The following is a 56,255-nucleotide window of genomic DNA, read 5'->3' as shown; positions in this document are numbered from 1 at the left end:
GTGGCGCGCGGCCCGCTATGGCCTGGACGCGGTGATCATCTTGGACGCCGACAGCAACGAGCGTTTGGTCACCGAGGATCTCGATGACGTGCTGGCCCGGCTGGAGCCGGTCGCGAAGAAGTTGAATTGCGTCGACGAGCTGGCCGCGGTGGCCGAGATACCCAGGCGGGGCGCGTCATACCAGCGTCAGCGCCGGGTGGCCGAGGAACACGACGGCGACCTGCGCGCGGTCGTCGACGCGCTGGTGTCCGAGCTGGAAATCTGATGGAACCCCTTGAGCTGGCGATGTTTCCGCTCGAGTCGGCGCTGTTGCCGGACCAGGAGCTGCCGTTGCGGATCTTCGAGCCCCGCTACGGCGCGCTGGTGCGGCACTGCCTGGACACCGGCGACCCGTTCGGGGTGGTGCTGATCTCGCGCGGACGGGAGGTGGGCGGTGGTGATTCGCGTTGCGATGTCGGCGTGATGTCGCGGATCGTCGAATGCGACGACCAGGGCGCAGGCCGGTACGCGCTGCACTGCCAAACCGGGGAACGGATCCGGGTGCGCGAATGGCTGCCCGACAATCCCTATCCGCGGGCGCGTGTCGCGCCGTGGCCCGACGAGCCGGGGGACGAGGTCTCGCCGGCCCAGCTCGTCGACGTCGAAGACCGCGCGGTGGCTCTGTTCGAGCGGATCGCCGAGGCCGGCGGGATCACGCTGCCGGGCCGCGAGGTGCTGCTGGGCCCGTACCCGGACGGCCCGATCGGGCACCGCCTGTTCGCGTTGGCCTCTCGCATCCCGATCGGCACGGCCGACCGCTACACGGTGCTGGCGGCGCCGACGGCCGCCGAGCGCCTGGTGGCGCTGCGCGAAGCCGTGGACGCGGTCGCCGAGGTGGTCGAGTTTCAGCTCTCCGAATAGTATTGTGCGACAGGAGCTTACGATGAAGGTTCACCTTCAGGTGGACGGTTCACCGGTGGGGGCGGCGGCAAGCGCCGCCGACATCGCCGCGACGGGTGCGGATGGTCTGTTCACGTTCGAGGGCCAGCACGATGTGTTCTTCCCGCTGCTCGTCGCCGCCGGTGCGACCGGCCTGGACCTGATGACGAACGTGGCGATCGCCCCGCCGCGCAGCCCGTTACATCTCGCGCACTCCGCCTACGATCTGCAGCTGTACAGCGGTGGGCGGTTCCGGCTCGGGCTCGGCTCACAGATCAAGGTTCACATCGAAAAGCGTTATGGCAGTAGGTGGGACAGGCCTGCCGCTCGGATGGCCGAGGCCATCGTGGCGATCAAGGCCATCTTCGCGGCGTGGGAGGGCCAGGGCCGCTTGGACTTTCGCGGCGACTTCTACACGCACACCGTGATGGCCCCCAACTTCAACCCCGGGCCCAACCCGTTCGGGCCGCCGCCGGTGCTCCTGGGCGCGCTGGGGCCGGTGATGACCCGCACCGCCGCCGAAGTCGCCGACGGACTTTTGGTGATGCCCTTCAACAGCGCCCGCCACTTCGCCGAACGCACCGTGCCCGCGATCGGTGAGGGGCTGCGCCGCTCGGGGCGGGCATCCGGTGAGTTCACCATCATCGCCCAGGCCATGGTCGCCGTCGGCCGCGACGAGGCGGAGCTGGCGGCCGCGGTCGACGGGGTGGCATCCCTCATCGCGTTTTACGGCTCGACACCTGCCTACCTGCCCGTGCTGCAGGTCGAGGGCTGGGCCGACGTCCAGCCCGAGCTCAACGCGCTGTCCAAGCAGGGCCGCTTCGCCGAGATGCGCCTGCTGATCAGCGACGAGATGGTGGACAGGATCGGGATCGTGGGGACGCCCGAGCAGTGCGCGCAGCAGATCGCCGCCCGGTTCGGCGAGCACGCCGACGAGGTGTGCTGTTACTTCCCCGGTTACACGCCGGGCGGCGCCGAGGTCGCCGACCTGATCGGCGCCCTGCACCGGGCGCAGGCCGTGCCATGAGCGAGCACTTGACGGTCGACATCGACTCGGGCGTGGCGGTACTCACGCTCAATCGGCCCGAGCATCTCAACGCCTACACCGCCGAGATGGGCACCCTGCTGAGCCGGGCATACCGGGAGTGCGACGAGGACGACGACGTGCGGGCCATCGTGGTGACCGGAGCCGGACGCGCCTTTTGCGCCGGCGCGGACTTCTCCGGCGGTGCAAGCCCATTCGAGGCGCCCGCCGATGACGGCACGTTCTCGGCGTCACCGATCACCCCGGCCGCTTTTGAATTGCGTAAACCGGTGATCGCCGCGGTCAACGGCCACGCCATCGGAATCGGCCTGACCATCGCGTTGCAGGCGGACATCCGCATCGTCGCCGAGGACGCCAAATACGGTGTGGTGCAGGTTCGCCGGGGTGTGATCCCCGACTGCATGTCGCACTGGACGCTGACCCAGCTGACCACCCTGGGGGTGGCCGCCGACATCCTGCTCACCGGGCGGACGTTCGGCGGGGCCGAGGCCGTGACGCTCGGTATCGCCAATCGGGCCATGCCCGCCGAGCGGGTGCGCGACCACGCGCTGACCGTGGCCCGCGACATTGCGGTCAACGTGGCGCCGATGTCGGCGGCGCTGTGTAAACGCCTGCTGTGGGAGGCCGCGATCAATCACTACACGCCGCGGCAGGTCGCCGCGCTGGAGACCCGGTTGCACGAGCGGGTGATGGGCAGCGCCGACGCCGGCGAGGGCGTCGCCGCGTTCCTCGATCGCCGGCCGCCGAACTTCACCGCGCGGCTATCCCACGATTGGGCGCCGCTTCCCGAGCCCTGAGCGCGGTGGTCTCGAGCCCGACGCGGGCGCTGCGTTCCATCAGCCGCGGGGCCACGATCCGATGCAGCGGGCCGACCAGCGCCCAGACCGCCCGGGCGGCGAGCTGCTGGCGGTAGTGCAGGCGGGTGGTGAGCACGGCGCGCCGACCGTCCTGGCGTCGCAGCGTCAGCTCACCGCGCAGGAGCGGCCCGCACGTCGCCAGCACCAGCTCGTCGGGATCCGAACGAACGATCGGCCAGCCGATGAGGTGATCCGGAGAGCGGGCCGGACCCAGGCGCAATCTCAGCACGTGACGGTGGATCCACAAGACGAGCTTTCCGCGGGTGCCCGGTTTGTCGCCCAGCCCGTCGCGAAACGTCTGCTCGGCAGTGCGCGCGTCGCCGGCGGCGATGGTGACCTCGAAGCTGTCCGCGTAGTCGGCGGCGGCCTCGCCGGTCTGCCGGCGCTCGGCAAGGACCGACGCCGCAACGTGTTTCAGCGTGCGTCGCACGACGACGCGGTGCGCGCCGGTGCCGATGACGAGCGCCCGGTAGGCCTTCCCGTGCAGACCCGGGAAGGCCGCCCAGGTGGCCGCACGCAGCCGGGTGCGGGCGGTGCCGTCGAGCTCGTCCAGCTCGAACACCCACCGATAGACCGCGAACCAGTGGCGGCCCTTCAGCGCGAACCGCGCCGGCGCGCGGGCTTCGTCCAGGACGAACCCGATCGGCACGGCCGACGGGTCGTGCGGGTCGCGGCACATCACTCTCAGCAGCGCCGACCACGTGTCTGCGCGGTTCGCGTCGATGGTTATGGCATCCTCATCGATATAGGATAAACATTCCATATAGAAGGACTGTACTAGATCATGGCACCTCCGCGGAAGCACGAAACCGATGTGATCCTCGACGCCGCCCGGGCGCTGGTGCTCGACGGCGGCCCGCGCGCGGCCAGCGTGGCCGCTATCGCGAAAACCAGTGGCGCGCCGGCGGGCACGCTGTATCACCGGTTCGGCAACCGCGACGGCATCCTGACGGCGGCGTGGCTGCGCGCGCTCGAGCGCTTCCAGGCGCGCGCGCTGGCCGCCGACGGGGAGACCCCGGCGGACACCGCCGCGGCGATGGCCGTGGCGGCCGTCGGCTTCGCGCGCGCCCTGCCCGAGGATGCCCGGCTGCTGTTGACGATCCGGCCGGACGACCTGCTCGACGAGCCCGACGCGGCCTTCCGGCAGACCCTCGCCGCGATGAACGCGCCGCTGACCGAGCGGATCGCGGCGTTGGCGCGGCAGCTGTACGGGAACGCCAGGCCGCGAAGTGTCGACGCCGTCGCGCGGGCGGTCGCCGACCTGCCCTACGCCGTGGTACGGCGCCACGCCCACGACGACCCGATGCCGTCCTGGCTCGAAAAGGACGTCGCGGCCGCTTCTTTGGCGGTACTACAGAGCTTTGCCGAACGCTCGTAGCGACTCGACCTGAGCGGGATCCAAAGAGGGGCGCACGGTTTCGCGTGCCGTCGCGAGGTCACCGGCCGTCACGTCGGTGGCATCGATGGATCGGCGCATGGCGGTCAGCGCGGCCTCCCGCAGCAACGCCACGCAATCGGCGGCGCTGTAGCCGTCGAGCCCGGCCGCCACCTCGTCGAGATCGACGTCGGCGCTCAGCGGAACCGATTTGCCTGCGGTGCGCAGGATTTCGCGGCGGGCCGCGGCATCGGGAGGTTCGACGAAGACCAGCCGCTCCAGCCGGCCCGGGCGCAACAGGGCGGGGTCGATGAGGTCCGGTCGGTTGGTGGCGCCCAGGACGACGACGTCACGCAGCGGATCGACGCCGTCGAGCTCGGTCAGCAGCGCAGCCACCACCCGATCGGTGACGCCGGAGTCGAAGCTCTGCCCGCGCCGGGGTGCCAGCGCGTCCACCTCGTCGAGGAAGACCAGCGAGGGCGCCGAATCCCGAGCACGCCGAAACAGTTCCCGCACAGCCTTTTCCGAACTGCCCACCCACTTGTCCATCAGCTCGGAGCCCTTGACGGCGTGCACGGACAGCTGGCCGGTGCTGGCCAGCGCGCGCACGACGAACGTCTTGCCGCACCCGGGTGGCCCGTACAGCAGCACCCCGCGCGGCGGGTCGACGCCCAGCCGGGCGAAGGTGTCGGGATGCTGCAGCGGCCACAACACGGCCTCGGTCAGGGCCTGCCTGGCCTCGGCCATGTCGCCGACGTCATCGAGCGTGATGTCACCGACGCTCACTTCCTCGGTCGCCGAGCGGGACAGCGGCCTGATCACGGTCAGCGCACCGATCAGGTCCTGCTGATTCAGCGTGGGGGGCCGTCCGTCGGTGCTGGCCCGCGACGCAGCCCGCAACGCCGCCTCACGCACCAGGGCGGCCAGGTCGGCGACAACGAAACCCGGTGTGCGTGAGGAGATCTCGCCGAGTACAAGCTCGCCGGTAGGGACGTTTTTGAGCAGCGACTCCAACAGCGCCTTGCGGGTGGCGGCGTCGGGAAGCGGCAGGCCCAGCTCGCGATCACACAGATCGGGGGCCCGCAGCCGGGCATCGAGCTGGTCGGGTCGCGCGGAGGTGGCGATCAACGCGACGCCCTCGCCGGCCACCGCGTTACGCAGCTCACCCAGGATCAACGAGGCCACCGGCTCGGCGGTGACCGGCAGCAGGGCGTCGACGTCGGTGATCAGCAGCACGCCACCGCCGTCGCGCACCGCCTGCACCGCCGAAGCCACCGCCTTGAGCCGGTCTTCGGCGCCCAGCGCACCGACCTCGGGGCCGTCCAGCGTGACCAGCCTACGGTCACCGCACACCGCGCGCACCAGGGTCACCTTGCCCACGCCGGGCGGGCCCGACACCAGCACGCCGAGGTTGGCGCCGGCTCCGAGGGTCTTGAGCAGGTGCGGTTCGTCGAGCGCGAGCTTGAGCCATTCGACGAGCTTGGCGGCCTGCGGCTGGGTGCCCTTGAGTTCCTCGACGACCATCTCCGGCCGGGCGACTTCGACCGAGATCGGCGACGACGTCGCGGCGCCGGACCCAACGCCGGTGCCCCAGGTGACCAGCGAGTTGGGCTGCACGCTGACCGGCCCCTCGGGGTCGGTGCCGGTGACGGTCAGCAGCTCCGAGGTCCAGCTGATGCCCACCGCCGTGGCCAGCGCGCGGGTGGCGGTCGAGGTCGACGTGCCCGGTCCCAGGTCGCGGGGCAGCAGCGACACGGCGTCGCCCACCATGACCACCTTGCCGAGTAGGGCCTGTCGCAGCGTGACCGGCGGCACCGACTGGGTGGCCAGCGTCGAGCCGGACAGCGTCACCGACCGCGCACCGTAGACGGTGACCGCGCCGACCACGACCGCGGTCCCCTCCCGCAGCCCCGCGTTGGACAGCGTCACGTCGTCGAGCAGCACGGTGCCGACCGGCGTGTCCGGGCCGGCCAGTCCCGCGACCGCCGCAGTGGTCCGCGATCCTATCAGCGACACCGCGTCCCACTCCCGAATCCCCAGTGCGGCAACGGCACTCGGATGCAACCGGATGACACCGCGACGGGAGTCGACGGCCGAGGTGTTCAGCCGAGCCGTCAACGTGAGCTGACGGGCGGAGCGCGTCACGGCAAGCGCCTGCCCGGCTTGCGCAGGCCCAGCCGCGCGACCGACCGGCGGTTGGGCTGCGCCCGGCGGATCGCGCGGCGCGTGGCGCGACGCTGCTTGGGTTCGTCATCCCACGCCTCGGGGTGGGCGGCCAGCCAGCGTGAGTTGCGGATGGCGAACGGCACGTGACACAGGTAGGCGATGATGATCACCCAGATCAAGACGTAGGGCGCCAGCACCGCCGCCGCCGCGCAGATCGCCAAGATCGCCAGCAGCGGGGCGGCCCAACTCGGCGGCACGGCGACCGCGTGCATCTTGCGCATCGGGATCTTGCTGACCATCAAAATCGAGGTCCCGGTGATCCAGATGCACAGGAACAGCGGCGACGTCCACCAGCCGTCACCGAACTGCAGCTTGAGCCCGATCAGACCGATCATCGAGATCGCGCCGGCGGGCGCGGGCATGCCGACGAAGAACTCGTGCGTGTAGGACGGCTGGCTCCCGTCGTCCTGTAGCGCGTTGAATCGCGCCAGCCGCAACACCACACAGACCGCGTAGAGCAGGATCACCACCCAGCCGGCCGGCGACGTCGGCAGCAGCGTCACGTAGACCACGATCGCCGGGGTAACGCCGAAGTTCACCGCGTCGGCCAGCGAGTCGATCTCTTCGCCCATCCGCGACTGGGCGTCCAGGATGCGCGCCACCCGACCGTCGAGTCCGTCCAGGATGGCCGCCGCCGCGATCAGCGCCATCGCGGCCTTGGGCTGGTGCTCGAGGGCGAACCGGATCGCGGTCAATCCCGCGCACACGGAGAGCACCGTCATCGCGCTCGGCAGGATCTGCAGGTTGACCGCCCGTCCGCGCGGCTTGCTGATCACGGCAGCTCGGCCAACACGGTCTCGCCGGCGATCGCGCGCTGGCCGAGTGTCACCAGCGGTTCGGAGCCCGGCGGCAGGTAGGTATCGAGCCTGGAGCCGAACCGGATCAGGCCGTAGGTGTCACCGATCGACAACGTGTCCCCGACGTGTGCGTCGCAGATGATGCGCCGGGCCAGCAGCCCGGCGACCTGCACCGCGACCACGTCCGCCCCGCTCGCGGTGCGGATGTGCAGGCTGGTGCGTTCGTTTTCGGTGCTGGCGGCGGCCAGGTCGGCCGAGCCGAAGCGACCCGGCCGGTGTTGCACGGCGACCACCTCGCCGCTGACCGGTGCGCGCTGCACATGGGCGTCCAGCAGCGAAAGAAAGATGCTGATTCGCGGCAGCGCCGCGTCGCCCATGCTCAATTCGGCGGGCGGCGTGGCGAAGTCGATCACGCAGATCTCACCGTCGGCGGGGGCGACGATGGCGCCGGGACGGGTGGGCGGCACCCGTGGGGGGTGACGGAAGAACCCCGCGCAGGCGCCCGCGACCAGCAGGCCCGCCCGTCGCACCCATCGGTGATGGCGGCCGGCCAGGGCCAGCGCCAGCCCGGCACCGATGAACGGCCGCCCGGCCGGGTGCACCGGTGGAATGGCCGAACGCACCAACTCCAGCGCATGTCGGGGGCTGAAGGCCGGGTCCGGGACCGCAGGGTCTTCCCGAGAAAAAGGGGTGCGGGGGCGTCGTGCCACGCGGCCATCTTACGGAGCCCGCGGTTGATTCGTGGACGCCCACAGAGGGAAGGTTCACCATCGACATGCAACCGCACAGTGCTGATCGGTGGGTGTCACCGGTGCGTCAGGCGAAACGTGGTGTCACCGCCGCATTCATCGCCCACGGTCTGGTGTTCTCGTCGTGGGCCGCCCACATTCCGCGCGTCAAGGCCGAGCTGGGCCTCTCCGACGCGGCGCTGGGAACGGCGCTGTTCGGCGCGCCCCTGGGGTCGGTCCTGGCCACACTGCTCAGCCACTGGGCGCTGCGCCGCTGGGGCAGCCACCGGCTGATCCCGGTCATGGTCGCCGGCTACGCGGCCGCGGGGACGACGGTGGGCCTGGCCCGGTCCGGGCCCGCGCTGTTCGGTGCGCTGGCGTTGTGGGGGACGTTCCAGGGGGCGCTGGATGTCGCGATGAACACCCAGGCCGCGACGGTCGAGCGGGCCGCCCGCGCGCCGATCATGGCGCGGTTCCACGGCATGTGGAGCGTCGGGACGCTGGTCGGGGCCGTGGTCGGCGCGGCGTGCGTCGGCGCGGGCATCGGCCTGGCCGCGCAGCTGGCGGTCCTCGGGGCGGTCGTGCTGGTCGTGGTGGGAACGCTCACCCGTCGGCTGATCCCCGATGCGCCCGACGCCGCCGCCGCGGCGTCGGGCCCGGCCCGGGGCAAGCGGGCCTGGATGACGCCGACGGTGGGGATCCTGGCCGCGGTCTCGTTCGCGTCGTTTCTGTGCGAAGGCGCCGCGACCGACTGGTCGGCCAACTACCTGCGCAACGTCGTCGGCGCCGGCCCGAGCGTCTCGGCGTTGAGCTACGCGGCCTACACGTGTGCGATGGTCATCACCCGGTTCGGCGCGCCCCGACTGCACGCGCGGTTTCCGAGTCGCCGGTTGCTCCCGGCTCTGGCGCTGGTGGCCGTGGTCGGCATGAGCGCGACGCTGGCCACCGCCAACCCGGGCGTCAGCCTGCTCGGTTTCGCCGCGCTCGGCGTGGGCGTGGCGCTGCTGGTGCCCACCGCATTCAGCGCGGCCTACAGCGCGAGCGGAGCGGGATCAGCGATCGCCATCGTGGCGGCGACCGGTTGGCTGGGCTATCTGCTCGGACCGCCGCTGATCGGTCACCTGTCCGGCTGGGTGGGGCTGTCGGCGGCGCTGGTCACGATCCCGGTGACGATGTCGATCGTCGGCATCGCGATCCGCTGCACCCCGGCCTTCGACAAGGCCGACGAATTCCACCGGGACGTGGCCACCCCCGCGGGGTAAGTGCCGGCGCTGATTGCCCGGCTAGCGCTGATTGCCGGACTCCTCAGCACCCCGCTCCGCGGGCTGCATCGTCGCCCGGCTAGCGCAGATCCCAGACCTGGAGCCGGGTCCCCTCCCGCACCTCGACGACGTCCTCGGGGATATCGAGCAGCCCGTTCGCCGACGCCAGCCACCGCAGGTGGTGTGACGCCGGCGGGCCGTAACTGGTGACGGAGCTCGCGTCGTCGCTGAGCACCGCGCGCCGGAACTGGCGCCTGCCGCGCGGCGAGGTCAGCGACTCGGCGAGCACCGCGAGCCGGTGCGGGCGTTCCGGATCCGGCAGGCCCATGGCCGTGCGCAGCGCGGGCCGCAGGAACACCTCGAAGGACACCAGCGCGCTGACCGGGTTGCCGGGCAGCGTGACGATCGTCGTGCCGGCCACCCGGCCCACGCCTTGCGGCATGCCCGGCTGCATGGCGACCTTGACGAATTCCACGCCCTGGTCGCCGTCGCGGCCGAAGGCGTCCTTGACCACCTCGTAGGCGCCGGCGCTGACACCGCCGCTGGTGATGATCAGATCAGCGTCGGTCGCGTACCGGTCGATGAGCGAACTGAATTGGGCCACATCGTCTTCGGCGGTCGCGACGGCGACCAGTTCGGCGCCCGCATCCCTGACGGCTCCGGCCAGCATGATCGAGTTGGACTCGTAGATCTGTCCCGGCTGCAGCGCGGTGCCCGGGGTCACCAGCTCCGATCCGGTCGAGATCACCAGCACCCGTTGGCGCGGAATCACCGGCAACTCGGCTATCCCCAGCGCCGCGGCAAGGCCGAGCACGGCCGGTGTCACGACCTGGCCCCGGCGCAACACGGTGGTTCCGGCGCGGACGTCCTCACCCGCTCGCCGGATGTGCTTACCGGCCACGCGGGGCTCGCGGATCGACACGACGTCCACACCGCCGTCGGTGGCCTCGACCGGCACGATGGCCGTCGCCCCGGCGGGCAGCGGCGCGCCGGTCATGATCCGGTGCGCGGTACCGGATTGCAGCGTCAGTTCGTCGGTGCGCCCGGCCGGAATGTCCTCGGCAACCGGCAACACCACCGGGTTTCCCGGCGTGGCCGACGTCGTGTCTTCGGCGTGCACCGCGTACCCGTCCATGGCGGAGTTGTCGAAGATCGGCAGCGGCAGCGGGGCGACCATGTCCTCGGCCAGCGCCAGGCCTTGGGCTTCGGCCAGCGCGACCGAGACCGGCGGCCGGGCACGAATCAAATCGGTGACAACACGCTGATGTTCCGCGACTGATCGCATCGGGCTCATTATCCGCGCGTCAGATCGGGAAGCTGACACCGGTGAGTTGTTCGGAGACGGCCCACAGCCGGCGTTGCAGTTCGGCGTCGTGGGACTGGGCGCTGGATTTGACGAGCTTGGGGCGGCCACGCTGCTCGAAGAAGCCGTCCGGGCCGAAGTACTGCCCGCCTTGACGGCCGGATCGGTGGCGGCCCGCAGCGTCGGGAGCGCTCCCATGGCCGGGCTTTGGAACAGGACCGGGCTCAGCGCGGCTACGGCGGGCCTGAAGATCGCCGGCAGGTTGCGGGTCAGCTCGGTGTTGGAGCCGCCGGGGTGCGCGGCGACGGCGATGGTCTTCGCGCCGGGCGCGGCCGCCAGCCGGCGCTGCAGCTCGTAGGTGAACAGCAGGTTGGCCAGTTTGGATTGCCCGTAGGCGGCGATCCGGTCGTACCGGCGTTCGGACTGCAGGTCGTCGAAGTGGATCGCGGCCCGCAGCCGGTGGCCGAGGCTGCTGACGGTCACCACCCGCGAATCCCGCACGGCAAGCAGGTGGTCGAGTAGCAACCCGGTCAGCGCGAAGTGTCCCAAATGGTTTGTGCCGAACCGCAATTCGAATCCGTCCCGGGTGACCTGCTTGGGCGTCCACATCACCCCGGCGTTGTTGATCAGCAGGTCGATGCGGGGGTAGGCCGCGCGCAGCGCGTCGGCGGCCGACCGCACCGCGTCCAGCGACGTCAGGTCCAACTGCTGCAGCGTGACGTCTACTTTGCGGGGCCCGTGGCCCTCGGCGGCGACGATGCGCGACAGCGCCGCGTTGCCCTTCTCGAGGTTGCGAACCGCGAGCACGACGTGGGCGCCGCGGTGGGCCAGCACGGCGGCCGCCTCATACCCGATGCCGGTGTTGGCGCCGGTGATCACGACGACACGGCCGCTCTGATCCGGGACGTCGCCCTCCGACCAGGCGCGGTTTTCTTTGTCGTTGGAAGCCATGGCCCAAAAGATACTCATCTGGAACCGATGCCGACGGGTGGGCGAGACAGCGCGGAACGGTGGCCTGACCGGTCAGATCCAGTAGTTGTCGTGGCGGACGAACCACTCCCGGCGCTCGTCGTCGGTCATGTGGGCGAGCGCCGCGAATCCTTCGAAGTAGGCCTCGCGGGGCGCGCCGGGCGCGAACAGCATCAGGATCGACGCCGGTTCGTCGGCCTCGTTGCGGAAGCCGTGGATGCCACCCGGCGGGACGTAGAGGAAGTCCCCCTGGTGGCCGTCCGCCCACTCGGTGCCGTCGTAGAGCTTCATCGTCCCGGAGAGCACGAAGAACGCCTCGGACATGGCCCGGTGGAAGTGCGCCGGGGGTCCGCCGCCGGCCGGGGCGATGTCGACCCGGTAGAGGCCGTAGTCGCCGTCGGTCGCCTGCTGGTCGGCGAGGTAGTGGTACGTGACCCCGGTGGATTCGTAGTCCGGCGGTGAGTCGGCCCGTTTGAGCCAGGCGCTGACCTCGGGCTGGTCGGCGGTGTAGCGGGGCGGCGGATACGGCGGCACGACAAGCGACATGGTCCCAGTGTGCGCATAGCATCGCCGTTGTGGGGATTGTGGAGCGATCGACCGCCGAAGACGTCCGGGCGCAGCGGCTGCTGGACGCCGAACACAAGGCGGCCCAACTGTTCGACGAAATCGAGCGGCGGGCCATGATTCGCCCCGGGATTACAGAAAAGGAGCTCTCCGACCAGATCCATGACCTCGCCGGGCAGATGTTCGGGGTGAGGAGGCACTGGCATCGGCGGATCGTGCGCGCCGGGGAGAACACGCTGCAACCGTTCCACGAGCGTCCGCCCGACCGGATGATCGTCGACAACGACATCGTCTTCCTGGACCTGGGGCCCATCTTCGAGGAGTGGGAGGCCGATTTCGGCCGGACGTTCCTGCTGGGCGACGACCCGCACAAGACGGCCATCCGCGATGCGCTGCCGCGGGTATGGCAGGCCGGCCGCGACTACTTCGCCGGCCATCCCGACGTCACCGGCGCCGAGCTGTTCGACTTCGTCGTCGGGGTGGGCCAGGCCGAGGGCTTCGAGTGGGGCAGCCGCATCGCCGGTCATCTGGTGGGGGAGTTCCCGCACAAGAAGATCGCCGGCCCGGGCATCGAGTGGTACATCATGCCCGGCTCGGACAAGCCGATGCGCCGAACGGACCCCCGCGGCCGCATCTGCCACTGGATCCTCGAGATCCATCTCGTTGACCGCCCGCGCGGTTTCGGCGGCTTCTACGAGCAGCTGCTGGACCTGCCCTGAGCGGGTCGCTTCGGCGGCCTTTCTTGCACTCGGCATAGGCGAGTGCTAAGAATGACTTGGCACTCGCGACCAGCGAGTGCTAGGTCGGGACGGTGAGACCTAGCCCCAAGACAGCCGGGTCGTCCGTCGCGGGCACTGCGCCCGGCCACAGCGTCCAATGGGGCGACCCGACAAGCGGTCGCCCCGTGTGTCACCCCATATTTTCGGAGGAATCACTTCGCAATGGCCAAGATAATTGCGTACGACGAAGAGGCCCGTCGCGGCCTCGAGCGGGGGCTCAACGCCCTCGCCGACGCGGTAAAGGTGACGTTGGGCCCCAAGGGCCGCAACGTCGTCCTGGAGAAGAAGTGGGGTGCCCCCACGATCACCAACGATGGTGTGTCCATCGCCAAGGAGATCGAGCTGGAGGACCCGTACGAGAAGATCGGCGCCGAGCTGGTCAAGGAAGTCGCCAAGAAGACCGACGACGTTGCCGGTGACGGCACGACGACGGCCACGGTGCTGGCTCAGGCTCTGGTCAAGGAGGGCCTGCGCAACGTCGCCGCCGGCGCCAACCCGCTGGGCCTCAAGCGCGGCATCGAGAAGGCCGTCGAGAAGATCACCGAGACCCTGCTCAAGTCGGCCAAGGATGTCGAGACCAAGGAGCAGATCGCGGCCACCGCGGGTATCTCCGCGGGCGACCAGTCGATCGGCGACCTGATCGCCGAGGCGATGGACAAGGTCGGCAACGAGGGCGTCATCACCGTCGAGGAGTCCAACACCTTCGGCCTGCAGCTCGAGCTCACCGAGGGCATGCGGTTCGACAAGGGTTACATCTCGGGCTACTTCGTCACCGACGCCGAGCGTCAGGAAGCGGTCCTCGAGGACCCGTACATCCTGCTGGTCAGCTCCAAGGTGTCGACCGTCAAGGACCTGCTGCCACTGCTGGAGAAGGTCATCCAGGGCGGTAAGCCGCTGCTGATCATCGCCGAGGACGTCGAGGGCGAGGCGCTGTCCACGCTCGTCGTCAACAAGATCCGCGGCACCTTCAAGTCGGTGGCGGTCAAGGCCCCCGGCTTCGGTGACCGGCGCAAGGCGATGCTGCAGGACATGGCCATCCTCACCGGTGGTCAGGTCGTCAGCGAGGAGGTCGGGCTCTCGCTCGAGACCGCCGACATCTCGCTGCTGGGTAAGGCCCGCAAGGTCGTCGTCACCAAGGACGAGACCACCATCGTCGAGGGCGCCGGTGACTCCGACGCCATCGCCGGCCGGGTGGCCCAGATCCGCAGCGAGATCGAGAACAGCGACTCCGACTACGACCGCGAGAAGCTGCAGGAGCGCCTGGCCAAGCTGGCCGGCGGTGTTGCGGTGATCAAGGCCGGGGCGGCTACCGAGGTCGAGCTCAAGGAGCGCAAGCACCGCATCGAGGACGCGGTCCGCAACGCCAAGGCCGCCGTCGAGGAGGGCATCGTCGCCGGTGGTGGCGTGGCCCTGCTGCAGGCGGCTCCGGCCCTGGAGGAGCTCAAGCTCACCGGCGACGAGGCCACCGGCGCCAACATCGTGCGCGTTGCGCTCGAGGCTCCGCTGAAGCAGATCGCCTTCAACTCCGGGCTGGAGCCCGGCGTTGTCGCCGAGAAGGTCCGCAACGCGAAGCCCGGCACCGGCCTGAACGCTGCCACCAATGAGTACGAGGACCTGCTCAAGGCCGGCGTTGCCGACCCGGTCAAGGTCACCCGCTCGGCGCTGCAGAACGCGGCGTCCATCGCGGGCCTGTTCCTGACGACCGAGGCCGTCGTCGCCGACAAGCCGGAGAAGGCGGCCGCCCCGGTGGGCGACCCGACCGGTGGCATGGGCGGCATGGACTTCTAAGTCCACGACTCAAGTACGGGAAAGCCCGGCCCTCACAAGGGGCCGGGCTTTTTCGTGTCTGCGGTGCCGCGTGCCCTCAATTCTCGGCGCTCTAGGGTGAACGCGTGGCGCTTCCGACTCCCTCACCCGCCGGCACCGCCGTCGTGACCGGCGCATCGTCGGGCATCGGCGCCGACATCGCGCGCGAGCTGGCCGCCCGCGGCCACGGCGTGACGCTCGTCGCCCGCCGCGAAGACCGGCTGCGCGATCTGGCCGACGAACTCGCCGGCCGGGTGCGCGTCGAGATAATCGCCTGCGACGTCGCGGATTCCGCCGCCCGGGCCGGCCTGTTCGACGAGGTCGACCGCCGCGGCCTGACCGCCGACATCCTGGTCAACAACGCCGGCATCGGCACCATCGGGTCGGTGACGAAAACTGACGTCGACGACGAGATCGCACAGGTGCGCGTCAACGTCGAGGCCGTCATCGACCTGACCACCCGCGCGGCCCGGCAGATGGTGCCGCGGGGGCGCGGCGCGATCCTCAACGTCGGATCCACCGCCGGCTACCACCCGTTCCCGGGGCAAGCCGGCTACGCCGCCACCAAGGCGTTCGTGAAGACCTACACCGAAGGGGTGCGCGGCGAACTCGCCGGCACCGGCGTCACCGTCGCGCTGCTGTGCCCGGGTCCGGTGCGCACCGAGTTCCTGAAGAACGCGGGCATGGACGAGCGGGACTTCGCGGACGCGTTCCCGAAGTTCATGTGGATGCCGTCGCGTGAGGTGGCGCACACCGGAATCGACGCGCTCGACAAAGACCGCGGCACCGTAATCCCCGGGCTGCCAAGCCAAATCAGCACCCGGTTGTTTCAGTTCATGCCGCGGCGGCTGCTGCTGCCGCTATTGAAGAATCAGCATCCGGGCCTCAAAAGAGACATCGGCGGGGACCGGTCAGCCGGCTAGGGGCCAGCGCCGCATCCAGCCCTCCACCGGAAGCGAGAGCGCGTTGCACAGCGTGCAGATCGTGCGGTACCAGCCGACGGCCGTGAGCAATTCGATCCGCTGCTCGTCGTCGAGGTCGCGCCCCAGCGCCGTCCAGGTCGCCTCCGACCACGAGCCGGTGCGCTCGCACTCGTCCACCGCCGCGATCAGTGTCCGCTCGGCCGCGCTCCACCGTGGGTCGTCGGGGCCGCCTAAAACCAGCGCGTCGCACTCGTCGTCGCTGACACCGGCGATCGGACCCCAGAAGGCGGCCTGCCCGCCCCACTCGTAGGCGCAACCCACGAGCGCGCAGCTGCGAAGGATGGCGATCGTCCGCGTTCGGGGCGGCAAAAGCGCTGCAGTGTAAAGGGATTCGCCGAGCTTGCGCAGCCGGGAGGCCAGCACCGGATGGCGCTGCAGGCAGCGCACCAGAAGCAGCGGCTCATAGGTACGGTCCGGGTGGCCCCAGCTGTTGATACCGGCGGCGTCCGCTTCACTCCACGGCGGGGCGAGTGGTGCGACGCGGCTCACGGATGAGACTGTACGGCCCTAGCCCGACGGCGGCGACCCGCAGCGCCCGGCTTCGCCGCGCTTGCGATCGCCGCTAGCCCGGCAGCGAGAACACGACGCAGTCGTGCAGGCAGCCCTTGGCCACTTCGGGGGAGTCGGCGTCGCGGTGCAGCAGCGCGCGCGAGGGCACCACTTCGAGCCGAACGGCGTCGCCGGTATCGTTCTCCAGGGACACCGAGGCCTCGCCGTCGACGATCAGCGAATAGCCCCCGGGTTCGGGCGGGGGCCACAGCAGGGTGACGTCACGGCGCCGGGCCAGGTTCTGCTGCGTGCGGCCGCCGATAAGGCCGATCTCTAGCGCCTCCCCCCGCAGCTCGGGTTCGACCGTCACGGTGTGCGACCGGTATTCGTCGTCGACCGTGATCAGGTACGCGTACGGATAGTTGACAAGCGCGTCGGCCAGCGCCTGGAAATCGACCTTCTTCTTGCTGCGCATGATGTTCCAGGATAGGCGCGAACCGATGCGGTCCGCGTTACCGCGGTGCCGGGGGCGTGAGGAACCCCGCGATGCGCGACGTGTAGCCGCGGGCGACGGCACCGGAACTGGCCGGGCGCGTGACGGCGGTGCTGGTGTTGGAGAAGCCGAGGTTTTGCAGCACCTGATTCCAGGGCGGCAGCTTGGCCACGGCCGCCGACGCGTCGGCGTGGTATCCGAACATCGCCGCCACGTCCGAGGCCCACATCTGGTCGTAGGCGGCCTCGATGTCGGCGATCGCCGGGGTGTTCTGGCTCAAATGATTGTTGGCCGCCAACGCCGACGCCAAGGCCCGGTTGGCCATCACCACGGCGGGCTGCACCGTGGCCGCGAGCGCCACCTCGAACGCGGTCGCGATGGCCGAGGCCTGGTGGGACACCTCTTCCGCCTGCGCGGCCGCCGCGCTGAGCCAGCTCACGTATTGGCTGGCCACGGTCATCATGGCGGTCGACGACGCGCCCTGCCATGACCCACTGGCAAGATCGGACGTCACCGAAGAAAAAGACGATGCCGACGACGCCAGCTCCCCGGCCAGCCCGTCCCACGCCGCCGCGGCAGCAAGCAGCGGCCCGGGACCAGGACCGGAGAAAATTAGTGCCGAGTTGACTTCCGGCGGTAACCACGCAAAATGCGGGTTCGTCACGGGCCCCAACTTAGCTGGTATATGCCACTTTTGGTGGCGTTATTGCAAGACCGCCGGGCGGGGTTGACGGCCACGCACCAACTTGCCCGGACGGGCAGCGGTGGGGACGCCGTGTTCAGCGATGATTTCTCCGGACACGATCGTGGCGACATAGCCGTCCGCGGTCTGGTCCAGGCGCCGGCCGCCGGCGGGCAGGTCGTGGTTGATGACCGGCTTGTGCAGCCGCAGCGCGGCGTGGTCGATGACGTTGAGGTCGGCCTTGTAGCCGACGGCGATGCGGCCGCGATCACTCAGCCCGGCGACGCGGGCCGGCACGGAAGTGAGTTCGCGAACCGCCTCGGGCACCGTGAAGCGTCCGGACTTACGGTCCCGCGCCCAGTGGGTCAGAAAGTAGGTCGAGTAGCTCGCGTCGCAGATCATCCCGTAGTGCGCGCCGCCGTCGCCAAGGCCCAGCACCACGTCGTCGCGATGCAGCAGCTCCCCGACAGTGTCCAGCGAGTTGCCCTGCAGATTGCTGGTCGCGACCAACAGCATGGCCCGGCCCTCGTCGTCGAGCAGCCGGTCGTAGGCCTCCTCCATCGGCGCCACGCCCTTGGCGCGGGCGCGGGCCCCGACGCTGGTCGACGGGTCGGGCTCGTAGTCGGGGTCCTCGCCCAGCGGGTAGATCCAGTCCCACATCTGCGCCACGTACAGGATCGGGTGACCCTGGCCGGGCTTGTCGGCCAGGATGCGGGCACGGACCTCGGGCTTGCGCATCTCGGCGACCCGCTCGGCCAGCGGCAGGTGCGCGATCTCGCGATAGCTGGGGTAGAGCACGAACGGATTCGCCGATAGTTGCAGCCCGATGATCAACCCGATCGGGCGGGGCAGCAGCTGCGCGGTGAATTGTGCGTCGGCGTTGCCCGCCCTGCCGTTGGCCTTCTCGACCATGGTGATCGCGTCCGGCCACGACGGGTCGCCGGAGTTGCCGACGACGAGGGTGAAGGTAAGCGGGAGCCCGACGTCCTCGGCGACATCGAACACCGTCTGCAGCACGGGCTGGTAGCCGCCGGACGGGATGTCGGGAACGAACTGCAGCAGGCCCCCACCGCCGTCCACGACACCCCTGGCGATCTCCTCGATCTCTTCGCGGGCGGCGTCGTAACTCGGTATGGGCGAACCGCTTTCGGTCTTGTGGATGGTCAGCCGCGACGACGCGAAGCCCAGCGCGCCTGCCTCGATCGCCTCCTTGGCCAGCGCCCTCATCTTCGCCAGGTCGTCCTCGGTGGCCGGCTCACGGTCGGCGCCGCGCTGACCCATCACGTACACGCGTAGCGGCGAATGCGGCAGGTACGCGGCCACATCGATGTCACGCCTGCCCGCGTCGAGTGCGTCCAAGTATTCGGGGAAGGTCTCCCATGTCCACGGCAGGCCGTCGGTCATGACGACGCCGGGAATGTCCTCGACGCCGGCCATCACGTCGACCAGGATGTCGTGGTCGGACTGGCGGCACGGGGCGAAGCCGACCCCGCAGTTGCCCATCACCACCGTCGTCACCCCGTGCGCCGAGGACGGGGTCAGCCGCTCCGACCAGATGGACTGGCCGTCGTAGTGGGTGTGCAGGTCGACGAAGCCGGGCGTGACCAGCAGACCGGTGGCATCGATCTCCCGGTCGGCCGTGGCCCCGTTCACGGGGCCACTTTGTGGCCCAACGGCCACAATGACGTTGTCGGACACCGCCACGTCACCGACGTACGGCTCACCCCCCAGCCCGTCGACGATGGTGCCATTGCGGATGATGAGGTCGTAAGTCATCCAAACAATCTACGACCGGTGCGGTGGGTCGTGCCAGGATCTTCTTGGTGGGCGACCCCGACGGCGACAAGCGTCGAAGCTGTCTTCCACGCGGTGCTCCCGTAGTGTCGCGAGTATGGCCAGCACCGACGATGCCGCCGTTATCCAAGACCTCCTGCGCGACGCATTCACCCGGTTGATCGAACACGTCGACGAGATCACCGAGGGTTTGACCGACGAGGTGTCCGGCTACCGGCCGGCCCCGAACGCCAACAGCATCGCCTGGCTGATCTGGCACAGCGCACGGGTGCAGGACATCCAGCTGGCCGACGTGGCCGGCGTCGAGCAGGTGTGGTTGCGCGACGGCTGGGTGGACCGGTTCGGACTGGACCTGCCGCGCAACGACTCCGGCTACGGGCATTCGCCCGATGACGTGGCCAAGGTGAAGGCACCCGCGGACCTGTTGTCCGGCTACTACCACGGGGTGCACGAGCTCACGTGCGACTACATCGCCGGGGTCACCCCCGAGGAGCTGGCCCGTGTCGTGGACACCAACTGGGACCCGCCGGTGACGGCGAGCGCGCGCCTGGTGAGCATCATCGACGACTGCGCCCAGCACCTCGGGCAGGCCGCCTACGTGCGGGGGATTGCGTAGATTCGCAGTCGTGCGATTCGCGGCGAGCGTGCTGTTGTGGCTCACCACCACGCTTGCGCTGGCGGTGGCGGTCCCCGCGGCGTGGACGCAGCTGCACGTGGTTGACGCCGACGGCTACGCCACGATGGCGCGCGGCGCGGCGGGCGACCCGGCGCTGCAGTCCGCCATGGCGGCCGAACTCACCACTCGGGCAATGGCTCTGGCCGCCGCGCATGGCGGGGGCCGCGATCCGGTCGACAGTTCCGAAGTGCACGATGCGGCCAGCGCTTTCACCGCCGGGCCGGCGTTTCCGCCGCTGTTCGCCGAGGCCAACCGCGCCGCGCACGGCTGGTTGTTCGGCGACCCGGGAGCCGGGGAGAACGCCGAGCAATGGGCGGTCGACGTGGCCCCGATGCTCAGGGACGACTCGATTCAGCCGCTGCTGAACCGCTACAACGTGACGGTCCCCGCGAAACTGACTGTCCCGCTGACCGTTTCGGTCCCCCAATCGATGCGGCCGGGACGGCTGAGCCGGCTGTCCACCTGGGGGCCCTGGGTGAGCGTGGGTGCGGCGGCGCTGTGCGGTGTCGGCGCGCTGCTCACGCTGGCCGCCGCGCGCCGCCGCGGCAAGGCGCTGAGCAGCCTGGGGGTGTCAGCCCTGCTCGTCGGCGCGGCCGGCTGGGCGGGCCTCGAGGTCGCCGGCCGCTACATCGACAGGGCGCTCAACCACACCACCGGCGACATCCGCCGCGTCGCCGAGGCGATGATCGGCCACGCCGAAGCCGGTCTGCACCAATGGCTCAACGTCACGTTGCTGGCCGGCGCCGCCCTGGTGGGATTCGGTGTGCTCGTCGCGATGCTGGGCGGTCTGTGGAAGAAGTCGTGAGGCCGGTCCGCTAGCCGAACGTGAACGAGAAGACCTGCAGGCCCTTGCTGACGCGCATGTCGAGCTGATCCCGGCTCGCCCCGTCGTCGGCGACGATCTGGTGCAGGGTGGGCACCCCGCCGATGGGCGTCGCGGTTGTCTTCTGATCCCGGGTCACGGTGATGGTGCCGGTGCCGCCGGGATCGCGCGCTGGCAGTTGATGCACGAGTACGCCCAGAAGTCGATCAGGATCACCTTGCCGCGCACCGAGTCGTCCTCGAGCGGCTTGCCGTCCGGGGTGTTGAGCCACCCGGTGATGCCGGTGAGGGCGGGAGCCGGTCCGCACTGTTGCAGCTCGGCGGATCCGCTGGTGCAGTCGCTCAACGCGCCGTCGACGGTGACGCCGCCCCGGCTCAGCGGCAGCACGCCGCCCCGTCCCGGCGGCGTGGTATCGGGGGCGGGATTCAGGCTGCGCCCGATTTCGTTGGCTCCCAGCTTGTTCTGCATCGCCGTCGTGTAGTCGGGGACGGCGCGCTGCAGCATCGCCGGCAGGTTGAACACCAGCGCCACGGCGAGCACGATCGCGGCCAGCACCGGACCCGCGCACGGCACGTACAACGCGCCCAACGTCAGCCCCAGGCCGAAACCATCTGTGTTAGGGCCGATTTGGCGCTGAGGGAAATGGGTGAACGGCCGCTCGATCAGGTGTTGCAGCGGCGGGAAGATCAGCCCCAGGCCGATGAGGGTCAGCACCAGCAGGGCGGCCCACCGGATCGCGTCCTGCGGCAGGTGCAGCGCCGTCAGCAGCGCGGAGCCGATCAGCGTGGCCAGGCTGAAGCTGCACACCAGGCCCGCGATCACCAGGTACGGGCGCGCCACCGACCTCAGGCCCCGGGTGCCGGCTCGGGTGCTGTCCATGCCGGACAGCAGAAGCACCGGAAGACCGGAAGGATGCACGGCGAGATACCGGTGATCAGGCCGTCGAGAAACCCGATGAGGGCGATGGTCTGCACGCGCTACTTCCAAGGACGCGGTGGGCGCCGGGCGGTGAGAATGGTTCCAGCTTTACCCGTTACGGCTCCCGCCGAGTGACCTCGTGCAAATCACGCAACGTGCGTTATACAAATCACACAACGTGCGTTACGCTCAGCCGGTGGCGCAACTCGCATTCCAGCGCGCCCGCACTGAGGAAAAGAAGCGCCAACGTGCGGAGGCCCTCGTGGAAGCCGCACGCTCGCTGGCGCTGGAGACGGGCGTCGCATCGGTCACCCTCACCGCGGTCGCCAGCCGCGCCGGAATTCACTACTCGGCAGTGCGCCGTTACTTCACCTCGCACAAGGAAGTCCTGCTGCGCCTGTCCGCCGAGGGCTGGGTGCGGTGGTCGAACACCGTATCGGACAAGCTCGCCAAGCCCGGCGCCAAGTCGCCCTTGCGCATCGCCGAGACGCTGGCCGAGGCGCTGGCCGACGATCCGTTGTTCTGCGACCTGCTGGCCAACCTGCACCTGCACCTCGAGCACGAGGTGGACGCGGAACGCGTCATCGAGGTCAAACGCATCAGCACCGCGGCGACGCTCTCGCTCGCCGATTCGATCGAGAGCGCGCTGCCCGAACTCGGGCGACCGGGGTCGCTCGACATCCTGCTGGCCGCGTACTCGCTGGCGGCCACGCTGTGGCAGGTCGCGAACCCCCCGGCGGATCTCACCGATGTCTACGCCGAGGAGCCGGAAGTGGCCCCGCCCGAGTGGAATCTGGACTTCGCGACCGCGCTGACGCGCCTGCTGACCGCCACGTGCGTCGGCCTCATCTCGGGATCGGAATGAACAGGAAAGGGGGCCGGGGCGCTGTGGCTTGGCGAACTGCAACCGGTGCGAACGGTCGCGAGGTGTCCGAGCGCCCGGGGCCGCGGCAAGGGCTTGGAGCGCCCGTAACGACTGAGCCAAGGACCGAGCCGCTAAAGAAGCAGGGCTCCGGCGGCGGCGAGGGCAACAAGGTCGCCCCACAGCGCGCCCGGAAGAAGGGGTTGCTGGGCCGTTCCTGGCTGGTGCTCACGATCGTGGCTGTGGTCGCGCTGTCGGGATTCGTCGTATACCGATTGCACGGCGTCTTCGGCGTTCACAGTGGGTCGTTCGGTGGTGGCACCTCGGGCGAGGTCCTCGACGAGTTCAACGCCAAGACGATCACGCTCGAGGTCTGGGGCCCACCGGGCAGCACGGCAACCATCAACTACCTCGATGAAAACTCCCATCCGCAGCAGGCCCTCAACGTGCCCTTGCCCTGGAGCAAAGTATTGAGTTCAACGAAGCCCGGCATCCCGGCAAACCTGGTGGCGCAAGGAGACGGCAGTTGGATCGCGTGCCAGTTCGTCGTGAACAAGCACGACGGGAGCGGTGACGTCATCAAGACTCCGAATCGCTCAGATGCCAACCAAACCGTGAACGCCTTCGTCTATTGCCTGGACAAGTCCGCATGAGCGAGCCGGGCGTGGCTCCGCCGCGCGTCGATCAGCCGCTGATCCCGCCGTTCCTGCCGCGGATGATCCATCGGCTGGCCCTGCCGATCGTCCTGGTGTGGTTGGGCATCGTGTTCGTCACCAACACCGTGGCCCCGCAGCTGGAGGTCGTCGCCAAAACTCACTCGGTGTCGATGAGTCCGACTGACGCGGCTTCCTTTCAGTCGATGATGCGGGTCGGATCGACGTTCAAAGAGTTCAACTCCGACAACTCGGCCATGATCTTGCTGGAGGGCGACAAGCCACTCGGGACCGAAGCGCACCGCTACTACGACGAGATCGTCAGGCGCGTCGAGCAAGACAAGAACCACGTTCAGCATGTCCAGGATTTCTGGAGTGATCCGCTGACGGCGGCGGGCTCCCAGAGCCACGATCAAAAGGCCGCGTACGTCCAGGTTTACCTCGCCGGCAACATGGGCGGCGGGCTGGCGAACGAGTCTGCCGCGGCCGTCCGCAAGATCGTGGACTCGGTGCCCGCGCCGCCGGGAATCAAGGCATACGTCACGGGCGCGGGCCCGCTGTTCGCCGATCAGTCCCACGCGGGTGAGAAGGGCGTCGCGAAGGTCACGCTCGTCACTTTTTTGGTGATCGTGGTGATGCTGCTGTTCGTGTACCGGTCGGTGGTCACCGTTCTGATCATGCTGGCCATGGTGTTCGTCGAGCTGGCAGCGGCCCGCGGTGTTGTCGCGACGCTCGGTAACTACGGCGTCATGGGGCTGTCGACGTTCGCCAACAACATGCTGGTGCTTATGGCGATCGCCGCCGGGACGGATTACGCGATCTTCGTGGTCGGCCGCTATCACGAGGCCCGTGGTCTGGGCGAGACCCGCGAACAAGCGTTCTACACCATGTTCCACAGCACCGCGCATGTCGTGCTGGGATCGGGCCTGACCATCGCCGGCGCGATGTACTGCCTGAGCTTCTGCCGGCTGCCGTATTTCCAGTCGCTGGGGGTGCCGTGTGCGGTCGGCATGCTGGTCGCGGTGTTGGCGGCTTTGACGCTGGCTCCGGCGATACTGACGGTGGCTTCGTTCTTCAAGCTCATGGATCCGAAGCGCATGCTCCAGACCCGGGGCTGGCGTCGGATGGGCACCGCGGTCGTCCGCTGGCCCGCACCGGTTCTCGCGGTGACCATCGCGGTCGCGTTGGTTGGTCTGCTCGCCCTGCCCGGTTACAAGACGGACTACGACAACCGCCACTTCCTGCCCGCGGACACCCCGGCCAATGTGGGTTATGCCGCCGCGGACCGGCACTTCGACCAGGCTCGGCTCAATCCTGAGCTGTTGATGATCGAGACCGATCACGACTTGCGTAACCCGGCCGATTTCCTGGTCCTGGACAAGATCGCCAAGGCGGTCTTCCACATCCCCGGTATCGGCCGGGTGCAGACCATCACCCGGCCGCTGGGCACGCCGCTCGACCACAGCACCCTCGGTTTTCAGATGGGTGCACAGGCCGCAGGGCGGATCCAGACGCAGCACTATCAGGAAGAGCAGGCGAAAAACCTGCTGAACCAGGCGGACGAGCTCAAGAAAACGATGGCGACTCTGCATGAACAGATGCAGGTCACCCAGGATCTGAGCAACACCACGCACGAAACCACCAAGCTCACCAAGGAAACCGTGCAGATCACCGAGAGGTTGCGCGACGACATCGCGAACTTCGATGACTTCCTTCGGCCGGTCCGTAGCTACTTCTACTGGGAGAAGCACTGCTACGACATCCCGGTGTGCTGGGCAATCCGGTCGGTCTTCAACGCGCTCGACGGCATCGACCAGGTGGCCGAGAACATCGTGAACCTGAGCGCGAATCTGGACAAGCTGGATCAGATCCAGCCCAAGCTGGTGGCGCTGATACCGCCGCAGATCGAGAGCCAGCAGCGCAACCTCGACACCATCATGTCGAACTATGCGATCACAAAGGGTCTCAACGATCAGGCGAAAGCGCAGTCCGACAACGCCACTGCGCAAGGCGACGCCTTCGACAAAGCGAAGAACGACGACACGTTCTACCTTCCGCCGGAGGCCTTCAAGAGCCCGGATTTCGCGCGCGGTCTCAAACAGTTCATATCGCCGAACGGGCACGCCGTCCGGCTGATCATTTCCCATGAAGGCGACCCGGCGACTCCCGAAGGCATCAAGCACATCGAACCGATCAAGCAGGCCGTGCACGAGGCCATCAAGGGCACCCCCTGGGAGGGCGCCAAGGTCTACCTCGGCGGCACCGCCGCGACGTACAAGGACATGCACGACGGCTCCAACATCGACCTGATGATCGCCGGAATCGCCGCGGCCACTTTGATTTTCGTCATCATGCTGGTGATCACCCGAAGCGTCGTGGCGGCCGTGGTGATCGTCGGTACGGTGTTGCTGTCGCTGGGCGCCTCATTCGGACTCTCCGTGCTCTTATGGCAGTACATCCTGGGTTTGAAGTTGCACTGGATGGTGCTGGCGATGGCGGTCATCCTGCTGCTGGCGGTCGGCTCGGACTACAACCTGCTGCTGATATCGCGGTTCAAAGAGGAAATCCACGCCGGGCTCAAAACCGGGACGATCCGCGCGATGGCCGGTTCGGGCTCGGTGGTGACCTCCGCCGGTCTGGTGTTCGCCGCCACGATGGCCACGTTCATGTTCAGCCCGCTGCTGGTGATGGCCCAGGTGGGTACGACGATCGCACTGGGTCTGCTGTTCGACACCTTGATCGTGCGGTCGTTCATGACACCGTCGCTGGCCACCCTGTTCGGGCGCTGGTTCTGGTGGCCGCAGCACGTGCGACCACGGCCGGCCAGCACCATGCTGCGGCCATACGGACCGCGTCCCGCCGTGCGCGAGCTGATCCGCAACGACGTCGAGAAGCACCCGGCGGGCGGATTGGTACAGCCGCGCTGATCTTGCGTGGCGCGTGAGTGTCGAGGTTGCGCCGGCGTGACGGCTGCGCGGCGGCGTCAGCGCTGCGTTACTGACCCGTACATTCGCGGGCCGTCAGGCGGCCGTGCGGCTTACGACCAGTTCCACACCGACATGTCGCCGGGCGGGTACTGGTTGCAGATGTCGGTCGCCTTGGCGACCACGCCCTTGTTGTTGAAGAAGATCTTCATGTGGTTGGGCCACGCCAACCACAGCGGGTCGGCCTGCGGCGCATAGAAGTTCTCGGAGTAGTTCCGGCGGTCCTGCGGCGACAACGCGTAGAACCAGTGCGCCTTGTCGATGGCGGCCTGGTTCACGTTGGGGTGGTTGTTGAAGTCGATCATGTAGCGCTGGTAGTACACCGGGCTGGTGTCCCGGGAGGCCGCCAGGATCTGCTCGGCATCACACGTGGTGTTGATCATCCGGCGGGGGATCGGGAAGTCCTCCGTGGAGTCGGCTACCGCGGTCGACGGGAAGATCGCAGCGGTAATCCCCAGAGCAACAAACGCGGCGCCTGCACGCAGGCCAGCACTCAGCCGAGACATAGCAATTACGGTAACACTTTTTGGCCCGCCGCGGACATTTCCCAGGTCACTGCCAGGGATCGCTAGCCCATCTCAGTATCAGTCCCGATCAGGGACGATGACGTGCGTGGGGTCCGGCCGCAGCTCCGGCGGGGCCTGGCTGTAGTCCCCGAATGGGCCGTCGCGGCGCTCGACGGCGGCCCGCACGCCCTCGGTCTCGGCGATCTTGATGAAGGCCAGGGCATCGGGCGTATTGCGCATCAGGCCGTCGAGGATGCCGCCCAGCGTCTGGGTGGAGGCCAGGCCCATGTTCTCGTAGGCCTGGTTGACGATCAGCTTCTGCGCCTGCAGCTGCGACAGGGGGATTTGCGCCAGTTCGGCCGCGATCTCGGCCACCCGCGCTTCCAGCCGCTCGAAGGGCACCGCCTCGTTGATCAACTCGATCTCGGCGGCCTGCGCGCCGGTCAGCGGCCGGCCGGTCAGCGAGTGCCACTTCACCTTGGCCAGGCTCAGCCGGTAGAGCCACATCCCGGTCAGATACGCACCCCACATCCTGCTGTAGGGGGTGCCGATCACGGCGTCTTCGCTGGCGATGACGAGGTCCGCGCATAGCGCGTAGTCGCTGGCCCCGCCCACGCACCAGCCGTGCACCTGGGCGATCACCGGTTTGGATGCCCGCCAGATGGCCATGAACTTCTGCGTCGGCCCGGTCGCGCGGGCGCTGACCATCGCGAAGTCCTTGCCGGGATCCCACTTCCCGTCGGTCATCATGGAATCACCCCAGTGGGCGAACCCGCCGCCGAAGTCGTAGCCGCCGGAGAAGGCCCGGCCCGCGCCGCGCAGCACGATGACCTTGACGGCCGGGTCGCGCTCGGCCAGGCCGATGGCCGCCTCGATCTCGTCGGGCATGGGCGGCACGATGGTGTTGAGCTGCTCCGGCCGGTTCAGCGTGAGGGTGGCAACCGGGCCGGCCGTGGTGTACAGCAGCGTCTCGAAGTCGGTTTTGGGCATGGCCCAAACTTAGGGGTCGGGCTGCCGGTTTTCCGGCGAGGATGCGTAGATTCGCTCGCCGATCTTCAGATACGGCGTCGTCAGGTAGGCGGAAAAGGCGACGAGGGCCGAAAAGATCGCCGCCGCGAGGATGCCGTTGGGCCAGAGCTGGCCGGTCCCGAACGCAAAGCAGACGATGCCGATGAACGAGGTCGCCCAGTAAAACCGCCGGCCGGCGCGACGGTCGTTGATGAAGCGATAGCGCGCCTGCGCCGCCGAAACCAGGATGAAGATCAACCCGGTCGCCAACAGGGTGAGTTCGATGCGTTGCGCTGACACGTCGTTGATCTTATGACTGCTTGCCGCCGAGCATCTGCCAAAGGAAGGAGTAGGTCAGCGCCGACTTGAACGCGACCTGCTCGTTGTCGGCCGCGCCGGCGTGGCCGCCTTCGATGTTCTCGTAGTAGAACACCGGATGACCGGCGGCCGCCAGCGCCGCCGTCATTTTGCGGGCGTGACCTGGATGTACCCGGTCATCGCGCGTGGAGGTGGTCATCAGCACCGGCGGGTAATGGCGCGTCGCCGAAATGTTCTGGTAGGGCGAGTATTCGGAGATGAATTCCCAGTCGTCGGGATTGTCCGGGTCGCCGTATTCGGCCACCCAGGAGGCGCCGGCCAGCAGCAGGTGATAGCGCTTCATGTCCAGCAGCGGCACGCTGCACACCAGCGCACCGAATTTCTCCGGGTACCGGGTCAACATGACACCCATCAGCAGGCCGCCGTTGCTACCGCCCTGCGCCCCCAGCTGCTCGACCGTGGTGATGCCGCGATCCACCAAATCGGTTGCCACGGCGGCGAAGTCCTCGGCCACCTTGTGCCGGCCCTCGCGTATCGCCTGGGTGTGCCAGCCGGGGCCGTATTCGCCGCCGCCGCGAATGTTGGCCAACACATACGTGCCGCCGCGGGCCAGCCACAGCCGGCCCAGCACGCCGCTGTAACCCGGCGTGTTCGACGATTCGAATCCGCCGTAGCCGTAGAGCAGGGTGGGCGCCGGCCCGTCGGATGCCGCCGACCCGCCGGGCCGCACGACGAAGTAGGGGATCGGTGTGCCGTCCCGCGACCTCACGAAATTCTGTGCCACCGAGATGTTTTCGGCATCGAAGAATACCGGCGCGGACTTGAGCTGCTCGAGGTTCCCGTCGTCGGTGCCCCGCATCAGCCGTGACGGTGAGTCGAATCCGCTGGAATCCAGGAAGAACTCGTCGCCGGTGTCGTCGGCGGAAACGACGACCGTGTTGGTCGCGGCCGGGATCCCGGCAACCGGTTCGCGTCGCCAGCTGCCCCGTGACGATCGCAAGCGCGGCGGAGCCGGGCGCAGCGGGTCGTCACGCGAAGGCGGCGTGACGATCTCGACGCGGCTGGCCACGTCGACCAGCGAGACGATCAGCAGCCGGTCGCGGGTCCACGCGTAGTGGTTGAGCGCGGTGTGCTCGTCGGGTTCGAAGACGACCTGCAATTGCGCTGTGCCGGAAAGGAATTCCTCGTACTTGGCGGCCAGCAGCGACCCGGAGCCATAGCTGGTGTCCCCCATGAACCACTCGCTGCGCAACTCGACCAGAAGCCACTCGCGGTGCAGGCTCACGCTGGCGTCGGTGGGGGTGTCGATGCGGATGAGTTCCGCGCCGCGCAGCTCGTAGAGTTCTTCGTTCCAGAAGTCCAGGCCCCGGCCGATCAGGGTGCGTTCGAAGCCGGGGATCCGGCTGGTGCTTGCCACCACGTTCACGTCGGAGCGGGCGCCCTCGAAGACCGTCTCGGCGTCGGCCAGGGGTGTGCCCCGGCGCCACCGTTTGACCAGCCGCGGATAGCCGGAATCGGTGAGCGTGTCGGCGCCGAAGTCGGTGCCGACCAGCACGGTGTCGGGATCTTCCCAGCTGACCTGCGACTTGGCTTCGTCGAGATCGAACCCGTCGGCAACGAATTCCCGTGTGATCATGTCGAATTCGCGCACGATGGAGGCGTCCGAACCGCCGCGGGAGAGGCTGATCAGCGCGCGGGTGTACTCAGGGTGGATGACGCCGGCGCCGGCCCACACCCATTTCTCGCCGTCGGCTGCGCCCAGCTCGTCGACATCGATCAGCACGTCCCACTCGGGGTTGTCGGTGCGGTAACTGTCCAGCGTGGTGCGCCGCCACAGCCCGCGGGGGTTGGCGGCGTCGCGCCAGAAGTTGTAGAGGTACTCGCCGCGCCGCACGACATAGGGGATGCGGGCGTCGGTGTCGAGCACCTCGAGCGCCTCGGTGCGCATCCGCTCGAAGCCGGCGTCGCGGAAGCGCGCCAGCGTCGGCTCGTTATGCGCCCGCACCCAATCCAGCGCTTCGTCACCGGTGACGTCCTCGAGCCACAGGTAAGGGTCTTCGTTGGCTTGCGGGTCGGTGCGGGCTTGCGACGTCATGGAAGCCATTGTGGCTCCGGCGGTAGTGTGAGGTGTATTACACAGCCGAACGAGGAGCCGAGCAGATGACCGTTTTCGCACGTCCGGGTTCTGCCGGGGCGTTGATGTCATATGAGTCCCGCTACGAGAACTTCATCGGGGGCCAGTGGGTTCCGCCGGCGCGGGGGCGCTACTTCGAGAACCCGACACCGGTCACCGGCCAGACGTTCTGCGAGGTGGCCCGCTCGGATGAGGCCGACGTCGCCAACGCGCTCGACGCCGCCCACGCGGCCGCTCCGGCGTGGGGCAAGACGGCGCCGGCCGAGCGGGCCGCGATCCTGCACAAGATCGCCGACCGCATCGACGAGCACACCGCCGCGCTGGCGGTGGCCGAGGTCTGGGACAACGGCAAGCCGATCCGCGAGGCGCTGGCCGCCGACATTCCCTTGGCGGCAGACCATTTCCGGTATTTCGCCGCGGCGCTGCGCGCCCAAGAGGGCTCGCTGAGCCAGATCGACGAGGACACCGTCGCCTACCACTTCCACGAGCCGCTCGGCGTGGTCGGGCAGATCATCCCGTGGAACTTCCCCATCCTGATGGGCGCCTGGAAACTGGCGCCCGCACTGGCGGCCGGCAACGCGGTGGTGCTCAAACCCGCTGAGCAGACACCGGTTTCGGTGCTCTACCTGATGTCGCTGATCGGTGATCTGTTGCCGCCCGGGGTGCTCAACGTCGTCAACGGATTCGGTGCCGAGGCCGGTAAGCCGCTGGCGTCGAGCGACCGGATCGCCAAGATCGCGTTCACCGGGGAGACCACCACCGGGCGACTGATCATGCAGTACGCGTCGCAGAACCTGATCCCGGTCACCCTGGAACTCGGGGGCAAGAACCCCAACGTCTTCTTCTCCGACGTGATGGCCAAGGCCGATGACTATCAGGACAAGGCGCTGGAGGGCTTCACGATGTTCGCCCTCAACCAGGGCGAGGTGTGCACCTGCCCGTCGCGCAGCCTGGTCCAGGCCGACATCTACGACGAGTTCCTGGAGCTGGCCGCCATCCGCACCAAGGCGGTCCGCCAGGGCGATCCGCTGGACTCCGAGACCATGCTGGGTTCGCAGGCGTCCAACGACCAGCTCGAAAAAGTGTTGTCCTACATCGAAATCGGCAAGGACGAGGGCGCCAAGGTGATCACCGGCGGCGAACGCGCCGAGCTCGGCGGCGACCTGTCCGGCGGCTTCTACATGCAGCCCACCATCTTGGGCGGCGACAACAAGATGCGGGTCTTCCAGGAGGAGATCTTCGGGCCGGTGGTGGCGGTGACGTCGTTCTCCGATTACGACGACGCCATATCGATCGCCAACGACACCCTCTACGGCCTGGGCGCGGGGGTGTGGAGCCGCGACGGCAACACCGCCTACCGGGCCGGGCGCGACATCCAGGCCGGCCGGGTGTGGGTGAACTGCTATCACGTCTATCCCGCCCACGCGGCGTTCGGCGGCTACAAGCAGTCCGGCATCGGCCGGGAGAACCACAAGATGATGCTGGACCACTATCAGCAGACCAAGAACATGCTGGTGTCCTATTCCGAGAAGGCGCAAGGGTTCTTCTGATGGGGTCGCCGGCCGGGCCCCCACCAGGACTAGCCATCACCGCCCCGGCCGCCGAGGTGCTGACGCGGCTGCAGGCGACTCACGGACCGGTGATGTTCCACCAGTCCGGCGGCTGCTGCGACGGGTCGTCGCCGATGTGCTACCCGCTCGGCGACTTCCTCGTCGGCGATCGCGACGTCCTGCTGGGGGTGCTCGACGTCGGGCCCGACGGGGTGCCGGTGTGGATTTCGGGCCCGCAATACGCGGCCCACTATCGCGACAAGCACACCCAGTTGGTGATCGACGTGGTGCCCGGTCGCGGAGGCGGGTTCAGCCTGGAAGCACCCGACGGTGTGCGGTTCCTGTCCCGCGGCCGCGTCTTCGCCCCAGCGGAACAGGCGTCCCTGGTCGCCGCGCGGGTGATCACCGGCGCCGATTACGAGCGTGGTGAACGCCCCGCGACGCGAGGTCCGGTGGTGGCCGACGCGGGCGTCGCGACCTGCCGTCCACACCGGTAACCGCAGTACAGTCGAGAAAGTGATTCCCCTGCCCCGTCCCTGGTTACTGGCCGGCGCCATGCTGATCGGAAGCGCGGTCGGGGCACTGGCGTGCGTGGCGTACACCGTGGCGATCCACGCCAGCGTCCGCCCGGACGTCGCGATTGCGTCGGTGGTGGGCATCCCCAGCGTCATCGGGCTGACGATGATCCTGTTCTCCGGGCGCCGCTGGGTCACCGCGCTGGGGGCGTTCATCCTGGCGCTGGCGCCGGGCTGGTTCGGTGTGCTCGTCGCGTTGCGGGTGACCGCCGGTGCGTGACGACAAGGACGACGCCTCGAGCTCCGGAACCCAGGCGTTCGTACCGGATTTCTCCGACTCCGACTCCCACGATGCCGAGGACACCGGCACCCAGTCGTGGGTTCCCGATTTCGACTCTGACGCGGACGGGGACACCGGCAAGCGGCCCGCGGCAACCGAGCCCGAGCCGGCCGAGCCCGGCCAGGAGGAGGGCCAGGAGCCAGCCGGGCACGCCGGCCCGGTGCAGTCGGTCACCGTCCCCGGTCGCTACCTCTACGTCAAGTGGTGGAAGTTGGCCCTGGTGCTCCTCGGTGGGTGGGCCGCGGCGGCCGTGGTCGGGCTGGGCCTGTTCTCGTGGTGGTACGACTCGATCGACAAGACCCCGGCGCTGTTCGCGGTGCTGGTCTACGTGGTGATGTGCACCGTCGGCGGCGTGCTGCTCGCGATGGCCCACGGCAGGCCGCTGCTCTCCGCGCTGTCGGTGGCGGTGCTGTCCGGGCCGTTCGCCGCGGTGGCCGGAGCGGCACCCCTGTACGGCTATTACTACTGCGAGCGGGTGGGCCACTGTCTCATCGGCGTCATTCCGTATTGACGCCTCGCCCGGGCGGCCACCTGCGAGCCGGCGCCCACTAGGGTGGGCTCGTGACTTCTCACTATGACGTCGTCGTCCTCGGAGCCGGTCCCGGCGGATATGTCGCAGCCATTCGCGCCGCGCAACTGGGCCTCAATACCGCGGTCATCGAGCCGAAGTACTGGGGCGGAGTCTGCCTCAACGTCGGCTGCATTCCGTCCAAGGCGCTGCTGCGCAATGCCGAACTCGCGCATATCTTCACCAAAGAGGCCAAGACCTTTGGCATCAGCGGCGAGGCGACCTTCGACTACGGGATCGCCTTCGACCGCAGCCGCAAGGTGGCCGAGGGCCGCGTCGCCGGCGTGCACTTCCTGATGAAGAAGAACAAGATCACCGAAATCCACGGCTACGGCCGGTTCACCGACGCCAACACCATCTCGGTCGAGCTCAACGAGGGCGGCACCGAAACCGTCACCTTCGACAACGCCATCATCGCCACCGGCAGCAGCACCCGCCTGGTCCCCGGCACGTCCCTGTCGGCCAACGTGGTCACCTACGAGGAGCAGATCCTGTCCCGGGAACTACCCGACTCGATCGTCATCGCCGGCGCCGGCGCGATCGGCATGGAGTTCGGCTACGTCCTGAAGAACTACGGCGTCGACGTGACCATCGTGGAGTTCTTGCCGCGCGCGCTGCCCAACGAGGACGCCGACGTCTCCAAGGAGATCGAGAAGCAGTTCAAGAAGCTGGGTATCAAGATCCTCACCGGAACGAAGGTGGAGTCCATCTCCGACAACGGTTCGCAAGTGACGGTGGTCGTCGGCAAGGACGGCGACACGCAAGAGCTCAAGGCCGCGAAGGTGTTGCAGGCCATCGGTTTTGCGCCCAACGTCGAGGGCTTTGGACTGGAGAAGACCGGGGTCGCGCTGACCGACCGCAAGGCCATCGGGATCAACGACTACATGATCACCAGCGTTCAGCACATCTACGCCATCGGTGACGTCACCGGGAAGCTGATGCTCGCCCACGTCGCCGAGGCCATGGGCGTGGTGGCGGCCGAAACCATCGCCGGCGCGGAGACTTTGGCCCTCGGTGACTATCGGATGCTGCCACGGGCGACGTTCTGCCAGCCCCAGGTCGCCAGCTTCGGGCTGACCGAGCAGCAGGCGCGCGACGAAGGCCACGACGTCGTGGTGGCCAAGTTCCCGTTCACCGCCAACGGCAAGGCGCACGGCCTGGGTGACCCCAGCGGCTTCGTCAAGCTGATCGCCGACGCGAAACACCTCGAACTGCTGGGCGGGCACCTGATCGGCCACGACGTGTCCGAGCTGCTGCCCGAGCTGACCCTGGCGCAGAAGTGGGACCTGACCGCCACCGAGCTGGCCCGCAACGTGCACACCCACCCGACCATGTCCGAGGCGTTACAGGAATGCTTCCACGGCCTGACCGGACACATGATCAATTTCTGAGCCGGAAGATGATTCGCCACCTCACCCCTCAGACCCTCGCGGGTGCCCTCGGTGGCCTGGCGACCGGTTATGTCGTGTGGTTGCTGGCCATTTCGAGCGGGGACAACGCGACGGTGGGCCAGTGGGGGCCGCTGGTGTTACTGGGATCGGCGGTGCTGGGGATCTGCGCAGCAATGTGGGGCGTGTGGCACCGACGGCGCCGTAAGCGGGCCTGGGCCGCGTTCGCCTTCGGCCTGCCGGTGCTTCCCGTGGTCCTGACGTTGGCCGTCCTCGCCGACGCCTACCTATAGCTAACCCTGAGATCCAGAAATGGTTGGCGCACAAGGATCGTCAACGCTGGTACTGCACTTCAAACCCACGTCAGTCCATGGCTCAACGTCGTCGGGCGGTGGTTCAGAGAACTGACTGACAAACGGCTGCGCTGCGGGATATTCATCCAGCGTTGCCAATCTGTCCGAAGCGATCACAAGCTGGGCGGCGCACTGGAAGCGCGACCCCAGACCCTTCATCTGGAAAGCCGCCGCCGAACAGATCACTGCCAAGGTCGCGTACGGACGCGCCAGCCTCAACCGGCATCAATTCACAGACGGACCGCCGGACGCCAAGCCGCTCCGGATCGCGGGAACATGCGGCAGAAATCCGTCCTAGCCTTCGCAGGAACTGTGGCGCAACACTTTTCGCATACCTACATGATCGTTACTGGTGGCCGGCGCACTGGTCCTGGGTACGATCATCCCCGCCGCCTTTCTGCAGAGGAAGCCGGCGGAGTGGGCGGCAGTGGTCGACGCGTGACTGCCCCATACAGGGGCCGCTGACGAATCCTCACAGCAGGCATCAATCCCGTCCTCACACCTGTGTTTTGCGCATCTCCGTCAGTGCTTATCTGGGGGAGCCGAGGCTGACCCGGTAGGAGGACATGCCTCGGCTGATGAGCACAGGATGCCACGTGGGATCGGGGCTCGCGGGCGCCAGCGCCGGGAATCGCTCGAAGAGCCTTCGGAGCGCGATCATGCCTTCGACCCGGGCGAGCGATGCGCCCAGGCAGTGGTGCGGGCCGAAGCCAAAGCCGACATGGCGGTTCGGGTAACGCGTGAGATCGAACACGGTGGGGTTGTCGAACTGGTCGGGATCTCGGTTGGCGGCGGCTTGAAGCAGCAGGACCTGCTGGCCTTCTTGCATCTGGCATCCGCCCAAGCTCACGGGTTGCGCGACTCGGCGGACCTGCACCTTCGAGGGGCCGTCGAAGCGCAGGATCTCCTCGATGGCGCTCCGGGCGATGCCCGGGTCGGTTCGGAAACGGACCAGCTCGGCGGGATGCTCCAGCAAGGCGCGGGTGCCGTTTCCGATCAGGTTGGTTGTCGTCTCGTGTCCGGCGAACAGGAGCAGTGTGCAGGTGGCGACGATTTCGTCCTCGGTCAGGGTGTCGTCACCGTGCTGGGCGGTCGCCAGCCTGCCCAGCAGATTGTCCGCGCAGCCGGAGCGGGCGTCCGCGATACGTGACCGCAGGTAAGCACCCAGTTCGAGCAGGCCATCTTGGCCGCGTTCACGTCGGTCGACGGTAGTGGATCCGCCGAACACCAATATCATGATGCAGTCGGACCATTTCTTGAACAGGTCGCGATCCGCGGTGGGGACGCCGAGCAACTCGGCGATCACGATGGCCGGGATGGGAAAAGCGAAGTCGCGGATGAGGTCGACGGTGTCCCGGCCCTGCAGGTCGTCGAGGGTGTCGGCGACTATCTGCTCGATCCTCGGCTTCAAGCGCTCGATTGAGCCTGGGTTGAAGGCCCGGCTGACCAGCGCGCGCAGTCGTGTGTGGTTCGGCGGGTCGTTGAACACCATCCAATGCCGGAGGACCTCAAAAGTGGGGGCCCGCTGCTGCCTGGCCTCGGGTGACAGCTGGGTCTCGAACACAGGCATGACCCGGTCGGACGACAGGCGCTCGTCTCGCAGCGCCTGAATCAGGCTCGCGTGGCCGAGCACCATCCAGGCATCGTGAGCGTTGCTCCATCGAACGGGACCCTCTGCCAGGAGTTGTGCGAGCACCGGGTACGGATCGGCCACGTTCGCTGGGGCGAGCAGGTTGTCATCCACCCTGGTGATCACGTCGGTCGAGCCCCTTCCAAAATCGCAACGACGCACCCGTTGCCGTCTATGCCGGCGGCGCCGCCGCCCAAAGTTTCGACGACAGCGAGCCGGGCCCCGTCGACCTGGCGGCCCCCAGCCCGGCCGCGCAACTGCCAGACCGCCTCCGCAACCTGAGCAAGCCCGGTGGCGCCGAGCGGGTGGCCTCTGGCCAGCAAGCCGCCAGAGGGGTTCACCGGGTAGCGACCGCCGAGGGCGCTGGTGCCGTCGACGGCCAACCGGGCCCCGTCACCGAGCTTCGCGAGACCCAGGGCTTCTACCGTGACGATCTCTCCGATGGTGAACGCGTCATGCACTTCGAACAGGTCCGCGTCCTCAGGCGCGATCCCGGCGGCCTGGTAGGCCAGCTCGGCGGTCCGGTTGATCAGGTTCCATCCCCACACGCGGGTGGAGCGGTGGTCCCAGAGTCCGCCGGAACACGACGCGCTTCCGCGCAGCAGCACCTCCCGGTTGTGCCTGGGGGGTCCGATAACCGCCGCAGCCGCGGCGTCGGAGATCGAGCAGCACTGCATCAGGGTCAACGGGTCGGCGATCATGCGCGAGGCCAGGACGTCCTGGGTGGTGACCACATTGCTGTGCTGTGCCCTGGGGTTTGCGGTGCCGTGGCGGCGGTTCTTGACCGCGACGGCCGCGAGTTGGTCCGGGGTGACGCCGAACTCCGCGACGTAGCGGCTGGCGGCCATCGCGTAGATCCCCGGCATCGCCAGGCCGGTCCGGCCTTCGCGGTCGGTGTACTCCGGAACGATCGCCGTCGCGAACTGGGTCGTCATGGTCTCAAAGCCAAGCGCTAGTACCCGCTTGTAGCGCCCGGTCGAAACGGCCTGAGCCGCCTCGTGGAACGCTGTCGTGCCGCTGGCGCAGGCGTTCTCAACGGTGACGATCGGAAGGTCGATGATGCCCATGGTGTGCAGTGCGCGCTGTGTCGACCCGGGTGCCCCGAATACGGTGCCGGCGTAGACCGCGTCCACTCCGGTGACGCCGGCATCGGCGAAGGCCTCGCGCACCGCCTCGCGTACCAGTGAGGGCGTTGACCGGCCCGGCTGCTTACCGAATGATGTGGTGCCAACGCCCCATACCGCCACTCTCATAGCGGCGCCTCGAGCTCGACAAATGGGTCGCCAAGAGCGGTCCGCCCGGTTAGCCGGACTCGGTCCCCGGGCGCCAACGGTCTGCACGTGTCGCGGTCGGCATAGCCATGGGCCAAGATTCGGGGACCGCCGTCGAGATCCACATAGGCGAGGCCGTAAGGCGGCGGACGTTCGGGCAGAGCGATACGCAGGATGGTTGCGGCGAACACGGTGCCTGCGGGTCCGAACTCGGCCCGGCTCACCTGCGCACGGCAAACCGGGCAGGCCTCGACCGGCTCGATTCCGGGATATCCGCACGCGACGCAGCGGCTGCCCGCCACGACGGCGAAATCACCGCGGACCAGCACGACCGGCCGCGGGTCCGGTGCCGGGGCGGCGCTCTTGCGGGTGGGTGAAGCAGGCATGGATGCGCTGTCCTCCCTTGACTGGGCCGCTCAGGGTGAGCGTCTGCGGGCACGGTAGCTTTTAATCAAACATAGAGTCAACTAACTACAGAGATGTCTTACTTAAGCAAACGCACGGCTGGTAAAGCGTGGTGTCGCCCTTGCCGCGCGTGAACAAACTATGGTTTGCTTACTCCCCGTGCGCGGACATAAGCACACCGACCGTTCGAGCCCGCGGTCGATGCGCGGTGGGCGATCTGGACGAGGGAAGTGATCTCCGTGGTGTCAATGCGGGTGAATGCCATAGCCACAGCCGCCTACGGGTCATGGCATGGAGACGGTGTCGACCTTGCCGGGATGCGCCAGGGGTTCGACCGGATGCTTCCGCCGCCGGGGCCTGACGTCGTCGTGAACGACGTTGTGGTCGGCGGGGTGCCCGGCAGACAAATCGAGGTGGCGGAGTCCGGGCCGACGACCGTGTTGTACCTGCATGGTGGCGGATTCATGTTGGGTTCTTCAGTGGGCTACGCTGATCTCGGAGCTCGGATTGCCCGAGCCGCTCGCGCCCGCGTCCTCCTGCTGGACTACTCGCTCGCACCGGAGCGACCGTTCCCCGCGGCCTACGACGACGTTCTCGGTGCCTACCACGCGCTCCTTGACCGCGGCGTCGAACCGGATCGCCTTGCGCTGGCCGGTGATTCGGCGGGCGGCGGCCTGGCCCTGGCTGCGCTGATCGGTTTGCGTGACGCGGGTGACCCGCTCCCAGCGTGCGGCGTGTTACTGTCCCCGTTCGCCGATCTCACCCTGTCAGGCGACACGATCGAGTTGTTTGCCGGAGCCGATCCGGTCAGCTCGCCGGAGGCAGCGGAGCAAATGGTTACGGGCTACCTGGCTGGGGCCGATCCGCACGACGTCCGTGCCTCGCCGCTGTTCGGCGACCTGACGGGTCTGCCGCCGCTTCTCGTTCAGGTCGGCACCAGTGACATTTTGTTGGCCGATGCTGTCAGGGTCGCCGAGCGGGCGCGCGGCGCCGGGGTCAGCGTGGACCTGGAGGTCGCCTACGAAATGGTGCACGTATACCAATTGTTTGCACACCAACTTACAGAAGCGCAGGAAGCTATCGATGCCCTAGGTCGGTTCGTTCAAAGGCGCGTGGCCAAATGACACCTGACCTCGAAATCCTCGTCATCGGAGCGGGAATCGGAGGAATCGGCGTCGGCATAGCATTGCGCGACGCGGGAATAACCGACTTCAAGATCGTCGACCGTGCCGACGGAGTCGGCGGCGTATGGCATTCGAACAGATATCCGGGGGTCGCGGTCGACATCCCCGCAATGGCCTACCAGTTCAGCTTCGAGCCCAATCCGGGCTGGTCGCGGGTATTCGCGCCTGGAGGGGAGGTCAGGGAGTACCTACGCGGTTTGGTCGACCGGCATGGTCTGCAGCCGCACATCGAGCTGCACACGGCGGTCTCATCGCGGACCTGGGACGAGCAGGAGCATGTTTGGCGCGTGGTCCTCAACGGGACCCAGGAGATAACTGCCCGGTACGTGGTCAGCGCGATCGGGGTTTTCCCGGAGCCCAAGCCGGCCGATATCAAGGGTATCGGCGAATTCCGCGGCAAGGTCATGCACTCGACCACGTGGGATGAGAACTACGACATCGCCGGCAAGCGGGTCGCGGTGGTCGGGACGGGTGCGAGCGCACTGCAGATCGTGCCGGCCATCGCGCCGCGGGTCGCCCACCTGGATGTCTACCAGCGCACTCCGATCTGGGTGCTGAAGAAATTTGATCCGGACATTCCACCGTGGCTGAAGGAACTGTTCGGTCGGGCACCCTGGGCGGCGCGGCTCGGCAATCGCATCGCCACCATGTTCTCGGAGCTGTTCACCATCAAGCTGCCGGTCCACCACGCCAAGGCACCGTGGTTCGCCCATCGCATCGAACGCGCGGCACGTGATCATCTAGAAAGATCGGTCCGCGATCCGGTCCTGCGCCGACGACTGACGCCGGACTATGGCTTCGCGTGTAAGCGACCGAGCTTCAGCAACACTTATCTTGCGGCGTTCGAACGGGACAACGTCGATCTGGTGACGGACACGATCGAACAGATCACGCCCGAGGGCATCCGCACCCTCGACGGTCTGGAACGTCCGGTCGACGCGATTGTCCTTGCGACGGGTTTTCACATGGCGTTTACACCCGAGGTATACCGCCGTTCACCCGTGGTCGGGCGTAGCGGGTTCAACCTCGCCGACTACTTCGAACGCGAGCGCTACCAAGCCTACGAGTCGATCACGATGCCCGGCCTGCCCAACCATTTCATGATCTATGGACCGTACGGGGGAACCGGCGGCGCCTACCACGTGATGGTCGAAAACGGTGGTCGTCACATCGTCCGCGTCCTGCAAGAAGCACACCGGCGTGGCGCGACGGCAGTCGAGGTGACCCGAGAAGCAACCGAGCGCTACCATCGAGGCGTCGCAAGCAAGATCGCCACGTCACTTTGGTTCACCAACAATTGCGCCGCTGCCAACAGCTACTACTTCGATCAACACGGAGACGTCACTGCTATCCGCCCCACGTCAGGGCGACAGTCGAGGCGAGCGAGCAGAACTTTCCCGCTCAGCGACTACCGGTTCGAGACGAACAAGCCGGCCAGGGCCTTCGTACCGGCACTGAGTGTCGACCTACGCAACGAGAAGGCGGATAGGTCTTAGATTCCGATTGAAACGCGGCACGCCCCGACCGGTTCGTGTCACCGTCGGTGCCGTCGTCTTCTCACGCCACGCGCTCGATCAGCGTCGCGTTGGCCAGGCCGCCCCCCTCGCAGATCGTCTCGACTCCGTACCGTCCGCCGCTTCGGGCGAGTTCGTGGAGCAGAGTCGTCAACAAACGTGTCCCGGTGGAGCCGAGCGCGTGTCCAAGAGCGATCGCACCTCCGTTGACATTCGTGCGGTCCAGGCCGGCGCCGGTCTCGATAGCCCACGCGAGTACGACGGCGGCGAACGCCTCGTTCACCTCGAACAAGTCGATGTCATCTATCGTGAGACCGGCCTTGTCCAGAAGTTGTCGAGTGGCCGGGATCGGGCCGGTCAACATAAGTTTCGGATCGCTTCCCACGACTGTCATGCCACGGATGATTCCCATCGAGCGCAGGCCGAGCCGCCGGACCGCGTCCCCGGACGCAAGCAGGACGGCGGATCCGCCGTCGGCGATCTGGCTGGCGGTGCCGATGGTGAGCCGGCTGCCCTCACGGATGGGCTTGAGACCGGCGACCGCCTCCATCGAGGTGTCCGGACGAATGGTCTCGTCCCGCTCGAAGCCCTCGATGGGCAGGATCTGATTATCGAAGCGGCCCTGGTCCCGTGCGGCCGCCGCCCTGTGATGGCTCTCGACCGCAAACCGGTCCATGGATTCGCGGTCGAGGTTCCAGTGGCGGGCGATCAGATCGCCCGCAGTGAACTGGTGGACGGGCTCAGCTCCGTAACGCTTGACCCACTGCTTGGCCTCGGCGGGCAGACCCATGCCCAGCCTGGGCCCCCACTCGAAGTTGGAATTCAACGGCACCGTGTTCATTGATTCGACGCCACCCGCGATGGCGATCTCGTAACTGCCTGCCAGGATGCCCTGGGCTGCGAAATGAACCGCCTGCTGCGACGAACCACACTGACGGTCAATCGTGACTGCCGGCACATGCTCGGGGAGTCCGGCGGCAAGCCAGCAGTAACGGGCCAGGTTCGCGGACTGCGGTCCTATCTGTCCGATGCAGCCGAAGATGACGTCGTCCACCCGACCCGGGTCCACGCCGGCGCGCTCGATCAGACCGCCGAGGACATAGGCACCGATGTCGACCGGGTGCACGTCACTGAGACTGCCACGCTTGCGGCCCATCGGAGTGCGCAGCGCCTCGACGATGTGCACCTCGACCACGCTTTGCCTCCTTGGGACCGGTCCGCGTCGGTATTTAAACAAACCATAGTTTGGCCATTATTGGAATGTCAATCGGCCGCCTGCTATGCTGAAGAGCAAATCTCTGTTTGGTTTCGATGAGCGTTGCGCGGACTGACGCTGACGGTTAAGGGCGCGAAGGTGCCGAGAGAAGACGATGGATGGCCAGACCGAACCGATGGGAAGATGTGGTTGCATCCGCAGCCAAGGTATTCCGCCAGCGCGGATTTGCCCAGGCGACGCTGGAGGAGATCGCTGACAACGTCGGCATGCTTAAAGGGAGCCTCTACAACTACATCAGCACCAAAGAGGACCTCCTTACCGCTGTGATTCGGATTCCCACCGAACGCATCGTGCGGGAAGCAGGTGTCATCGCCGCCTCCGATGAGACCTCGGAACAGAAGGTCCGTGCACTCATCACACTCCACATTGGCGTCATCATCGACATCTACGACTTCGCCGCCGTCTACCTGCACGAGATCGCCATGTCGAATCTCGCCGAGGACTGGCACGAGCGCGACCGCGAATACATCCGCCTGGTGGAAGGTGTGATGGCGGCTGCAGTCGTGGACGGCACCTTCCGAAGCACTGTCGACCCCCATGTGGCCGCCATGGCCATGATTGGGGCCTGCAACTGGCTCACCAAGTGGTGGAATCCCGAAGGTCCGATCGGGGGGGCCGCCATGATTCAGCAAATCAGTGACACCGTGCTTGGGGGGTTGTGCGTCCCACGCAGGCTGAAGACCGAGGACGCCAAGAGGCTCGAAGATTGCGAGCGTGAGAATGCAACCCTGAAGCGGCTATTGGTCGATGCGGAGCTTGAGAAGGCGGCGCTCAAAGAGATCGCGGGGGAACGCGCAATGAATGACTCAGGACACTAGCGCGGGTTGTCCAGCGGAATCTCGAGCGCGGACATCGTCGCGGCGAGCCCGTCGTATTGGCTTGCCAGCAAGCAGAATTCGATCAGCTGCCGCCGATCCAGGTGAGATGCCAGCCGCTGCCAGGTGCCGTCGGTGATCGTGCGATCCCTGACGAACTCGTCCGTCGCCGCCAGCAGCGCCCGCTGACGTTCGCTCAGTTGGTCCGCGGGACCGGCGTCCGGCCACGCGAAAATCGCGGCCTGCAGGTTTATGTCGAGCCCGGCTTTGCGCGCCAGCCGGCGATGATGCTGCAGTTCGTATTCGCACGCACGCAGATGCCCGACCCGCAGGATCACCAGTTCGGTATCGATCGTGGGCAGGCGCCCCCGTAATAGCCGGGCGCCGTAAATCGCCCAGGCCCAGAACAGCAATTGACGCTGACCCAGGGTGGTGAACAGATGAAACTCCGGCGCCCGGACCGTGCGCGCGCCCAGCTTCGCGAGCACCCAGTTGATCGGGCCCAGCTCGCGGAACCGGCCCGACGGGATGCGACCGACTTGACCGTCGCCGGCCGTGCTCATGCGCCGCTCCTCCGCATCGCTTCGCTCTGCATCGTCGCCGGCGGCGCTCACGGCTGGGTCACCAGGTATGGAGACACTGTGCTGCGATGCTCGTCGAGATCGAGCGCCCGGCCGAGCGCCGGGAAGGCGCGCTGCGGGCAGTTGTCGCGTTCGCAGACCCGGCAACCCGCGCCGATCGGTGTGGAGATTTCCCCCGACAAGTCGAGTCCTTCCGAGTAGACGAGCCGGTGCGCGTGGCGAAGCTCGCAGCCCAAGCCGATCGCGAAGGTCTTACCCGGCTGACCATACCGGGCCGCACGTCGTTCCACGGTGCGGGCCACCCACATGTAGTTGCGGCCGTCGGGCATCTGCGCGATCTGCACCAGGATTTTGCCCGGGTTGGCGAACGTCTCGTAGACGTTCCACAACGGGCAGGTGCCGCCGCTGGAGGAGAAGTGAAAACCGGTGGCGGACTGACGTTTTGACATGTTTCCGGCGCGGTCGACCCGGACGAACGAGAACGGCACCCCGCGCATCGACGGGCGCTGCATCGTGGAGAGCCGGTGCGCGATGGTCTCGTAACTGATCGAGTAGAACGATGACAACCGCTCGACGTCGTAGCGGAAATTCTCTGCGACGTCGTGGAATTGGCGGTAGGGGAGCACGGCGGCCGCGGCGAAGTAGTTGGCCAAGCCGAGCCGGGCCAGCGTGTGCGACTCGTCGCTGGTGAACTTTCCCTGCGCGACCAGGCTGTCGATCAGATCCCCGAACTCGAGGTAGGCCAATTCGGCGGCCATCTTGAAAACCTGTTGCCCCAGCGAGAGGTGATTGCTGATCTCCAGCGTCTTGGTCGCGGGGTCGTAGCGGTGCAGCACGGTGTCGCCGAGATCGATCCGGCGGTTGATGTGCACCCCGTGCAGCTCGGTGAGCCGGCGGGTCAACTCCCGGGCCAGGTCGCCATGGTGCAACCGCATTTTGATGGTGAGGTCCTCGGCGGCGGTGTCCAGCTCGTGCAGGTAGTTCTGCCGTTGGTAGAAGTAGTCGCGCACTTCCTCGTGCGGCATGGTGATCGACCCGCTGCCGCTGCCGTCGGAGAACCGCTCCTCGGTGGCGGCCGCCAGCTGCGCCGTGGTGATCCGGTAACGCCGGTGCAGGTTGACCACCGCCCGGGCCAGACCGGGATGGGCGCTGACCATCTCGGCGACCCCGGTCGGGTCGACATCGATGTCGAGATCGCGGTCCATGGTGACCTCGCGCAGCTCGGCGACCAGCCGGGTGTCGTCCTGCGAGGAGAAGAACGTGGCGTCCACCCCGAACACCTCGGTGATGCGCAGCAGCACCGCCACGGTCAGCGGGCGAACGTCATGCTCGATCTGATTGAGGTAGCTCGGCGAAATCTCCAGCATCTGAGCCAGTGCCGCCTGGGAAAACCCGCGCTCGTTGCGCAGCTGGCGAAGGCGCGAGCCGACGAACGTCTTGGACACTTCACCGAGGTTACCGGGCTTTGTGAAGATATGGTTCGCAGAGTTGGCATCGAATCGTACGCGTCGCGATTGGTATTCGAGGGACCCCATTGGCATGATTCGACCGGGCCTTGGGCCTTAGCCTGGGGTGATCACAAGGAGGAAACGGGGAGCGACGCCGTGAGCCTGGATAAACAACTGATGCCGGTGCCCGACGGTCACCCTGACGTTTTCGATCGTAAGTGGCCGTTGCGGGTCGGCGATATCGACCGCACGGGCCGGCTGCGGCTGGACGCCGCGTGCCGCCACATCCAGGACATCGGCCAGGACCAGCTGCGCGAGATGGGTTTCGAGGAGACCCATCCGCTGTGGATCGTCCGGCGCACCATGGTCGACCTGACCCGGCCGATCGAGTTCAACGACATGCTGCGCCTGCGCCGATGGTGCTCGGGTACCTCGAATCGGTGGTGCGAGATGCGGGTCCGTATCGATGGGAGGCGCAAGGGCGGCCTCATCGAGTCCGAGGCCTTCTGGATCAACATCAACCGGGAGACCCAGATGCCCTCGCGCATCGCCGACGAGTTCCTGGCGGGTCTGCGCAAGACGACGTCGGTCGACCGGTTGCGGTGGAAGTCCTACCTGAAGGCGGGCAGCCGGGACGACGCGGTCGAGATCCACGAGTTCCCCATCCGGGTCACCGACATCGACCTGTTCGACCACATGAACAACTCGGTGTACTGGAGCGTCATCGAGGACTATCTGGCGTCGCACACCGAGCTGATGCGGGCGCCGTTGCGTATCACGATCGAGCACGAGGCGCCGGTGGCGCTGGGGGACAAGCTGGAGATCTTTTCTCACATTCACCCGGCCGGATCCACGGAGCAATTCGGTCCCGACCTGGCCGATCGCACTGTTACAACGCTCACATACGCCGTTGGTGACGAGACGAAAGCCGTCGCCGCGATCTTTGCTCGGTAGCCCGAACGGGCCAGCTTCGACAGCGCCGTCAATTGCCCGGATGACCTGCGGCTTTGTAGTTACTGACCGGTAGCTTCTGAAACGGTTAAGCTTGTTAGCAACTTAGCAAGATTCGCAAATTCGCGCGTTCCCGTTGCTGAAATTGGCAATTGAAACGGGTAGACCACCCCCTTGAGCTGTGCCATCTTCGAGTTAGCACACCAGTGAAGTTGAGCCGCTAGCTACCGCCGGTGAGGCGTTCAGCAACTCAGTAGTGAAGATCGTGAAGGAGCATGCCCAATGTCTGTCGTTGGCACCCCCAAGAGCGCCGAACAGGTCCAGAAGGACTGGGACACCAACCCGCGGTGGAAGGACGTCACCCGCACCTACAGCGCCGAGGACGTCGTCGCCCTGCAGGGCAGCGTCGTCGAGGAGGCCACCCTGGCCCGCCGGGGCGCCGAGGTGCTGTGGGAGCAGCTGGAAGACCTCGAGTACATCAACGCGCTCGGCGCGCTGACCGGCAACATGGCCGTCCAGCAGGTGCGCGCCGGCCTGAAGGCCATCTACCTGTCCGGGTGGCAGGTCGCCGGTGACGCGAACCTGTCCGGTCACACCTACCCCGACCAGAGCCTTTACCCGGCCAACTCGGTGCCGCAGGTGGTGCGCCGGATCAACAACGCGCTGCTGCGCGCCGACGAGATCGCCAGGGTCGAGGGCGACACCTCGGTGAAGAACTGGCTGGCGCCGATCGTCGCCGACGGTGAGGCCGGTTTCGGTGGTGCGCTCAACGTCTACGAGCTGCAGAAGGCCATGATCGCCGCCGGTGTGGCGGGCTCGCACTGGGAGGACCAGCTGGCTTCGGAGAAGAAGTGTGGTCACCTGGGCGGCAAGGTACTGATCCCGACCCAGCAGCACATCCGCACCCTGACCTCGGCCCGGCTGGCCGCCGACGTGTGCGACGTTCCGACCGTCGTCATCGCCCGGACCGACGCCGAGGCGGCCACGCTGATCACCTCCGACGTCGACGAGCGCGACCAGCCGTTCATCACCGGGGAGCGCACCAAGGAAGGCTTCTACCGGGTCCGCAACGGCCTGGAGCCCTGCATCGCCCGGGCCAAGGCCTACGCGCCCTACTCGGACCTGATCTGGATGGAGACCGGCACTCCGGATCTCGAGCTCGCCGCCAAGTTCGCCGAGGGCGTCAAGGCCGAGTTCCCCGACCAGATGCTGGCCTACAACTGCTCGCCGTCGTTCAACTGGCGCAAGCACCTCGACGACTCCACCATCGCGAAGTTCCAAAAGGAGCTCGGCGCAATGGGGTTCAAGTTCCAGTTCATCACGCTGGCCGGCTTCCACGCCCTGAACTACTCGATGTTCGATCTGGCCTACGGCTACGCCCGCAACCAGATGAGCGCCTACGTCGAGCTGCAGGAGCGCGAGTTCGCCGCCGAGGAGCGTGGCTACACCGCCACCAAGCACCAGCGTGAGGTGGGTGCCGGTTACTTCGACCGCATCGCCACCACGGTCGACCCGACGTCGTCGACCACGGCGCTGACCGGCTCCACCGAAGAGGGCCAGTTTCACTGAGGTCGAGCGGGCCCTGGCCCGCGAGGACGAAGTGAAACCGACGGCTTGAGTCACTGAGGTCGAGCGGGCCCTGGCCCGCGAGGACGAAGTGAAACCGACGGCTTGAGTCACTGAGGTCGAGCGGGCCCTGGCCCGCGATCCCCGCCGAGCGTGCATCTGGTGTGAGAATTCGTTCGAATTTTCGCACTGACTACACGCTCGTCGTACCGAGAATGAGATGAAGTAGCGTAGGCCCCGCCCAGCCAACCCCTGGGCGGGGCCTATTGCGGTGCAAGACGATACGGTCACCGGAGAGAACCGGAGAGAATTCAGTGAGTGACGCAGCGATTCAGCGAGTAGGCGTGGTCGGGGCCGGCCAGATGGGATCCGGCATCGCCGAGGTCTCGGTCCGCGCCGACGTCGACGTGACGGTGTTCGAGACGACCGAGGCCCTGATCACGGCGGGACGCAACCGCATCGTCAAGTCGCTGGAGCGCGGCGTCAGCGCCGGCAAGGTCACCGAGCGGGAACGCGACCGCGCGCTGAGCAAGCTCACCTTCACCACAGACTTGAAGGACCTCGCCGACCGCCAACTGGTTATCGAGGCGATCATCGAAGACGACTCCGTCAAGGCGCAGGTCTTCGCCGAACTCGATCGCGTCATCACCGATCCCGACGCGGTGCTGGCGTCCAACACGTCCAGCATCCCGATCATGAAGATCGCCGCGGCCACCAAGAACCCGCAACGCGTGCTGGGTCTGCACTTTTTCAACCCGGTCCCGGTGCTGCCGCTGGTGGAGTTGGTCAGCACGCTGGTCACCGACGAGGCCGCCGCGGCCCGCACCGAAGAATTCGCGAGCGCGGTGCTGGGCAAGCAGGTGGTGCGCTGCTCGGACCGCTCCGGATTCGTGGTGAACGCCTTGCTGGTGCCGTACCTGCTGTCGGCGATCCGCATGGTCGAAGCCGGCTTTGCCACCATCGAGGATGTCGACAAAGCCGTGGTGGCGGGGCTGTCGCACCCGATGGGCCCGCTGCGCCTGTCCGACCTGGTCGGCCTGGACACCTTGAAGCTGATCGCGGACAAGATGTTCGAAGAATTCAAGGAGCCGCAATACGGGGCCCCGCCGCTTTTGCTGCGTATGGTGGAGGCCGGTCGGCTCGGCAAAAAGACGGGCCAAGGTTTCTACAGGTACTGAACAAGGCCTGATGACATACCGCGGGTGCCTGAGATCCTCGGCCACTAGCCCGTCGGTTAGTATGCTCGCGTTGAATAGGACGAAAGGTATGTACGGAAGATGACGAGGCTGGAGCCCTATTACGAGGAGTCGCAGTCCATCTACGACGTCTCGGACGAATTCTTCGCACTGTTTCTCGACCCCACGATGGGCTACACCTGCGCCTACTTCGAGCGCGACGACATGACCCTCGAAGAGGCTCAAATCGCGAAGTTCGACCTGGCGCTGGGAAAGCTGAACCTCGAGCCGGGGATGACGCTGCTGGACATCGGCTGCGGCTGGGGTGGCGCGCTCAAGCGGGCCGTCGAGAAGTACGACGTCAACGTCATCGGAATCACGCTGAGCCGCAATCAGTTTGAGTACAGCAAGAACAAGTTGGCCGGAATGCCGACGGAGCGCAACATCGAGGTGCGCCTGCAGGGTTGGGAAGAGTTCGAGGACAAGGTCGATCGGATTGTGACGATCGGAGCCTTCGAAGCTTTCAAGATGGAGCGCTATCCCGCATTTTTCGACCGCGCCTACGACATCCTTCCCGATGATGGCCGCATGCTTTTGCACACGATTCTGATGTATCAGTGGCAGGAATATCCCGCACTCGGCGTCACATTGACGATGAGTGATATTCGATTTGCGCGATTCATCGGCCAAGAGATTTTCCCGGGCGGGCAGCTGCCCGCGCAGGAAGACATTTTCAAGTTCGGCGAGGCCGCGGGCTTCTCGGTCGAGCGGGTGCAGTTGTTGCAGGAGCATTACGAGCGGACCCTCAACATTTGGGCGGCGAACCTGGAAGCCAACAAGGAAAAGGCGATCGCCATCCAGTCCCAAGAGGTTTACGACCGGTACATGAAGTACCTGACGGGGTGCGAGCACTTCTTCCGCAAGGGCATCAGCAACGTGGGGCAATTCACGTTGGTCAAATAGGACAGTCACATCAGCCCCGAATGGTGATCCATTCGGGGCTGATCGTTTTTGTGGAGCTGGTTATTTCTCCATCGTGAACTGGTTGATGTCGGTGTATCCCTCGCGGAACAGCTTCGCGCAGCCGGTCAGATACTTCATATACCGGTTGTAAACCTCTTGCGACTGAATAGCGAGGGCCCGCTCGCGATTCGCCTCGAGCGCCTCGGCCCACATATCCAGCGTCCTCGCATAGTGCAGCCGCAGCGACTGGACCCGGGTCAGCTCGAAGCCCACCGTGACCCCGTACTCGCCGACGGTCTGGGGCGTCGGAAGCCAGCCTCCAGGGAAAATCTCGGCCAGGATGAATTTCGAGAACTCGACGATCTCGTGGGTCAGCCGCAGGCCGTCGGCCCGGGCATCTTTAAAGGACGGCCGAACGATGGTATGCAGCAACATGATTCCGCCGGGCGGCAGCACGTTGTAGGCCATCTTGAAGAAGCGCCCGTAGCGTTGGCGACCGAAGTGCTCGAACGCGCCGATCGAGACAATGCGGTCCACCGGCTCGTGGAACTTCTCCCAGCCCTCCAGCAGCACCCGTCGGGCGCGGTTGGTGTCCATCTGGTCGAAGGACTTCTGCACGTGCTCGGCCTGATTCTCCGACAGCGTCAGGCCCACGACGTTGACGTCGTATTTCTCGATGGCTCGCCGCATGGTGGCGCCCCAACCACAACCGATGTCCAGCAGCGTCATCCCCGGCTCGAGTTTCAACTTGCCCAGCGCAAGATCGACCTTGGCGAGCTGCGCCTCTTCCAGAGTCATGTCATCACGTTCGAAATAGGCGCAGCTGTAGGTCTGAGTCGGGTCCAGGAAAAGCCGGAAGAAGTCGTCAGACAAGTCGTAATGGGCTTGCACGTTCCCGAAATGCGGCGTCAGCTGCACAGACATGTCGACCCGGGCCTTTCTTTTTTGCGGGGGGCAGGGGCGAACAGCCGAACAACAACCCCGCTTCGCCCCCGACGCTCCCCTGCATGCTAGTCGCCGGGGAGGTCGAAATCGTTGTCCCCGGGGCGCATCCCACCATTATATGAGACGGTGCGGTCCGAAAAAGGTGCCGGCAGCGCGGTCGGGCCGACTTAGCGGCCGGACCCGTCTTCGCGGTCCCGGGGCGGAACGATCGGCGACGGGTGCGGTTCTTCGCGAAATTTCTCCAGCGACCCGCCGACCTCGACGATCCCCTTGAGGGCATTCCAGCTCAGCATCGTCAGGTAGTCGATCAACTCGTCGCGGCTCATGCGCGGGAAGGACATCCAGGAGTGGGTGGCCAGCTGCACGCCGCCGACGATCAGGTATGCCCACGGCTCGGCGCCGCCGGTGTCCATCCCCGCCTGTTGCATGCGGCGGCGCATCAACACCGCGAGCATGCGGGCAATGATCCGCTCGGAGTCGGCGATCACCTTGCTCTTGCTGGCCGAACTGTTGGCCATCACGAAGCGGTACGGCTCGGGTTCGTTCGCGACGGTTTCGACGTACACCCGGATGACCTCGCGGGTCAGGTCGAAGCCATCGAGGTTAGCGGTAAGCGCCGCAGCCATATTGGGAATCAGGGTGGTTTGGGTGAACCGCATCATCACGGCGGTGGTGAGGTCGTTCTTGTCGACGAAATAGCGGTAGAGCACCGTTTTGGAGACCCCGATCTCGGCGGCGATCTCATCCATGCTCAGGGTGCCGCCGAGTCGGCGAATCGCGTCGATCGTCCCGTCGACCAGCTCGTTGCGACGCTCCACTTTGTGTTGATGCCAGCGCCGCTTGCGCCCGTCCATCTTGACGCCCACAGCCGTGATTTGCTCTGTCACAGTCGCCGATTTCCATTCCCTAGACGTCCTCGATACTACGGCTTGGACGGTTCGGTTCGTGGTTCTGGCCGGGTGTGGAGGGGCCCCGAGGCGGCACTGCAACCAGTGTCGTAACACCAATTCCCGGGAAGATAGATGATGAAGTGGTGGCACACAGAGCCTCGGTGCGAGGCGAAGCGTCAGGCTCGCCTACGGCGACGCCGGATTCGACGACGCCGTCGACCGAAGCGGGCCTGGGTCGCACGTCTTTTGCCGAATCCTTCGCGGGCGCCGATCGAGAGGCCGACGCACAGCGGCGGGTGGCGCTGCGCCGGATGAAGATGGTGGCGCTGAGCTTTTTGATCGGCGCCACCGGTGTGTTCCTCGCCTGCCGCTGGGCACAGGCGCACGCCGGCGCGGGCGCCTGGGTGGGTTACGTCGGCGCCGCGGCGGAGGCCGGGATGGTGGGAGCCCTCGCGGACTGGTTTGCCGTGACAGCGCTCTTCAGGCACCCGCTGGGCATACCTATCCCGCACACGGCGATCATCAAGCGCAAGAAAGACCAGCTGGGCGAGGGCCTGGGCGCCTTCGTGCGGGAAAACTTTCTATCGCCGGAGGTCGTGGAAACCAAGCTGCGCGACGCGGAGGTGTCCGGCCGGCTCGGTAAATGGCTGTCGGAAGCCACGCATGCCGAGCGCGTGGCAAGCGAAACGGCCACGGTGCTGCGGGTACTGGTCGAGCTGCTACGCGACGAAGACGTCCAGCAGGTGATCGACCGGATGATCGTGCGCCGCATCGCCGAACCCCAATGGGGTCCGCCGGTCGGTCGGGTGCTGGCGACCCTGCTGGCCGAGAATCGGCAGGAGGCGCTGATCCAGTTGCTGGCCGACCGGGCCTTTCAGTGGTCGCTGAACGCCGGCGAGGTCATCCAGCGGGTGGTCGAGCGCGACTCACCGACCTGGTCGCCACGCATTGTCGACCATCTGGTCGGTGACCGCATCCACCGCGAGCTGATGGACTTCACCGACAAGGTGCGGCGCAACCCGGCCCACGAACTGCGCCGGTCGGCGACCCGCTTCCTGTTCGAATTCGCCGACGACCTGCAACACGACCCGGACACCATCGCGCGCGCCGACACGATCAAAGAGCAGCTGATGGCGCGCGACGAGATCGCCAACGCCGCGGCGACCGCGTGGACGACGCTGAAGAGGCTGGTGCTCGAGGGGGTGGATGACCCATCGAGCGCCCTGCGCACGCGGATCGCCGATACGGTGGTGCGGATCGGGGAGTCGCTGCGCGACGATGTCGACCTGCGTGACAAGGTCGACAACTGGCTGGTTCGGGCGACGCAGCATCTGGTCTCGCAATACGGGGTGGAGATCACAGCGATCATCACCGACACGATCGAGCGCTGGGATGCCGAGGAGGCCAGCCGGCGCATCGAACTCCACGTGGGCCGTGACCTGCAATTCATCAGGATCAACGGAACGGTGGTCGGCTCGCTGGCGGGCCTGGTGATCTACGCCGTCGCGCAGCTGTTTTTCTAGCCGTGCTAACAAGTGCTTGCAATAGCAAGCACTTGTAGTAGCCTGGTGGCGTCACGATCGACCGTCCGACACAGGAGCACGCCATGGCACCCGAGGAGAAGCTCTCCGCGATGGTGTCCAACGCCGCCTCCGACATGGCCTCTGACATCGGCAGCTTCATCCGCAGCCAGCGTGAACTCGCGCAGGTGTCGGTGCGGCAACTCGCCGAGAAGTCCGGGGTCAGCAATCCATATTTGAGCCAGGTGGAGCGTGGATTGCGTAAACCCTCCGCCGATGTCCTGAACCAGATCGCGAAGGCCCTACGGGTTTCCGCCGAGGTTCTCTATGTGCGTGCCGGGATTCTCGAACCCACCGACAAGAGTCAGGTGCGGGACGCGATCGTCACCGACACTGCGATCACCGAACGTCAAAAGCAGATTCTGCTCGACATCTACGCATCGTTCACCCAGCAGAACGAATCCACCCACGAGGAGTGTTCGACCCAATCCGACACCGAGTGAACAGTGTTCGACCGGCATCGTTGACCAAAACCTGCTGGGCTTCCACCGGCGACGAGCTGTTCCGCATCGCATTAGCGAGTTGGTGATGTATAGACGACCGGCCACCGGGGTTACCCCACAGGGAGGGATCTACCGATCCCAGCCCAACTGCTGGACGAACCACCCCGGCTATCGAGGCCCCAGTTGCGAAGGAGACGTTTGCACCTAACTTCCCGACCCAACTGACAACGGATAACGGCAATTGCCAAAACACAGCACGAAAGGAAAAACCATGGCGGAAAACTCAAACATCGAAGACTTGCGGGCTCCTTTGCTCGCGGCCCTGGGCGCGGCCGACCTGGCCCTGGCCACGGTTAACGACCTGATCGTCGGCCTGCGGGAGCGCGCCGAAGAGACCCGCGTCGAGACCCGCACCCGGGTGGAAGAGCGCCGCGCTCGTCTGACCAAGCTCCAGGAGGACCTGCCCGAGCAGTTCACCGAGCTGCGCGACAAGTTCACCACCGAGGAGCTGCGCAAGGCCGCCGAGGGCTACCTGGAGGCGGCGACCGGCCGGTACAACGAGCTGGTCGAGCGCGGCGAGGCGGCCCTGGAGCGGCTGCGCAGCCAGACGGCCTTCGAGGACGCCTCCGCGCGTGCGGAGGGCTACGTCGACCAGGCCGTCGAGCTGACGCAGGAAGCCCTGGGCACCGTCGCGTCGCAGACCCGCGCGGTCGGCGAGCGCGCCGCCAAGCTGGTCGGCATCGACCTGCCCGGCAAGACGGACGCGACCGCCAAGAAGGCCCAGAAGGCGGTCGCCAAGAAGGCCCCCGCCAAGAAGGCTCCGGCCAAGAAGGCCCCCGCCAAGAAGGCAGCGGCCAAGAAGGTCACCCAGAAGTAGTACGACACTCGCACGACGTTCGACTCCGAGGCGCCCCCGGGTGGCTCGGAGTCGACGTTTTGGACGGTGCCCGCCTACGCTTGAGGCGTGAACCACCTCGTGGGTACCGTCATGCTGGTTTTGCAGATCGCCGTCTTGGTCACGGCGATCTACGCATTCGTGCATGCCGCGCTGCAGCGACCCGACGCCTATACCGCGGCCAACAAACTGACCAAGCCCGTGTGGTTGCTGATCCTGGCCGGGGCCGTCGCCCTGACGTCAATCCTGGGTTTCGTTTTTGGCGTGCTCGGCATGGCGATCGCGGCCTGCGCGGCCGGTGTCTACCTGGTCGACGTGCGGCCCAAACTGCTGGAAATTCAGGGCAAGTCGCGCTAGCGGGATGAGGGTGCTGCTGACGGCGCCGGCCGCCGCGCTCGTCGCCCTGTGCTGCGCGATACCGCACGCCACCGCCTCGCCCGATACCGATCCCGGCCCCGGCGCGGCGAACCCACCCGCGCTGTCCCCGCCCTTTGTCGACCACACCCAGTGGGTGCGGTGGCAGGACAAGAGCAGCCTGCGGGTCTTCCCGTCGGCGGCCGGCCGGACCGCCGCCCGAACCCCCGGGACCATCGCCTCGGCCGACGAGGCCTGGGCCGAGGTGCTCGCCCTGGCCCCGGATGCCGACACCCCCGGGATGCGCGCGCAGTTTCTGTGCCACTGGCAGTTCGCCGAACTGGCTCAGCCCGGCAAGATCAGCTGGAACCTGGAGCCGTGGCGACAGGTCGTCGACGACGCCGAAATGGTTGCCTCGGACTGCAATCCGGGCGGTCGGGAAGAATCCTTCTGATGACAAGCCAGCCCACCCGGGCGCAGCTGGCGGCGTTCGTCGACCACACGCTGCTCAAACCCGAAGCCACCGCTGCCGACGTCGCCGCCCTGGTCGCCGAAGCGGCCGAACTGGGCGTCTACGCGGTCTGCGTCTCGCCCCCGATGGTTCCCGTCGCGGTGCACGCCGGCGCCGGCGTGCGGGTGGCCAGCGTGGCGGGTTTCCCGTCGGGCAAGCATGTTTCGGCGGTCAAGGCGCACGAGGCCGCCGTGGCCGTGGCGTCCGGTGCGTGCGAGATCGACATGGTGATCGACATCGGCGCGGCGCTGGCCGGCGACATCGATGCCGTGCGCTCCGACATCCGGGCCGTGCGGAACGCCGTCGGCGGCGCCGTGCTCAAGGTGATCGTGGAATCGTCGGCGCTGCTGGCGCTGGCGGACGAGCGCACGCTGGTGCGGGTGTGTGGCGCCGCGGAAGACGCCGGCGCCGACTTCGTCAAGACGTCGACGGGTTTTCACCCGGCGGGCGGCGCATCCGTGCGGGCGGTCGCCCTGATGGCCGAGACGGTCGGCGACCGGTTGGGCGTGAAGGCCAGCGGCGGCATCCGTACCGCCGCGGACGCGCTCGCGATGCTCGATGCCGGCGCGAGGAGGCTGGGCCTCTCGGGCACCCGGGCAGTGCTCGACGGGCTTGGCTGAACTGTCCGGCTCCTCAGCGCGCCGTGCCGGCGCGGATCGGCGCCGGACGGGCTGAAGCTCGAGTCCTGCCGTCAGAGGTGCGCGAAGCAGGGGTCGTTGTTATTGCTGCTGTCGGCGGGGATGGTGGCGTTCTGCGTCGAGAAGTGGCTGGTCACACCCTTATCGGTGACCTGCACGCTGTCGGCGTGAATGCCCAGCGGGTAGTTCTTAGTCAGGTTCGAGGTGAAGTCGTCCAGCGTCGACTGCACAGATTCCTTGGGCATCGTGAAGCCGAGCGCATTGAAACTGACGATCTGCAGCTTCAGCCCGGTGCCGTCCACCACCGGCTTGGCGGTGATGTTGTCCAACATGCCCTTCAACTCGATGGTGCCGTCGGTGGGGTGGGTGGTCACCGTGTTGGTGACGAACGGGCCCAGAACCGGGATCGCGTTTTGCACCGACTCCTTGATGCCGTCGGTGGTCCAGCTGATCGTGGCGTCCAACGACCCGATGGTGCCCTTCGAGTTGGCCGTGTCCTTGAGCTGGACGTCTTTGATGTTGATCTCGAGCTTCATGCCCTTCGCATCGCGGAT

At 67.0% G+C, this 56,255-nt stretch carries 55 protein-coding genes and 3 pseudogenes (2 of these 58 cut by a window edge); 33 read left to right on the top strand and 25 right to left on the bottom strand.

What is annotated here, in order from left to right:
• The 4 genes in view from EPN51_RS01865 to EPN51_RS01850 are tightly spaced (at most 22 nt apart) and all read left to right on the top strand, a layout consistent with a single transcriptional unit that may run on beyond the window.
• Positions 1 to 265, top strand: the 3' end of a protein-coding gene (locus EPN51_RS01865) for a glutamate--cysteine ligase (protein ID WP_293035445.1). The gene continues 887 nt to the left of window position 1, outside the view; the window shows 265 of its 1,152 coding nt (coding positions 888-1,152); its start codon lies beyond the left edge, outside the window; its stop codon occupies positions 263 to 265.
• Entirely contained in the window at positions 262 to 900 is a 639-nt protein-coding gene (locus tag EPN51_RS01860) for an LON peptidase substrate-binding domain-containing protein (protein WP_293035443.1), read from the top strand. The genes EPN51_RS01865 and EPN51_RS01860 overlap by 4 nt, the downstream gene beginning before the upstream one ends.
• 22 nt (positions 901 to 922) lie before the next feature.
• A complete protein-coding gene (locus tag EPN51_RS01855; protein ID WP_293035371.1) occupies positions 923 to 1,945 on the top strand; it encodes a TIGR03617 family F420-dependent LLM class oxidoreductase in 1,023 nt (340 codons plus the stop codon).
• Positions 1,942 to 2,760, top strand: coding sequence for an enoyl-CoA hydratase-related protein (locus EPN51_RS01850; protein ID WP_293035369.1), 819 nt, complete (start codon positions 1,942 to 1,944; stop codon positions 2,758 to 2,760). The genes EPN51_RS01855 and EPN51_RS01850 overlap by 4 nt, the downstream gene beginning before the upstream one ends.
• On the opposite strand, the gene EPN51_RS01845 is transcribed toward EPN51_RS01850, so the two are convergent.
• Entirely contained in the window at positions 2,714 to 3,583 is an 870-nt protein-coding gene (locus EPN51_RS01845; RefSeq protein ID WP_293035367.1) for a DUF2867 domain-containing protein, read from the bottom strand. The two genes, EPN51_RS01850 and EPN51_RS01845, sit on opposite strands and share 47 nt — an antisense overlap.
• Positions 3,584 to 3,604: 21 nt before the next feature.
• On the opposite strand from EPN51_RS01845, the gene EPN51_RS01840 reads away from it, so the two are divergent.
• The gene (locus EPN51_RS01840) at positions 3,605 to 4,198 is read left to right on the top strand and encodes a TetR/AcrR family transcriptional regulator (protein WP_293035365.1); all 594 of its coding nucleotides are present in this window, start codon (positions 3,605 to 3,607) and stop codon (positions 4,196 to 4,198) included.
• Here the strand turns inward: EPN51_RS01840 and EPN51_RS01835 are convergent.
• From EPN51_RS01835 to EPN51_RS01825, 3 genes are read right to left on the bottom strand one after another with little or no spacing between them, the layout of a single operon-like run.
• On the bottom strand, positions 4,172 to 6,340 hold the full coding sequence (locus EPN51_RS01835) for an AAA family ATPase (RefSeq protein WP_293035363.1): 2,169 nt from the start codon (positions 6,338 to 6,340) through the stop codon (positions 4,172 to 4,174). The two genes, EPN51_RS01840 and EPN51_RS01835, sit on opposite strands and share 27 nt — an antisense overlap.
• The gene (gene pssA, locus EPN51_RS01830) at positions 6,337 to 7,197 is read right to left on the bottom strand and encodes a CDP-diacylglycerol--serine O-phosphatidyltransferase (protein ID WP_293035361.1); all 861 of its coding nucleotides are present in this window, start codon (positions 7,195 to 7,197) and stop codon (positions 6,337 to 6,339) included. The genes EPN51_RS01835 and pssA overlap by 4 nt, the downstream gene beginning before the upstream one ends.
• Positions 7,194 to 7,850: a phosphatidylserine decarboxylase gene (locus EPN51_RS01825; protein ID WP_293035441.1), complete on the bottom strand. Its 657-nt coding sequence runs from the start codon at positions 7,848 to 7,850 to the stop codon at positions 7,194 to 7,196. Before EPN51_RS01825 ends, pssA begins: the two co-directional genes overlap by 4 nt.
• A gap of 143 nt (positions 7,851 to 7,993) precedes the next feature.
• Between EPN51_RS01825 and EPN51_RS01820 the strand changes: the two genes are divergently transcribed.
• Positions 7,994 to 9,208 carry an MFS transporter gene (locus tag EPN51_RS01820; RefSeq protein WP_293035359.1) on the top strand — a complete coding sequence of 405 codons (1,215 nt, stop codon included), beginning with the start codon at positions 7,994 to 7,996 and terminating at the stop codon, positions 9,206 to 9,208.
• A 79-nt stretch (positions 9,209 to 9,287) separates the two neighbouring features.
• On the opposite strand, the gene glp is transcribed toward EPN51_RS01820, so the two are convergent.
• The 3 genes and pseudogenes from glp to EPN51_RS01805 all read right to left on the bottom strand — a co-directional run bounded on the left by glp (position 9,288) and on the right by EPN51_RS01805 (position 12,026).
• The gene (gene glp, locus EPN51_RS01815) at positions 9,288 to 10,493 is read right to left on the bottom strand and encodes a gephyrin-like molybdotransferase Glp (protein ID WP_293035357.1); all 1,206 of its coding nucleotides are present in this window, start codon (positions 10,491 to 10,493) and stop codon (positions 9,288 to 9,290) included.
• A 19-nt stretch (positions 10,494 to 10,512) separates the two neighbouring features.
• A pseudogene (locus EPN51_RS01810) lies at positions 10,513 to 11,462 on the bottom strand (SDR family NAD(P)-dependent oxidoreductase).
• A gap of 72 nt (positions 11,463 to 11,534) precedes the next feature.
• Positions 11,535 to 12,026, bottom strand: a complete 492-nt coding sequence (locus tag EPN51_RS01805) for a cupin domain-containing protein (RefSeq protein ID WP_293035355.1) — start codon at positions 12,024 to 12,026, stop codon at positions 11,535 to 11,537.
• A gap of 38 nt (positions 12,027 to 12,064) precedes the next feature.
• On the opposite strand from EPN51_RS01805, the gene EPN51_RS01800 reads away from it, so the two are divergent.
• The 3 genes from EPN51_RS01800 to EPN51_RS01790 all read left to right on the top strand — a co-directional run bounded on the left by EPN51_RS01800 (position 12,065) and on the right by EPN51_RS01790 (position 15,552).
• Positions 12,065 to 12,763 carry a M24 family metallopeptidase gene (locus EPN51_RS01800; RefSeq protein WP_293035439.1) on the top strand — a complete coding sequence of 233 codons (699 nt, stop codon included), beginning with the start codon at positions 12,065 to 12,067 and terminating at the stop codon, positions 12,761 to 12,763.
• Between the two features lie 222 nt (positions 12,764 to 12,985).
• On the top strand, positions 12,986 to 14,611 hold the full coding sequence (groL, locus tag EPN51_RS01795) for a chaperonin GroEL (RefSeq protein ID WP_293035353.1): 1,626 nt from the start codon (positions 12,986 to 12,988) through the stop codon (positions 14,609 to 14,611).
• A 104-nt stretch (positions 14,612 to 14,715) separates the two neighbouring features.
• A complete protein-coding gene (locus EPN51_RS01790; RefSeq protein ID WP_293035351.1) occupies positions 14,716 to 15,552 on the top strand; it encodes an SDR family oxidoreductase in 837 nt (278 codons plus the stop codon).
• Here EPN51_RS01790 and EPN51_RS01785 read toward each other — a convergent pair.
• The 4 genes and pseudogenes from EPN51_RS01785 to EPN51_RS01770 form a co-directional block, all read right to left on the bottom strand.
• Positions 15,541 to 16,101 (bottom strand): carboxymuconolactone decarboxylase family protein, encoded by a 561-nt coding sequence (locus EPN51_RS01785; protein ID WP_293035349.1) that lies wholly within the window; start codon positions 16,099 to 16,101, stop codon positions 15,541 to 15,543. The genes EPN51_RS01790 and EPN51_RS01785 overlap by 12 nt on opposite strands.
• 73 nt (positions 16,102 to 16,174) lie before the next feature.
• Entirely contained in the window at positions 16,175 to 16,576 is a 402-nt protein-coding gene (locus tag EPN51_RS01780) for a pyridoxamine 5'-phosphate oxidase family protein (protein ID WP_293035347.1), read from the bottom strand.
• Positions 16,577 to 16,769: 193 nt separating this feature from the next.
• Positions 16,770 to 17,258 (bottom strand): annotated as a pseudogene (locus EPN51_RS01775) (PPE family protein); the annotation flags it as partial.
• A gap of 39 nt (positions 17,259 to 17,297) precedes the next feature.
• Positions 17,298 to 19,052, bottom strand: coding sequence for an amidohydrolase family protein (locus tag EPN51_RS01770; RefSeq protein ID WP_293035345.1), 1,755 nt, complete (start codon positions 19,050 to 19,052; stop codon positions 17,298 to 17,300).
• A gap of 115 nt (positions 19,053 to 19,167) precedes the next feature.
• On the opposite strand from EPN51_RS01770, the gene EPN51_RS01765 reads away from it, so the two are divergent.
• Entirely contained in the window at positions 19,168 to 19,686 is a 519-nt protein-coding gene (locus EPN51_RS01765; RefSeq protein ID WP_293035343.1) for a mycothiol transferase, read from the top strand.
• Positions 19,687 to 19,696: 10 nt separating this feature from the next.
• Positions 19,697 to 20,551, top strand: a complete 855-nt coding sequence (locus EPN51_RS01760; protein ID WP_293035341.1) for a hypothetical protein — start codon at positions 19,697 to 19,699, stop codon at positions 20,549 to 20,551.
• A gap of 10 nt (positions 20,552 to 20,561) precedes the next feature.
• Here the strand turns inward: EPN51_RS01760 and EPN51_RS01750 are convergent.
• Positions 20,562 to 21,543: pseudogene (locus EPN51_RS01750) on the bottom strand (cytochrome c biogenesis protein CcdA).
• 122 nt (positions 21,544 to 21,665) lie between these two features.
• On the opposite strand from EPN51_RS01750, the gene EPN51_RS01745 reads away from it, so the two are divergent.
• From EPN51_RS01745 to EPN51_RS01735, 3 genes are all read left to right on the top strand, one after another.
• Positions 21,666 to 22,352 (top strand): TetR/AcrR family transcriptional regulator, encoded by a 687-nt coding sequence (locus EPN51_RS01745; protein ID WP_293035337.1) that lies wholly within the window; start codon positions 21,666 to 21,668, stop codon positions 22,350 to 22,352.
• A gap of 62 nt (positions 22,353 to 22,414) precedes the next feature.
• Positions 22,415 to 23,002, top strand: a complete 588-nt coding sequence (locus EPN51_RS01740; protein WP_293035335.1) for an MmpS family transport accessory protein — start codon at positions 22,415 to 22,417, stop codon at positions 23,000 to 23,002.
• Positions 22,999 to 25,929: an MMPL family transporter gene (locus EPN51_RS01735; RefSeq protein ID WP_293035333.1), complete on the top strand. Its 2,931-nt coding sequence runs from the start codon at positions 22,999 to 23,001 to the stop codon at positions 25,927 to 25,929. Before EPN51_RS01740 ends, EPN51_RS01735 begins: the two co-directional genes overlap by 4 nt.
• Positions 25,930 to 26,039: 110 nt before the next feature.
• On the opposite strand, the gene EPN51_RS01730 is transcribed toward EPN51_RS01735, so the two are convergent.
• The 4 genes from EPN51_RS01730 to EPN51_RS01715 all read right to left on the bottom strand — a co-directional run bounded on the left by EPN51_RS01730 (position 26,040) and on the right by EPN51_RS01715 (position 29,913).
• On the bottom strand, positions 26,040 to 26,492 hold the full coding sequence (locus tag EPN51_RS01730; RefSeq protein WP_293035331.1) for a DUF5078 domain-containing protein: 453 nt from the start codon (positions 26,490 to 26,492) through the stop codon (positions 26,040 to 26,042).
• A gap of 78 nt (positions 26,493 to 26,570) precedes the next feature.
• Positions 26,571 to 27,482, bottom strand: coding sequence for a crotonase/enoyl-CoA hydratase family protein (locus EPN51_RS01725; protein ID WP_293035329.1), 912 nt, complete (start codon positions 27,480 to 27,482; stop codon positions 26,571 to 26,573).
• A 9-nt stretch (positions 27,483 to 27,491) separates the two neighbouring features.
• Entirely contained in the window at positions 27,492 to 27,800 is a 309-nt protein-coding gene (locus EPN51_RS01720; protein WP_293035327.1) for a hypothetical protein, read from the bottom strand.
• Positions 27,801 to 27,810: 10 nt separating this feature from the next.
• Positions 27,811 to 29,913 carry a prolyl oligopeptidase family serine peptidase gene (locus tag EPN51_RS01715; RefSeq protein ID WP_293035325.1) on the bottom strand — a complete coding sequence of 701 codons (2,103 nt, stop codon included), beginning with the start codon at positions 29,911 to 29,913 and terminating at the stop codon, positions 27,811 to 27,813.
• Positions 29,914 to 29,978: 65 nt separating this feature from the next.
• Between EPN51_RS01715 and EPN51_RS01710 the strand changes: the two genes are divergently transcribed.
• From EPN51_RS01710 to EPN51_RS01685, 6 genes are read left to right on the top strand one after another with little or no spacing between them, the layout of a single operon-like run.
• Positions 29,979 to 31,502, top strand: coding sequence for an aldehyde dehydrogenase family protein (locus EPN51_RS01710; protein WP_293035323.1), 1,524 nt, complete (start codon positions 29,979 to 29,981; stop codon positions 31,500 to 31,502).
• The gene (locus EPN51_RS01705; protein ID WP_293035321.1) at positions 31,502 to 31,999 is read left to right on the top strand and encodes a DUF779 domain-containing protein; all 498 of its coding nucleotides are present in this window, start codon (positions 31,502 to 31,504) and stop codon (positions 31,997 to 31,999) included. The genes EPN51_RS01710 and EPN51_RS01705 overlap by 1 nt, the downstream gene beginning before the upstream one ends.
• A 19-nt stretch (positions 32,000 to 32,018) precedes the next feature.
• The gene (locus EPN51_RS01700) at positions 32,019 to 32,297 is read left to right on the top strand and encodes a putative holin (protein ID WP_293035319.1); all 279 of its coding nucleotides are present in this window, start codon (positions 32,019 to 32,021) and stop codon (positions 32,295 to 32,297) included.
• Entirely contained in the window at positions 32,290 to 32,868 is a 579-nt protein-coding gene (locus EPN51_RS01695) for a hypothetical protein (protein WP_293035317.1), read from the top strand. Before EPN51_RS01700 ends, EPN51_RS01695 begins: the two co-directional genes overlap by 8 nt.
• Before the next feature lie 50 nt (positions 32,869 to 32,918).
• Positions 32,919 to 34,316 (top strand): dihydrolipoyl dehydrogenase, encoded by a 1,398-nt coding sequence (gene lpdA / locus EPN51_RS01690; RefSeq protein WP_293035315.1) that lies wholly within the window; start codon positions 32,919 to 32,921, stop codon positions 34,314 to 34,316.
• An 8-nt stretch (positions 34,317 to 34,324) separates the two neighbouring features.
• On the top strand, positions 34,325 to 34,606 hold the full coding sequence (locus EPN51_RS01685; protein ID WP_293035313.1) for a hypothetical protein: 282 nt from the start codon (positions 34,325 to 34,327) through the stop codon (positions 34,604 to 34,606).
• 589 nt (positions 34,607 to 35,195) lie between these two features.
• Here EPN51_RS01685 and EPN51_RS01680 read toward each other — a convergent pair.
• Genes EPN51_RS01680 through EPN51_RS01670 form a run of 3 tightly spaced genes read right to left on the bottom strand, consistent with a single transcriptional unit; the run spans position 35,196 to position 37,953 of the window.
• On the bottom strand, positions 35,196 to 36,422 hold the full coding sequence (locus EPN51_RS01680; RefSeq protein WP_293035311.1) for a cytochrome P450: 1,227 nt from the start codon (positions 36,420 to 36,422) through the stop codon (positions 35,196 to 35,198).
• Positions 36,419 to 37,549: a thiolase family protein gene (locus EPN51_RS01675; protein WP_293035309.1), complete on the bottom strand. Its 1,131-nt coding sequence runs from the start codon at positions 37,547 to 37,549 to the stop codon at positions 36,419 to 36,421. Before EPN51_RS01675 ends, EPN51_RS01680 begins: the two co-directional genes overlap by 4 nt.
• Positions 37,546 to 37,953: an OB-fold domain-containing protein gene (locus EPN51_RS01670; protein ID WP_293035307.1), complete on the bottom strand. Its 408-nt coding sequence runs from the start codon at positions 37,951 to 37,953 to the stop codon at positions 37,546 to 37,548. Before EPN51_RS01670 ends, EPN51_RS01675 begins: the two co-directional genes overlap by 4 nt.
• A 336-nt stretch (positions 37,954 to 38,289) precedes the next feature.
• On the opposite strand from EPN51_RS01670, the gene EPN51_RS01665 reads away from it, so the two are divergent.
• Complete coding sequence (locus EPN51_RS01665) at positions 38,290 to 39,096, top strand: alpha/beta hydrolase fold domain-containing protein (protein WP_293035305.1); 807 nt, start codon at positions 38,290 to 38,292, stop codon at positions 39,094 to 39,096.
• A complete protein-coding gene (locus EPN51_RS01660; protein ID WP_293035303.1) occupies positions 39,093 to 40,652 on the top strand; it encodes an NAD(P)/FAD-dependent oxidoreductase in 1,560 nt (519 codons plus the stop codon). The genes EPN51_RS01665 and EPN51_RS01660 overlap by 4 nt, the downstream gene beginning before the upstream one ends.
• 61 nt (positions 40,653 to 40,713) lie before the next feature.
• Here the strand turns inward: EPN51_RS01660 and EPN51_RS01655 are convergent, their stop codons facing one another.
• Positions 40,714 to 41,865 (bottom strand): acetyl-CoA C-acyltransferase, encoded by a 1,152-nt coding sequence (locus EPN51_RS01655; RefSeq protein ID WP_293035301.1) that lies wholly within the window; start codon positions 41,863 to 41,865, stop codon positions 40,714 to 40,716.
• A gap of 179 nt (positions 41,866 to 42,044) precedes the next feature.
• Between EPN51_RS01655 and EPN51_RS01650 the strand changes: the two genes are divergently transcribed.
• A complete protein-coding gene (locus EPN51_RS01650) occupies positions 42,045 to 42,764 on the top strand; it encodes a TetR/AcrR family transcriptional regulator (protein WP_293035299.1) in 720 nt (239 codons plus the stop codon).
• On the opposite strand, the gene EPN51_RS01645 is transcribed toward EPN51_RS01650, so the two are convergent.
• Positions 42,761 to 43,324 carry a carboxymuconolactone decarboxylase family protein gene (locus EPN51_RS01645; RefSeq protein WP_293035297.1) on the bottom strand — a complete coding sequence of 188 codons (564 nt, stop codon included), beginning with the start codon at positions 43,322 to 43,324 and terminating at the stop codon, positions 42,761 to 42,763. The genes EPN51_RS01650 and EPN51_RS01645 overlap by 4 nt on opposite strands.
• A gap of 47 nt (positions 43,325 to 43,371) precedes the next feature.
• Entirely contained in the window at positions 43,372 to 44,787 is a 1,416-nt protein-coding gene (gene ramB, locus EPN51_RS01640; protein WP_293035295.1) for an acetate metabolism transcriptional regulator RamB, read from the bottom strand.
• 159 nt (positions 44,788 to 44,946) lie between these two features.
• Between ramB and EPN51_RS01635 the strand changes: the two genes are divergently transcribed.
• From EPN51_RS01635 to EPN51_RS01620, 4 genes are all read left to right on the top strand, one after another.
• On the top strand, positions 44,947 to 45,744 hold the full coding sequence (locus tag EPN51_RS01635) for an acyl-[acyl-carrier-protein] thioesterase (RefSeq protein ID WP_293035293.1): 798 nt from the start codon (positions 44,947 to 44,949) through the stop codon (positions 45,742 to 45,744).
• A gap of 279 nt (positions 45,745 to 46,023) precedes the next feature.
• Positions 46,024 to 47,310 carry an isocitrate lyase gene (gene aceA / locus EPN51_RS01630; RefSeq protein WP_293035291.1) on the top strand — a complete coding sequence of 429 codons (1,287 nt, stop codon included), beginning with the start codon at positions 46,024 to 46,026 and terminating at the stop codon, positions 47,308 to 47,310.
• 311 nt (positions 47,311 to 47,621) lie between these two features.
• Positions 47,622 to 48,485, top strand: coding sequence for a 3-hydroxybutyryl-CoA dehydrogenase (locus EPN51_RS01625; RefSeq protein WP_293035289.1), 864 nt, complete (start codon positions 47,622 to 47,624; stop codon positions 48,483 to 48,485).
• Positions 48,486 to 48,584: 99 nt separating this feature from the next.
• On the top strand, positions 48,585 to 49,445 hold the full coding sequence (locus EPN51_RS01620) for a cyclopropane mycolic acid synthase family methyltransferase (RefSeq protein ID WP_293035287.1): 861 nt from the start codon (positions 48,585 to 48,587) through the stop codon (positions 49,443 to 49,445).
• A 60-nt stretch (positions 49,446 to 49,505) separates the two neighbouring features.
• On the opposite strand, the gene pcaA is transcribed toward EPN51_RS01620, so the two are convergent.
• Entirely contained in the window at positions 49,506 to 50,369 is an 864-nt protein-coding gene (pcaA, locus tag EPN51_RS01615) for a cyclopropane mycolic acid synthase PcaA (RefSeq protein ID WP_293035285.1), read from the bottom strand.
• Positions 50,370 to 50,557: 188 nt separating this feature from the next.
• Positions 50,558 to 51,277 (bottom strand): TetR/AcrR family transcriptional regulator, encoded by a 720-nt coding sequence (locus EPN51_RS01610; protein ID WP_293035283.1) that lies wholly within the window; start codon positions 51,275 to 51,277, stop codon positions 50,558 to 50,560.
• 143 nt (positions 51,278 to 51,420) lie between these two features.
• Here EPN51_RS01610 and EPN51_RS01605 point away from each other — a divergent pair, with 143 nt between their 5' ends.
• The 6 genes from EPN51_RS01605 to deoC all read left to right on the top strand — a co-directional run bounded on the left by EPN51_RS01605 (position 51,421) and on the right by deoC (position 55,683).
• A complete protein-coding gene (locus EPN51_RS01605; RefSeq protein WP_293035281.1) occupies positions 51,421 to 52,803 on the top strand; it encodes a DUF445 domain-containing protein in 1,383 nt (460 codons plus the stop codon).
• 83 nt (positions 52,804 to 52,886) lie between these two features.
• A complete protein-coding gene (locus EPN51_RS01600) occupies positions 52,887 to 53,303 on the top strand; it encodes a helix-turn-helix transcriptional regulator (protein WP_293035279.1) in 417 nt (138 codons plus the stop codon).
• Between the two features lie 271 nt (positions 53,304 to 53,574).
• Positions 53,575 to 54,180, top strand: a complete 606-nt coding sequence (gene hbhA / locus EPN51_RS01595; RefSeq protein ID WP_293035277.1) for a heparin-binding hemagglutinin HbhA — start codon at positions 53,575 to 53,577, stop codon at positions 54,178 to 54,180.
• A gap of 87 nt (positions 54,181 to 54,267) precedes the next feature.
• The gene (locus EPN51_RS01590) at positions 54,268 to 54,555 is read left to right on the top strand and encodes a DUF2516 family protein (RefSeq protein ID WP_065507531.1); all 288 of its coding nucleotides are present in this window, start codon (positions 54,268 to 54,270) and stop codon (positions 54,553 to 54,555) included.
• Positions 54,556 to 54,559: 4 nt separating this feature from the next.
• Positions 54,560 to 55,006 (top strand): DUF2599 domain-containing protein, encoded by a 447-nt coding sequence (locus EPN51_RS01585; protein ID WP_293035273.1) that lies wholly within the window; start codon positions 54,560 to 54,562, stop codon positions 55,004 to 55,006.
• Positions 55,006 to 55,683 (top strand): deoxyribose-phosphate aldolase, encoded by a 678-nt coding sequence (deoC, locus tag EPN51_RS01580; protein ID WP_293035271.1) that lies wholly within the window; start codon positions 55,006 to 55,008, stop codon positions 55,681 to 55,683. Before EPN51_RS01585 ends, deoC begins: the two co-directional genes overlap by 1 nt.
• 71 nt (positions 55,684 to 55,754) lie before the next feature.
• On the opposite strand, the gene EPN51_RS01575 is transcribed toward deoC, so the two are convergent.
• Positions 55,755 to 56,255: the final stretch of a DUF2993 domain-containing protein gene (locus tag EPN51_RS01575; RefSeq protein ID WP_293035269.1), read on the bottom strand. It continues 558 nt past the right edge of the window; the window shows 501 of its 1,059 coding nt (coding positions 559-1,059); the start codon falls outside the window, past its right edge; its stop codon occupies positions 55,755 to 55,757.

The organism is Mycobacterium sp. (assembly GCF_004298145.1).
Lineage (GTDB): Bacteria > Actinomycetota > Actinomycetes > Mycobacteriales > Mycobacteriaceae > Mycobacterium.
The sequence above is the reverse complement of the archived record's forward strand: the minus strand, read 5'-3'. Positions and strand labels throughout refer to the sequence as shown.

What these genes read in the sequence shown, in the direction of transcription:
- EPN51_RS01855 (WP_293035371.1), top strand. Translation starts at nt 923, where the DNA reads ATGAAGGTTCACCTTCAGGTGGACGGTTCACCGGTGGGGGCGGCGGCA.
- EPN51_RS01850 (WP_293035369.1), top strand. Translation starts at nt 1,942, where the DNA reads ATGAGCGAGCACTTGACGGTCGACATCGACTCGGGCGTGGCGGTACTC.
- EPN51_RS01845 (WP_293035367.1), bottom strand. Translation starts at nt 3,583, where the DNA reads ATGGAATGTTTATCCTATATCGATGAGGATGCCATAACCATCGACGCG.
- EPN51_RS01840 (WP_293035365.1), top strand. Translation starts at nt 3,605, where the DNA reads ATGGCACCTCCGCGGAAGCACGAAACCGATGTGATCCTCGACGCCGCC.
- EPN51_RS01820 (WP_293035359.1), top strand. Translation starts at nt 7,994, where the DNA reads ATGCAACCGCACAGTGCTGATCGGTGGGTGTCACCGGTGCGTCAGGCG.
- glp (WP_293035357.1), bottom strand. Translation starts at nt 10,493, where the DNA reads ATGCGATCAGTCGCGGAACATCAGCGTGTTGTCACCGATTTGATTCGT.
- EPN51_RS01805 (WP_293035355.1), bottom strand. Translation starts at nt 12,026, where the DNA reads ATGTCGCTTGTCGTGCCGCCGTATCCGCCGCCCCGCTACACCGCCGAC.
- groL (WP_293035353.1), top strand. Translation starts at nt 12,986, where the DNA reads ATGGCCAAGATAATTGCGTACGACGAAGAGGCCCGTCGCGGCCTCGAG.
- EPN51_RS01780 (WP_293035347.1), bottom strand. Translation starts at nt 16,576, where the DNA reads ATGCGCAGCAAGAAGAAGGTCGATTTCCAGGCGCTGGCCGACGCGCTT.
- EPN51_RS01770 (WP_293035345.1), bottom strand. Translation starts at nt 19,052, where the DNA reads ATGACTTACGACCTCATCATCCGCAATGGCACCATCGTCGACGGGCTG.
- EPN51_RS01765 (WP_293035343.1), top strand. Translation starts at nt 19,168, where the DNA reads ATGGCCAGCACCGACGATGCCGCCGTTATCCAAGACCTCCTGCGCGAC.
- EPN51_RS01735 (WP_293035333.1), top strand. Translation starts at nt 22,999, where the DNA reads ATGAGCGAGCCGGGCGTGGCTCCGCCGCGCGTCGATCAGCCGCTGATC.
- EPN51_RS01730 (WP_293035331.1), bottom strand. Translation starts at nt 26,492, where the DNA reads ATGTCTCGGCTGAGTGCTGGCCTGCGTGCAGGCGCCGCGTTTGTTGCT.
- EPN51_RS01725 (WP_293035329.1), bottom strand. Translation starts at nt 27,482, where the DNA reads ATGCCCAAAACCGACTTCGAGACGCTGCTGTACACCACGGCCGGCCCG.
- EPN51_RS01715 (WP_293035325.1), bottom strand. Translation starts at nt 29,913, where the DNA reads ATGACGTCGCAAGCCCGCACCGACCCGCAAGCCAACGAAGACCCTTAC.
- EPN51_RS01710 (WP_293035323.1), top strand. Translation starts at nt 29,979, where the DNA reads ATGACCGTTTTCGCACGTCCGGGTTCTGCCGGGGCGTTGATGTCATAT.
- EPN51_RS01705 (WP_293035321.1), top strand. Translation starts at nt 31,502, where the DNA reads ATGGGGTCGCCGGCCGGGCCCCCACCAGGACTAGCCATCACCGCCCCG.
- EPN51_RS01685 (WP_293035313.1), top strand. Translation starts at nt 34,325, where the DNA reads ATGATTCGCCACCTCACCCCTCAGACCCTCGCGGGTGCCCTCGGTGGC.
- EPN51_RS01675 (WP_293035309.1), bottom strand. Translation starts at nt 37,549, where the DNA reads ATGAGAGTGGCGGTATGGGGCGTTGGCACCACATCATTCGGTAAGCAG.
- EPN51_RS01670 (WP_293035307.1), bottom strand. Translation starts at nt 37,953, where the DNA reads ATGCCTGCTTCACCCACCCGCAAGAGCGCCGCCCCGGCACCGGACCCG.
- EPN51_RS01665 (WP_293035305.1), top strand. Translation starts at nt 38,290, where the DNA reads ATGCGCCAGGGGTTCGACCGGATGCTTCCGCCGCCGGGGCCTGACGTC.
- EPN51_RS01660 (WP_293035303.1), top strand. Translation starts at nt 39,093, where the DNA reads ATGACACCTGACCTCGAAATCCTCGTCATCGGAGCGGGAATCGGAGGA.
- EPN51_RS01650 (WP_293035299.1), top strand. Translation starts at nt 42,045, where the DNA reads ATGGCCAGACCGAACCGATGGGAAGATGTGGTTGCATCCGCAGCCAAG.
- EPN51_RS01645 (WP_293035297.1), bottom strand. Translation starts at nt 43,324, where the DNA reads ATGAGCACGGCCGGCGACGGTCAAGTCGGTCGCATCCCGTCGGGCCGG.
- aceA (WP_293035291.1), top strand. Translation starts at nt 46,024, where the DNA reads ATGTCTGTCGTTGGCACCCCCAAGAGCGCCGAACAGGTCCAGAAGGAC.
- EPN51_RS01620 (WP_293035287.1), top strand. Translation starts at nt 48,585, where the DNA reads ATGACGAGGCTGGAGCCCTATTACGAGGAGTCGCAGTCCATCTACGAC.
- pcaA (WP_293035285.1), bottom strand. Translation starts at nt 50,369, where the DNA reads ATGTCTGTGCAGCTGACGCCGCATTTCGGGAACGTGCAAGCCCATTAC.
- EPN51_RS01600 (WP_293035279.1), top strand. Translation starts at nt 52,887, where the DNA reads ATGGCACCCGAGGAGAAGCTCTCCGCGATGGTGTCCAACGCCGCCTCC.
- hbhA (WP_293035277.1), top strand. Translation starts at nt 53,575, where the DNA reads ATGGCGGAAAACTCAAACATCGAAGACTTGCGGGCTCCTTTGCTCGCG.
- EPN51_RS01585 (WP_293035273.1), top strand. Translation starts at nt 54,560, where the DNA reads ATGAGGGTGCTGCTGACGGCGCCGGCCGCCGCGCTCGTCGCCCTGTGC.
- deoC (WP_293035271.1), top strand. Translation starts at nt 55,006, where the DNA reads ATGACAAGCCAGCCCACCCGGGCGCAGCTGGCGGCGTTCGTCGACCAC.